Origin of the sequence: Gordonia gummivorans (genome assembly GCF_022513585.1) — a bacterium.
GTDB lineage: Bacteria > Actinomycetota > Actinomycetes > Mycobacteriales > Mycobacteriaceae > Gordonia.
This window is the reverse complement of record NZ_JAKWBF010000026.1, coordinates 1-57,671: the sequence shown is the minus strand read 5'-3', so window position 1 is coordinate 57,671 and position 57,671 is coordinate 1. Positions and strand designations below refer to the sequence as shown.

Here is a 57,671-nt window from a genome sequence, read left to right as displayed (position 1 = left end):
CACTCTCGTCGTCGTCGACCTCGAAACCACCGGATCGAGCCCGGACGGTGATCGCATCACCGAGATCGGGGCGGTCAAGATCCGCGGCGGCGAGGTGCTCGGCGAGTTCGCGACGCTGGTGGACCCGGAGCGGTCCATTCCGCCGCAGATCGTCACGCTGACAGGCATCACGCACGCCATGGTGAGCGCGGCCCCGCGGATCGGAGAGGTGCTTCCCGCATTCATCGAGTTCGCCCGCGGGTCGATCCTGGTGGCACACAACGCCCGCTTCGACATGGGTTTCCTGCGCCGCAACGCGCTGCGACTGCATCTGGAGTGGCCGTTCTCGCTGACGCTGTGCACGGTCACCATGGCGCGCCGCATCCTGCACCGCGACGAGGCCCCGACGGTGCGGCTGTCGGCCCTCGCCGACCTCTTCGACGTCTCGGTCCGCCCCACTCACCGCGCACTCGACGATGCGCGTGCCACCGTCGAGGTGTTCCACCACCTCCTCGAGCGCGTCGGCAACCAGGGCGTGTACAGCGTGCGCGACCTGACCGACTATCTCCCTCGCACCGACCCCCGGCTAAGGGCCAAACGCCATCTCGCCGACCGGGTGCCGGCCCGACCCGGCGTCTACCTCTTTCGTGGGCCCTCCGACGAGGTCCTCTATGTCGGCACCGCGGTCGACCTCCGACGGCGCGTGCGGTCCTACTTCACCGGCAACGACCCGCGCCGTCGGATGGGCGAGATGGTGATGCTCGCGCAGCGCGTCGATCACGTCGAATGCAGTCACGGACTCGAGGCCGCGGTCCGCGAACTGCGGCTACTCGCCGCACACGCACCCGCTTACAACCGGAAATCCACTCAGCCGCACCGCGGTTGGTGGATCGTCGTGACCGCTGAGCGCTTTCCCCGGCTCAAGGTGTCCCGCACCCCGACAGACGAGGCCATCGGCCCGATCGGCAACCGAACCACCGCCGCGACGATCGCCGACGTCATCTCGGCTGCGGCCGGCCTGCGCACCTGCACCGGCCGGACGAGGTCCGGGGGCTACCACTGGTGTCGCCTGGACTCCCCCACACCGGCGGGCGCGCTGCCGCACCCCGGGCAGTGTCGGGCGGCGTCGACCGAGCCGCAGACGGTGCCCGACTATCTGCCCCGGGTGACCGCGGCATGCCGACTGCTGCGCGGCGAGTCCGACGATCTCCTCGAGGACCTGGCGGACCGGATCGGCGCGGCGGCACAAGCCCAGTTGTTCGAGACGGCCGCCCGGCACCGCGACCGCCTCGCACTGACCATCGACGCCCTCGCCCGCTGTCAGCGGCTGAGCGCCCTGTGCACGATCGCCGAGTTCGTCGCAGCCCGGCCCCACAGCACGGGAGGCTGGGAGTTCGCGGTGATCCGACACGGCCGCCTCGCCAGCGCGGGGGTCGCGATCCGTGGCGTCGCGCCGATGCCGGTGGTCGAGGCGCTCGTCGCGGCCGCCGAAACGGTGGTACCTGCCGAGGGCCCGCTGCTCGGCGCCAACGCGGAGGAAGCGGCGCTGCTCTACCGGTGGATCACCGAACCGGACGCGCGGATCGTGTCCTGCACCGAATCCCTTGCGCTGCCGTCTCGCTCGGCTGTGCGGTGGCTGTCCTGGTCCGCGACGGCCCAGCGCGCCCGCGACACGACCACACGGAGTGCGTCCACGGCAGCCCTGCGCGCAAGCTGATCAGGAACTCGGCAAGTCGTTGACGGTGCCCCGACATGCTCGCGAGATGTTCTACTGTGACACCCATGATCACCGCCATCGTGCTCATCTCGGCCGACGTTCATCAGATCCCGGAGACCGCGCAGGCGGTCGCCGACATCCCCGGTGTCGCCGAGGTCTACTCGTGCGCGGGCGACGTCGATCTCATCGCCAAGATCCGGGTGCGCGACCACGAGCAGATCGCCGAGGTCGTCACCGGCCGGATCAACCGGCTGCCGGGTGTGTTGCACAGCGCGACCCACATCGCGTTCCGCAGCTACTCCCGATCCGACACCGAGGGCGGCTTCTCCATCGGCGAGGAGTGAGCCTGCCTGCGCGCGATCAGCCGGCGGCCAGTTCGCTCGAGAGCTGGGCCCATCGCTGCAGAAGTTCTTGTGCCGCACCCGAATCGATGGCCTCGGCGGCACGCGCACGCGCTGCCCGGAACGCTTCGGTCAGCCCGTCCTGAGTCAGCGGAGCACTCTGCTCGAAGGCCACGATCGCGCCGGCCGCATTGAGCAACACGGCATCGCGCACGGCACCCTGGGTCCCGGCGAAGAGGTCTCGGGCGATCGCCGCGTTGACCGTCGCGTCGCCACCTTGCAGCGCAGACAATTCGACGCGTTCGATGCCGAGATCGAGTGGGTCGATCGACAGCTGAGTGACCTGGCCGTCGGCGACCTGCCAGACCGTCGAGGTCGTCGTGGTCGTCAGTTCGTCCAGTCCGTCGTCACCGCGTACCACCAGGGCCGCAGCTCCCCGGTCGGCGAACGCCCGGGCGAGCACCGGCGCCAGGTCCGCGAACGCGCACCCGATCAATCCGCGCGCGGGCCGCGCCGGGTTGGTCAGCGGACCGAGAACGTTGAACACGGTCGGGATACCGATCTCCTTGCGCGGCGGACCGGTGAACCGGAACGCCGGGTGGAACACCGGGGCAAAGCAGAATCCGATACCCAGTTCGTCCACGCAGCGGGCTACTCCGCTCGCGTCCAGCGAGATGGCGACGCCGAGTGCCTCCAGGACGTCCGCGCCACCACTCTTCGACGACGCCGCGCGGTTGCCGTGTTTGACCACCGGGACACCCGCGGCAGCGATCACGATCGACGTCATCGTGGAGATGTTGACGGTGTGCGACCGGTCACCACCGGTTCCGACGACGTCGACCGCGGGGCGCGACACCTCGACCAGGGTCGCGTGCGACAACATCGCATTCGCCAGGCCGATGAGCTCGTCGGGCGCGGCGCCCTTCATCTTGACGCCGACACCGAAGGCCGCGATCTGTGCGCCGGTGGCGCTGTCGGTCATGATCTCGTTCATCGCCCAGGCGGCTTCCTGCGCGGACAGGTCATGTCGATCGGTGACCTTGCCGAGGATCTGTGGCCACGTGTACGCGGATGCGGGCGGAGTCTGGGCGCTGCTCACGGGGTTACAGCCTAGGCCATCTCGAACCACCCGATTCCCGGCGATGTCAGGTGGGCGGGCGCTGCAGGACATGCCAGCACAGTGCGACGCCACCATGCCGCGACCCGAGGCTGGCCATCCTCGACCGCTCCTGCGACAGATGCATGGCGTCGAGTTGCTGAACTCTGGCCAACACCACCAGGGCATGGCCATCATCTCCGCTGATCGACCCACCCCCTTGCTCTACGCGGACATACCCATCGAGCGCAGCGATCGACACCGCTTCCGCACTCCGATGCACCGGTAGACGGAGAATGTGTCGCAGGACCACCTCGTCGTCGGGCCGCCACGACGACTCGGCGAGCGCCGTGGAACTCGCGACGGCGTCGTCGTCGGAACCTGCGACGACGACGAGGTCCGCGTCGTCGACCGACAGCGGCGCAACCGGGCCGGCCCCACCGAAACGACTCCGCAGCCGGGCCCACCGGCCGGGCTGCACCACGCGGCCGTTGAGATCCCGCGAACCCGGCGTGACACCGTCTTGATGATTCCGCTTCATTGCGTTCCAGCCAACCACATCGACGGTGCGCGACTGCCGTCGGCGGGACACGCCGGGCCTCCCCGATCATGGCCCCCACCTGCGCGGAGAGAAATAGTTCCGACCAATTTCCGACCCAAGTGGTCACCGCTTACTACGAACCGTCATACTTCATCTGTGACAAGCGCTGTAGGAACCTCAGGAACAGCCATCACCTCGCGCGTGCACTCGCTGAACCGGCCCAATATGGTCAGCGTCGGCACCATCGTGTGGTTGTCCAGCGAGCTCATGTTCTTCGCCGGTCTGTTCGCGATGTACTTCGTGGCCCGGGCGAACTCACCTGCCGACATCGGCTGGCCGGCCGAGCCGACCGAGCTGAATCTCGCGTTGGCGATCCCGGTCACCACGGTGCTGATCCTGTCGTCGGTGACCTGCCAGATGGGTGTGTTCGCGGCCGAGCGTGGCGACGTCTTCGGACTGCGGCGCTGGTACGTACTGACCTTCCTGATGGGCTCGTTCTTCGTTGCCGGTCAGGGCTACGAGTACTACCACCTGGTGCACGAGGGCACGACCCTCTCGTCGAGCGCCTACGGTTCGGTCTTCTACATGGCCACCGGATTCCACGGCCTGCACGTCATCGGTGGTCTCGTCGCCTTCATCTTCCTGCTGATCCGCACCAAACTGTCGAAGTTCACCCCGGCACAGGCGACAGCCGCGATCGTCGTCTCGTACTACTGGCACTTCGTCGACATCGTCTGGATCGGCCTCTTCGTCACGATCTACTTCGTCCGATGACATCGGCCGCAGCGCACCAGCCCGCGCTCTCGCGGCCCGGATAACGCTTCAGCCCCCGCGGGACCACCCGCACGCACAACAACACAGTCCGTCCGCTTAGTAGAGAGTCACAGATGAGTTCATCTCCACCGCGATCGTCGGATAGCGACGCCGGTCCAGAGGTCACCGCCTCAGTGGCAAACAAGGCCACGGCCCGCAAGGCGCGCGCTCGCCGCAAGCTGCGTCGGCGTGCCAGTGGGGCATTGCTGCTGCTCGCGGGCTTGATGCTGGCCGGTGTGCTCGCCTCCGTGCTGTCGCCGAACGCACAGGTCGCGACCGCCGACCCGAGCGATCTCGCCGTCATCCAGGATGGCCGCAAGCTCTACGAGACCTCCTGCATCACCTGCCACGGCGCCAACCTGCAGGGCGTGCCCGACCGCGGTCCGTCACTGCTCGGCGTCGGCGATGCTGCGGTGTACTTCCAGGTGTCCACCGGTCGTATGCCCGCAGCTCGCGGTGAAGCACAGGCATTGCGCAAGCCACCGAAGTTCACCACCGCGCAGATCGACCAGCTCGGCGCCTACATCCAGTCCGAAGGTGGCGGCCCGACTCGCGCCCCCGAGGACGGCGAAGCGCTTCGTGGCGAGCGCCTCGGCCGCGGCAGCGAGCTCTTCCGTCTGAACTGCGCGTCCTGTCACAACTTCACCGGACGTGGCGGCGCGCTGTCTTCGGGCAAGTTCGCACCCAACCTCGACGGTGTGACCGAACAGCAGATCTACACCGCGATGCTGACCGGACCGCAGAACATGCCCAAGTTCTCGAATCGGCAGCTGTCGTACGAAGAGAAAAAGGACATCATCGGCTTCATCAAGTACGTGACCGAGTCCAAACCCCAGGGCGGGTTCGGCATCGGCGGTTTCGGCCCCGTCAGTGAGGGCATGGTGATGTGGTTTGTCGGAGTCGTCGCCGTGGTGGCCTCCGCCATGTGGATGGGATCTCGCGCATGAGCAGCGACAAAAGCAGCCCTTCGAAGGACGAACTCGACCAGATGAGCTCGGAAGAGCTGGTCAAGCTCGGCACCAATCTCGACGGTGTCGAGATCATCCACCGCTCCGAGCGCTACCCGGAGCCGGGGTCCAAGGTCGAGAAGCGTGCCGAACGGCAGGTCGCGATCTGGTTCACCATCTCGGGAATCTCGGCGATCGCCTGCTTCATCATCTTCATCTGGAACCACTGGGAATTCACTCTCCCCGACGAAGCCGACTACTGGCGCTACACCCTGAACACCCCGCTGCTCGGCATCACGTTCGGGCTCTCGGTGCTCTCCATCGGTATCGCACTGGTCCTCATCACCAAGAAGTTCCTGCCGGCCGAGATCTCGGTGCAGGACCGGCACGACGGCGGATCGTCGGAGGTCGACAAGAAGACCATCGTCGCCGAACTCGCCGACTCCGGTAAGACCTCGACGCTCGGTCGTCGCAAGATGATCCTGGGCTCGGCGGCCTTCGGCCTGGGAGCGTTCGCGTTCACCGGTCTGATCGCCTTCGTCGGCGGCCTCATCAAGAACCCGTGGGCCGAGGGCGACAACTCGCCGCTCTGGACATCCGGCTGGACTCCCCCTCCGGGTCAGCCCAAGGAGACCGTCTACCTGCGCCGTGACACCGGTGACCCGTGGCGGGTCGCGCTCGTGCGTCCCGAGGATCTCGACGCCGGCGCGATGGAGACCGTGTTCCCGTGGCGGGTGTCCGACGGATACGGCGAGACCGAGCATTCACGCCACGCACTGCTGCAGAGCCTGCGTGCGGTTCGCAACCCGGTCATGCTCATCCGGCTCCGTCCCGAAGACGCCGCGCACGCCATCAAGCGCAAGGGCCAGGAGAGCTTCAACTACGGCGACTACTTCGCCTACACCAAGGTGTGCAGCCACCTCGGCTGCCCGACCTCGCTGTACGAGCAGCGCACCAACCGCATCCTCTGCCCGTGCCATCAGTCGCAGTTCAACGCGCTGGAGTTCGCGAAACCGGTCTTCGGTCCGGCGGCACGGGCACTGGCACAGCTGCCGATAACGGTGAACAATGAGGGCTACCTGGTCGCTGCAGGCGACTTCATCGAGCCCGTCGGACCAGCATTCTGGGAGCGTAAGTCATGACCATCGCCGACCGTCTCGGCGCGCAGGCCGAAGAGGTGGACTCGAGGTACCACCTCGCCGCCGGCATGCGTCGTCAGATCAACAAAGTCTTCCCGACGCACTGGTCCTTCCTGCTGGGTGAGGTCGCGCTCTACAGCTTCATCATCCTGCTGATCTCCGGCGTCTACCTGACCCTGTTCTTCGACCCGTCGATGAGCGAGGTCATCTACGACGGCGCCTATCAGCCGCTCAACGGCGTGATGATGACCAAGGCCTACGAGACCACCCTGAACATCTCCTTCGAGGTGCGCGGCGGTCTGTTCGTCCGGCAGATCCACCACTGGGCCGCGCTGCTGTTCGCCGCGTCGATCATCATCCACATGCTGCGCATCTTCTTCACCGGCGCCTTTCGGCGTCCGCGTGAGGCCAACTGGATCATCGGCTGCTTCCTGCTGATCCTGGCGATGTTCGAGGGTTTCTTCGGCTACTCGCTCCCCGACGACCTGCTCTCGGGCACCGGCGTCCGCGCCGCGATGAGCGGCATCGTCCTGGGTATTCCGTTGGTCGGCACCTGGATTCACTGGGCGCTGTTCGGCGGTGACTTCCCCGGCGAGATCATCATCCCGCGCATGTATGTGCTGCACATCCTGCTGTTCCCGGGCATCATCCTGGCGCTGATCGGCGCGCACCTCGCGCTGGTCTGGTACCAGAAGCACACCCAGTTCCCCGGCCCCGGCCGTACCGAGAAGAACGTTGTCGGCGTGCGCATCATGCCGGTCTTCGCGGCCAAGGGCGGCGCGATGTTCGCCATGGTGACCGGTGTGCTGGCGCTGATGGCGGGTATCTTCCAGATCAACCCGGTGTGGGTGCTCGGTCCGTACAACCCGGCGCATGTGTCGGCCGGGTCGCAGCCCGACATCTACATGATGTGGACCGACGGTTTGGCCCGTCTGATGCCTGCGTGGGAGCTCTATCTGGGCAACTACACGATCCCGGCGATCTTCTGGGTGGTCGTGATCATCACGATCATGTTCGCGGGCATGTTCACCTACCCGTGGATCGAGAAGCGGCTGACCGGCGACGACGCGCATCACAACCTGCTGCAGCGTCCGCGTGACGTCCCGGTGCGTACCGGTATCGGTGCGATGGCGGTGTCCTTCTACATCATCCTGACGCTGTCGTGCATGAACGACATCATCGCGCTGAAGTTCCACATCTCGCTGAACGCGACGACGTGGATGGGCCGCATCGGCCTGATCGTCGTACCGCCGCTGGCGTACTTCATCGCCTACCGCTGGGCACTGGCGCTGCAACGCAGCGACCGTGCGGTCCTGGCGCACGGCATCGAGACCGGCCTGATCAAGCGTCTGCCGCAGGGCGAGTACATCGAGGTGCACCAGCCCCTCGGCCCGGTCGACGATCACGGTCACCCGATCCCACTCCCCTACGAGGGAATGGCTCTGCCCAAGCGCATGAACAAGCTCGGCTCTGCCGGCGCGCCGGGTACCGGATCGATTCTGACCGCGGATCCGCCGGATCAGCAACGACGCCACGTCGAGGCCGAACACGAGAACGAGAAGGCCGAGCAGAAGGCTCTGCGCGAATTGCAGGCCAAGGGCGGCAATCCGTTCGAGGAGTAGTCCTGAGAATCAGTGAGGCGGCATCATCTTCGCGATGATGCCGCCTTTCTGTTGTCCCGGCTTCGCGAGTGGCGCGGCGTATGACAACGTGGAGGCATGAGACGCCGACTCGTGAGAACTGCTCGACGCACGGCAGCGGTCCGTCAGATCACTCGCGGGCTCGGCTCGCTCGACGCGGAGATCTACGATTCGATCGCCCGCTCCCCCAGCCCGTTGCTGGACGCGACAATGCCGAAACTGTCTCACGCAGCGGATCATTCGAAGTTGTGGATGGCAATAGCGGCCGGGATGGCTCTGTCCGGACAGCCCACCCTGCAGCGTGGTGCCGCACGTGGCATCGCGTCGCTTGCGGTGACCAGTCTGGTCACCAATCAGGGGGCCAAACGGATTCGACGTCGCAACCGCCCGCTGGTCGGCCCGATACCGCTCACTCGACGCGGCACCGCACAGCCGACATCCAATTCGCTGCCGTCGGGACACTCCGCGAGCGCGGCGGCCTTCGCGGCCGGGGTGGCCGCGGAGAATCCGCCGGCGGGGCTGCTGTTGTCGGCGCTGGCCGGGCTGGTCGGCATCTCGCGGGTCGCGACCGGGGCGCACTACCCCGGTGACGTCATGGCCGGCCTGGGCATCGGTGCGAGCATCGCGACCATCGGCACCAAGGTCGTCCCCCCGATCACCCGTCCGCGGATCTCACTCGCCACCCCGTCCGCGGTACCGACCACGGCACGTCCGGACGGGAACGGTGTTGTTGTGGTGATCAATCCGGCCTCGGGCGACGGCCAAGGCGCACGGGTTCTCGACCGGATCCGAGCCATGCTGCCGGCCGCCGAGATCGTCGAACTCGCTCCCGACGACGACGTCGAGGAGGTGCTGCGCGACGCCGCATCTCGGGCCGAGGTGTTGGGCATCGCCGGCGGTGACGGCACCGTCGCAACCGCGGCAGCGATCGCACTGTCCGCCGATCTGCCGCTCGCAGTCTTCCCCGCAGGGACGTTCAACCATTTTGCCCGCGACCTCGGCTGCACCGACGTCAACCGGACACTGACGGCCATTCGATCGGGCACCGCCACCCGCGTGGACACGGTGTGGCTCAACGACGACCGGCTCATCCTGAACACCGCCAGCATCGGCGCCTACCCGCAGTTCGTCCGAACCCGCACACGGCTGCAGAGTCGCATCAGCCGGCCGCTGGCGACCGCCTACGCCGTCCTACGCGTCCTGCGACGGGCTCCGCACGTCCGAATCAACGTCGACGGCACCGAGATCGAGACATCGCTGTTCCTGGTCGGCAACTCGATGTACCAGCCGACGGGTTTCCTCCCGGCGCGTCGGCTCCGACTCGACGACGGACTGCTCGACGTTCGGATCCTGGAGACCAATCACCGCTGGGCGACCACCAGAATCCTGCTCGCGCTGGCCCTCGGCCGGTTAGAACGGTCGCGGCTGTACCACGAGATGCAAGTGCCCGAGTTCGGTTTCGCCGCCGTCGACGATCAGATCACCATCGCGCACGACGGCGAGATCGGCGAGCGCTACCGGGAGGCACGCTTCCGCGTCGGCTATCGACAGCTGGCCGTGTACGCACCCCGGCAGGCCTGATCAACGTAAGCCCTGAACATGCTTATGGCCACACCGGATTCGGTGTGGCCACAAGAATTGGTCGGTGAGAGCGTCAGTGTTTCTCGGGTCCCACGTGGTACTCGAACACCAATCCTGCTGCCGTACCCATGATCACCGCGGCGGCGAAGATCGCGAGCCAGATGTTGCCGGTGGCGAACGCGACGGCGAAGAGTGCGGCGCCGCCGGCGATCAGGATGGGCCACCAGGAATGCGGGCTGAAGAAGCCCAGTTCACCGGCGCCGTCCTCGATCTCGGCGTCCTCGAAGTCTTCCGGGCGGATCTCGACGCGACGAGCGACGAATCGGAAGTAGGTGCCCGCGATCAGCGTCAGTCCGGCACTGAAGAACATGCCGACAACACCGACCCACTCGATTCCCTTGCTGGTGAACACGGTGAAGAGGGTGTAGGCAACGCCTGCGAGGGCGAAGAACACGGTGAGCAGCTCGAAGAGCCGGGCTTCTACCTTCACTGGACCGCCTCCAACGGTTTGATCTGGCAACTCGACAGGGTCGTGTTGTCGGGATTACCACTCGCCTCGACGCTGCCGTTGGACTTGCGGCGGGTATCGAAGGGCACGGTGGTGACCGACTTGGGTTCCTGGCAGATGTACTCCAGCGCCTGGGCGTTGGTCCGATCCGGGAAGCGCTCTCGGTAGGAGATGTAGGCGTCGAAGTCCTGCGGCGAGACCGCACGCACCTCGAAGTTCATCATCGAGTGATAGGTGCCGCACATCTCCGCGCAACGCCCGACGAAGGCACCTTCACGGTCGATCGACGAGATCTGGAAGACGTTGTCGGTGTGGTTCTGTTCCGGGAAGGGCAGCACGTCGCGCTTGAACAGGAACTCCGGCACCCAGAACGAGTGGATGACGTCTGCCGCAGCGAGATTGAACTCGATGCGCTTGCCGGTCGGCAGCACCAGGATCGGGATCTCGCTCGAGGAACCGACGGTCTCGATCTTGTCGAACTTCAGGTAGGTGCGGATGTCGTCGTCGCGACCGCCGGCCGGGAACGGCAGTTCCTCGCCGTGGTGCATCTCGTGTTCCTGCTCACCGGCGAACGGGTTGCCCTCGCCGATGCCGGGCTGTGCGCCCTGGTACACCCGACCGTTGTCCAGGATCACGCTGCGGTAGCCGAACTTCCAGTTCCACTGGAAGGCAGTCACATCGACGACGACCTTGGAGTCATTGTTCTTGCTTTCCACATCGTTCTGCACGATGACGGTGAAGTAGAAGAGCACCGCAATGATGACGAACGGGATTGCGGTGTAGGTCAGTTCGAGCGGCACGTTGTAGGCGGTCTGACGCGGGAAGACCCCCTTCTTCTCATCGTTCGCACGATGGAAGCTGATGGTCCAGAAGATCAGGGCCCACACCAGGATGCCCATGATGAGCGCGGCGATGACCGACCACGTCCACAGGTCGCCCATCTTGGTGGCCTCCGGCGTGACGCCCTCGGGCCAGCCGAAACGCATCGCGTCGCGCGCGTCGCATCCGGTCATGACCAGTGCAGCGACCGCCAAACCGGCGACCAGCCCGATCCTCTTGAACGTCCGCGACGTTGATGAGACACGCCGCGATAGGGGCCGTCCACCGTGTGCCAATTTCACGCCTTCCTGCTCGCCCGGGCCCGGCTCGACGCCACCCGGGTGCATGCCACATGACCTGCACAGCGCGAGAACTGCCCGCACTTCACAGGGCAATTCTCGCACCTAGTACTACGCAGCGTAGACCAACACGGCGAAGCTTTCGTGATTGGGGCGGACCTTGCCGCAACCAATCCCCACAGCAATCGATAAGTGCCAGCTCACGGTCGTGTAAGCAATGACGAGCACGGCACGTCGAGGCGGGTCCACTTCGGACTCTCGGTGCCTGCTGAGGCATACTCGGGACGCGACCCGGTCCCCCAAATAGTCTGTCCCCACGGAAAGAGGCGCTCACGTGTGTGGTCTGCTCGGCCTGCTGACATCGGACGGTTCGGCGGCCGACGCCGTCGGCGCGGTTGCGGCGGCCTCGCACTGCATGCGGCACCGGGGGCCGGACGAACCGGGCACCTGGCACGACGACGACCTCGTCTTCGGGTTCAACCGACTCTCGATCATCGACATCGAGCATTCCCACCAGCCACTGCGCTGGGGTCCGCCCGAACAGCCCGACCGCTACGCCCTGGTGTTCAACGGCGAGATCTACAACTACGTCGAGATCCGCGCCGAACTCGCCCGTGACGAGGACGCGACGTTCGCCACCGAGGGTGACGGTGAGGCGATCGTGGCCGCCGTGCACTACTGGGGACCCGACGCCGTGCGTCGACTGCGCGGCATGTTCGCGTTCGCGATCTGGGACACCCACGAACGCAGCCTGTTCATCGCGCGCGACCCGTTCGGCATCAAGCCGCTGTTCATCGCGACCGGACCCGGCGGCACCCTGTTCGGCAGCGAGAAGAAGAGCCTGCTCGAGCTGATCGACCGCGTCGGCCTGGGCACCGAGCTCGATCCTCGCGCGATCGAGCACTACACCGTCCTGCAGTACGTGCCCGAACCCGAGACCCTGCACGCGTCGATCCGCCGCCTGGAGTCTGGGTCGTACGCGACCCTGCGTCCCGGCAAGGCACCGGAGGTGCGCCGATACTTCACCCCGCAGTTCGGGGTGCATCCGTTCACCGACGCCACCCGGCAGTCCCGCTACGACGAGATCGCCGACGTTCTCGCCGATTCCGTCGCCAAGCACATGCGTGCGGACGTGACGGTCGGGTCGTTCCTCTCCGGCGGCATCGACTCGACCGCGATCGCGGCGCTCGCGATCCGCCACAACCCCGACCTGATCACCTTCACCACCGGCTTCGAGCGCGAGGGCTATTCGGAGATCGACGTCGCGGTCGAGTCGGCGGAGGCCATCGGTGCGCGACACATCGTCAAGGTGGTCAGCCCCAGCGAATTCATCGAGGCGATCCCGCAGATCGTCTGGTACCTCGACGACCCGGTCGCCGATCCCGCCCTGGTTCCCCTGTACTTCGTCGCCGCCGAGGCCCGCAAGCACGTGAAGGTCGTCCTGTCCGGTGAGGGCGCCGACGAACTGTTCGGCGGCTACACCATCTACAAGGAACCGCTGTCGCTCAAGGGCTTCGACCGGCTCCCCGGGATCCTGCGTCGCGCCGCCGGCCGCGCATCGGATCGCATCCCGGAGGGCACCCGCGGCAAGAGCCTGCTGCACCGCGGGTCGCTGACGCTCGAGGAGCGCTACTACGGCAATGCCCGCAGCTTCGACGACGCGCGGCTGCGCGCCGTGCTGCGTGACTACCGGCCGGAGTGGACCCACACCGACGTCACCGCCCCCATCTACGCCATGAGCGAGGGCTGGGACCCGGTCGCCCGCATGCAGCACATCGACCTGTTCACCTGGTTGCGCGGAGACATCCTGGTCAAGGCCGACAAGATGACGATGGCCAACTCACTGGAACTGCGCGTGCCCTTCCTCGATCCCGAGGTGTTCGCGATCGCCGAACGACTCCCCTACGACGAGAAGATCGCGCACGGCACCACCAAATACGCGCTGCGCAAGGCACTCGAACAGATCGTTCCCGCCCACGTGCTGCACCGGAAGAAGCTCGGGTTCCCGGTGCCGATCCGGCACTGGCTCGCCGGCAGCGAGATGTACGACTGGGCGCACGAGACCATCGAGCATTCCCAGACCGATCACATCCTGAACAAGGACGCGGTGATCGCGATGCTGAACGAGCATCGTGACGGCGTGGTCGACAACAGCCGACGGCTGTGGACGCTGCTCATGTTCATGGTGTGGCATGCGATCTTCGTCGAGAAGACCGTGGTCCCGCAGATCACCGACCACACCTATCCGGTGCGCGTGTAGGTCGCCGACCCAACGTCAGAACTGGTTGCCAAGGCGCTCGGAAAGCGAGCGCCGTGGCAACCGGAACTCGTCAGGCGAAGGCGGCGCGGATCTCCTCGGCAGCGTGCTCGCCATACGCGCCCGCGATCCGGGCGAGTGCGGTCTCGGAGTCCCACGACCAGTCCTGAGTCGACACCGTCTCGAGCACCAGCACGGCGACCATCGAGCCCACCTGAGCAGCCCGTTCGAAGCCGAGTCCCTTGCCCAACGCGGAGAGGAAGCCGGCGCGGAAGCCGTCGCCGACACCGGTCGGGTCGACCTTCTCGGTTTCGGGTACGACGTCGACGTGCAGACGGGTGCCGTCCGTGTCGATGATCTCGACCCCGTCCTTGCCGAGCGTCGTGACGCGCACCCCGACCATCTCGGCGACCTGCGCCTCCGACAGTCCCGCCTTCTGACGAAGCAGACCCCACTCGTACTCGTTGGTGAACAGATACGCGGCGCCGTCGATGAGCTCGCGGGCCTGCTCGCCGTCGAGACGGGCCAGCTGCTGCGACGGATCGGCGGCGAACGGGATTGCCGCGGAACGACATTCGGCGGTATGACGTAGCATCCCGGCGGGGTCGTCGGCACCGATCAGGACGAGTTCGGGTGTTCCGGTCTCCGCGATGACGCCGGCCAGCGAGATCTCGCGCGACTCGCTCATCGCACCGGCGTAAAAGGTGGCGAGCTGGGCCATCGTCTCGTCGGTGGTGCACATGAACCGTGCGGTGTGGTGGACGTCCGACACACGCACACCACGGCAATCGACCCCGTTGGATTCCAGCCACTGCCGGTAGTCGTGGAAATCGGAACCGACGGCACCCACCAGTACCGGAGCGCCACCGAGCTGACCCATCGCGTAACAGATGTTGCCGGCCACCCCGCCGCGTCGGACCACGAGATCCTCGACCAGGAAGCTGAGGGAGATGTGCTCGAGGTGATCGCCGAGAATCTGCTCGGAGAACTTGCCGGGGAACTTCATCAGGTGATCGGTCGCGATGGAGCCGCAGACGACGATTGCCACTTGGTTTCTCAGCCCTTCAGATGTGCAACGGATGGACAGCGATCCACGCTACTGCGCACTGCTCGATGCACGACGACCGCACCCCGGCGTCGGGGTGCGGTCGTCGTGAGAGGTCTGTTCGGTCCGACTCAGTTGAAGGAGTCGCCGCAGGCGCAGCTGCCGGTCGCGTTCGGGTTGTCGATGGTGAAACCCTGCTTCTCGATGGTGTCGACGAAGTCGATGGTCGCGCCCTGCACGTACGGTGCGCTCATGCGGTCCACCGACAGGGTGACCCCGGCGAAGTCGGCGGTCACGTCACCGTCGAGCGACCGGTCGTCGAAGAAGAGCTGGTAGCGCAGGCCCGCACAGCCGCCCGGCTGCACGGCGATGCGCAGCGAGAGGTCGTCGCGACCTTCCTGGTCGAGCAGCGCCTTGGCCTTGGACGCGGCGGCCTCGGTCAGGATGACGCCGGTGCTCGTCGCGGCGCCGGATTCGTTCTGCACGGTCATGGAATGCTCCCTCGGTGGTTGGTTCCCGGGCTGTCCCCTGCCGCACCGACGACGGGTGATCGGTGGCGCGACGCGATGTCTGATGTGCCGGGATGGCGAACCAGTAGTACGTGTGCTGTCAACGGTACTCCTTCGCCGCCTATTCCCGCGTATCGCCCGATCGCGTCATCAATCCACCGACCACCCTCGGGCAACGGATTCGGCGAGACGGATCAGCTGGTTGCGGGCGTCGTTCATGGCGACCTCCACCGAACCCGCGATGTCGACGATGGCGTGCGCCGACGCGATCCCCGCTGCGCCGATCTCCTCTGGTGAGAGCGCGACCTGACCTGCGAGAACCACCGTTTGGGCGCCTGCCGCTGTCGCGGCGCCGTGCAGTGCCGAGACGACCTTGCCGCGCAGTGTCTGCGAGTCGAACTTGCCCTCCCCGGTGATCACCAGGTCGGCGGCGGCCACGTCGGCGTCGAGGTCGGTGGCCTCGGCGACCACCGTCGCCCCCGACACCCGATGCCCGCCCACCGCCAGCAACGCCGCACCGAGACCACCGGCAGCGCCGGCCCCTGCCTCGCCGCTGATGTCGCGGCCGGCGATCGACGCGAGCACCCGCGACCACTGGGTCATGCGTTCCTCGAGTCGGGCGACCGTGTCCGGGTCGGCGCCCTTCTGCGGGCCGAACACCGCTGCCGCACCGATCGGACCCAGCAGCGGGTTCTCCACGTCCGACGCCGCGACCACTTCTACGTCGGCCAACCGGGCCTTCGCTTGGGCAGCGCCGCCGAGCGCGTCGATGAGCCCGCTGCCACCATCGGTGGTCGCGCTGCCGCCGAGCCCGACCACCACGCGCCCGACGCCGCGGTCGAGAGCCGCCGCCACCAGTTGTCCGACACCGCACGTGTCGGCCGCCTGCGCGGTCCGCGGCGTGGGTCCGCCACCGAGTTGGTGCAGCCCACAGGCCTGCGCACATTCGATGTAAGCGGTCGGGACGTCGCCCGACTCGTCGAGCAGCCATCGCGCCGTGACCGACGCGCCCAGGGGTCCGCTGACCTTCTCGGTGACGACCGTCCCGAACCGCGACGCCAGCACGTCGACAAAACCCGGACCGCCGTCGGATTGCGGCGCTGTGACGAGCACATCGTCCGGGCGGGCAACGGCCCAGCCGGCCGCGATCGCGTCGGCGGCGTCGACCGCCGACAACGTGTCACCGAAGGAATCGGGGGCGATCAAGACACGCAGGTGGGCGGGTGCCGTCATGCGCGGAAGTATAGGGAGGCGCACGGAAGTCGGCAGGGTTCATCGCCTAGGCTCGACGGTGTGAAACTGCCATGGAAAAAGGATGCCGACGGGCAGGGCGAGAACGACGTGGTCACCGCCGACAGCTCGACCGTCGATGCCGCGGACCTCGACTCGACCGACGAATCCACCAAGGGCAGTGCGTATACCCCTGGCAAGGGCAGGCCGACGCCGAAACGGAGCGCGCAGCAGAGCAGGCGACGCGGGCCGGTCGCCCCGCCGCCGACCAACCGCTCGGAGGCGCGGGCGCGCAAGAAGGAACTGAAGACCTCGCTGTCCAAGGAAGAGCGCAAGGAGCGCTCCGAGCAGCGGCGTTCGCAGCGCCTCGAGCAGCGCGAACGCATGATGGCCGGCGACGAGCGCTACCTCATGCCGCGTGACAAGGGACCGGTCCGCAAGTTCACGCGCGACATCGTCGATTCCCGACGCAACTTCGCCGGGCTGTTCATGCCGTTCGCGATCGTGCTGATCGTCGTCATGTTCCTGCCTCGACTGATGTACTTGTCCACCCCGTTGCTGCTGATCTTCGTGATCTTCATGGCGATCGACGGGTTCATCCTGGGTCGCCTGGTCAACAAGAGGGTGCGCGAGCGCTTCCCCGACTCGGCCGACGGCGGATTCAAACTGGGCTGGTACGCCTTCACCCGGGCGATGCAGATGCGCAGGATGCGCGCACCGAGCCCACAGGTATCAGCGGGCGACGAAGTCTGACCGATGACCGATCGGGGGAATCGCACCCTGGTATTGGGTGGCGTGCGCTCGGGCAAGTCCGGACACGGCGAATCGCTACTCGCCACACACTCACAGGTGCGGTATCTGGCCACCGGCCCGGCCACCACGTCCGACGCCGACTGGGTGGCCCGCGTCGAAGCGCACCGCGCGCGCCGCGACGCGCGGTACACGACGATCGAGACCACCGACCTCGCCGCAACCCTGCGCGAAGCACCGGCGATCCCGGCCCTCGTCGACGATCTCGGCAACTGGCTGGCCGCGCGCCTCGATGTGCTCGACGGGTGGTCGAGCGCGGTCGATATGAGCGCCGAATTCGACGATCTGTGCGCGGCGCTGACCGAGATGACGGCCGACGTCGTGCTGATCAGTCCCGAGGTCGGGCTGTCGCTGGTGCCGCCGACGCCGGCCGGACGAGCCTTCCAGGATCAGCTCGGCGCGTTGAACACTGCCATCGCGAGCGTGTGCGATCGGGTGGTCCTGGTGGTAGCCGGGCGGGTCGTCGACCTTACCGACCGGGTGGTCGAGGCCGGACCGAGCGCGACTCCTCGCCCACCCACGTCCGCTCAGCCGGTCCCCGTCCCGACACCGCCACTCCCCGAACCGGTCGCGGCGCCGAGCGCGTCGTCGGCACCGGTCACGCCTCCTGACCTCGATCCCACCGACGCCGAGGTGTTCGGCGTGCTCGACCTGCCCGACGAATCCGTTGCGCGAGCGGCCCGGGAACGGCAACTCACGCTGACCAAACCGCCGAAGTCGCTCGGCCGGGTCGAGGAGATCGCGGTGTGGATCTCGGCATGCCAGGGGCAGTGCCCCCCTGCGCCCATCACACAACCGGCGGTCGTCGTCTTCGCCGGCGACCATGGGGTGGCCCAGGCCGGCGTCTCCGCGTTCCCGTCCGAGGTGACGGCCCAGATGGTCGCGAACATCGCGTCGGGCGGGGCTGCGGTCAACGTCCTGGCGCGAGCGGCAGGCGCGTCGGTGCGTGTGGAGGACATGTCGGTCGACGCCGACACCGCACCGGAGGTGTCGCGCTACAAGGTTCGACGCAGCAGCAACGACCTCCGTGTCACCGACGCCATCTCGATCGCCGAGGCGCGCACTGCCATGGCGGCCGGTCGGGCCATCGCCGACGATCTCGTCGACTCCGGCACCGATCTGCTGATCGCCGGCGAGATGGGCATCGGCAATACCACTCCCGCCACCGTTCTCATCGGCACGATCACGCGGCGCGAGCCGGTCGAGATCGTCGGTCGCGGTACCGGTATCGACGATGCGGGCTGGATGCGCAAGACCGCCGCGATTCGCGACGGCATGCGTCGGGCGCGTTCGGTCACCCACGACCCGCTGGCGCTGCTGGCCGCCGTCGGCGGTGCGGATCTCACCGCGGTTGCCGGTTTCCTCGCCCAAGCGGCGCTACGCAAGACCCCGGTCATCCTCGACGGTGTAGTCATCGCGGCCGCCGCACTGGTCGCGAACGAGTTGGCACCCGGGGCATCGCGCTGGTGGCTGGCCGGGCATCGGTCGGTCGAACCCGCCCACGCGCTGGCACTGGAACACCTCGATCTGAAGCCGGTCCTCGATCTCTCCATGCGGCTCGGTGAGGGCAGCGGGGCGCTGATGGCGCTTCCGGTGGTGACCTCGGCGGTGGACCTGCTCGGTTCGATGGCCACCTTCGGCGAGGCAGGCGTCAGCGACAACAGCGACGAGAAGCACTGAGGGCACGGTGATCTCGCCGCTGCGCGCCGTGCGGACCGCGTTCGGCTGGTTGACGGTCTTTCCGGTCGGGAGCGCGGACGAGGAACCCGATCGTCGTCTCGGTGGTGCGGTGCTCGCCGCGGTGCCCGTCGTCGGCGCAGTGCTCGGAGCACTCGTCGCCCTCCTCGGCGCGGCGGCAGCACAGACCGATCTGCCCGTACCGGTGACCGCCGTACTCGCCGTCGTACTGCTGGCCCTGCTCACCCGCGGCATGCACCTCGACGGTCTCGCCGACACCGCCGACGGGCTCGGCTGTTACGGGCCGCCGTCGCGCGTAGCCGAGGTCATGCGCAGCGGGACTGTCGGGCCGTTCGGGGTTGCGACGCTCGTTCTTGTACTCGCGGTGCAGGCCACCGGATTTGGGTCACTGTTTGTCGAATCACGCTGGTATGAAGCGGCATTTGCCGTCGCACTGGGACGGTTCAGCGCGGTGGTCGCGGCCCGGCGACAGTTACCTCCCGCCCATCCCGACGGTTTCGGCGCGCTCGTGGCCGGGACGCAACGGTTGTCGATACCGATTTGGGGTGCCGTCCTGCTCGGTGCGGCCGCCCTCGCCGGTTTCGGTTCGTCGACAACGGATTTCGACGTCAGAGCGTGCGTCGGCGCGATGCTCACCGTGGTGGTGGTCGGCGTTTTCGCGGATGTGTTCTCGCGGCACTGCGCGCGTCGAATGGGCGGCATCAGCGGCGACGTCCTCGGCGCGACAATCGAACTCGGCGTGGCGATCTCGGTGGTCGGGCTGCTGCTCTGACCCGAGGACCGACTACCGCCGGTAGAGCTCGGTCATCCACCCGTGGGTGTCGGCGAAGGTGCCGCGCTGGATTCCGGTGAGGGTGTCGCGCAGTGCCTGGGTGACCTCGCCGGTCACGCCGTTGCCGATGGTGTAATCCTCGTGGTCGCCCTTGACCCGACCGACCGGCGTGATCACCGCGGCGGTGCCGCAGGCGAAGACCTCGGTGATGTCGCCCGACGCGACACCCTTGCGCAGTTCCTCGGTGGTGATGCGACGCTCCTCCACGGCGAAGCCGGCGTCGGTGGCGAGGGTGAGCAACGAACTCCGGGTGATGCCAGGCAGCAACGATCCGGTGAGTTCCGGCGTCACGAGTCGGGCGTCGGCACCCGATCCGAAGACGAAGAAGAGGTTCATGCCGCCCATCTCCTCGATGTAGCGACGCTCCACCGCGTCGAGCCAGACCACCTGGTCGCAGCCCTGCTCGGTGGCCTGTCGCTGGGCGAGGAAGGCGGCCGCGTAGTTGCCGCCACACTTGGCGAAACCGGTGCCGCCCGGTGCCGCGCGCACGTACTCGGTGCTCAGCCACACGCTGACCGGCTTGATGCCACCGGAGAAGTAGGCGCCCGCGGGCGAGGCGATGACCGAGTAGATGTACTGCGACGACGGCGCATTGACACCGAGACTGGCCTGCGAGGCGAACATGAACGGCCGCAGGTAGAGCGATTCCTCGCCGCCGGAGGCGGGCACCCACTCGTTGTCGGCGTCGAGCAGAGCGCGCAGCGAGCCGATGAAGTCCTCGACCGGCAGCGGCGGCATCGCGAGGCGCGCTGCCGAGGACTGCAGCCGCTCGGCGTTGGCCTCGGGGCGGAAGGCCGCGATCGAACCGTCGGGCTGGCGGTAGGCCTTGAGTCCTTCGAACACCTCTTGGCCGTAATGCAGCACCATCGCCGACGGATCGAGCGCGATCGGGCCGTACGGGGTCACCTTCGCGTTGTGCCACCCGCGGTCCGCGTCGTAGTCGATCATCACCATGTTGTCGGTGAAATGACGACCGAAGCCGGGTGCGGCGAGGATCTCGGCGCGCCGCGTCTCCGACACCGGGTGGGGATGTTCGGTACGGGTGAACTGCAAGGTCATGGCGCCCATCGTACCGCCGGGGCACAACCGAATTCGCGTGCACCCGCGCCCTACGATGAGGACATGCATCGGATCTTCCACACCAGCTTCGCGTCGGTGTACCCGCTCTACGTGGCCAAGGCGGAACGTAAAGGCCGCAGCCGCGCCGAGGTCGACGAGGTCATCGAGTGGCTGACCGGATTCGACGCCGACGATCTCAAGCGGCACATCGACGCCGAAACCACCTTCGAGGATTTCTTCGCCGACGCCCGGCTCAACGCGCACGCAGACCAGATCACCGGCGTCGTGTGCGGCGTCCGGGTGCAGGACATCGACGACCCCCTGATGCAGCAGATCCGCTACCTCGACAAGCTCGTGGACGAGCTGGCCAAGGGCAAGGCGATGGCGAAGATCCTGCGCACCTGACGCCCAGTCAACGAGGCTGCAGGTCAGACGTGGCTGGGCACGAACGGCGGGATGACCACCTCGCAGGGCAGGTCACGGCCGCGGACGTCGACAATCACCTCGTCGCCCTTGCGCACTCCGGAGGAGGTGTCGAGCAGGGCGAGGGCGATGCCCTGTTTGAGAGTCGGCGAGAAGGTACCCGACGTGCACAACCCGATCTGGGCACCACCCGGTCCGGCGAGGACGGTGCAGTCGGCGCGCGGCACACCACGACCGGTGGCCCGCAGCCCGTACAGGCGCCGAACCGGTCCGGCCTCCTTTTCCGCGAGCAGCGCGTCACGCCCGAAGAACTGCGGCTTGTTCCAGCCGACCGCCCAACTCGTCCGTGCCTGCACCGGCGTGATCTCCGTGCTCAGCTCGTGCCCGTGCAGGGCGTAACCCATCTCGGTGCGCAGCGTGTCACGCGCGCCCAGGCCCGCAGCCTGGCCGCCGAGGGCGCGGACGCCGTCGAGCAGGGTGTCGAACACCGGTCCGGCGTCGTCCCAGCGCGGGAGGATCTCGTAACCGCGTTCACCGGTGTACCCGGTGCGGCAGACGCGCACGGGAAACCTGCCGTCGCCGGTGTTGAGGTCGGCGTCGACAAACGCCATGTACTCCATGTCGGCGGGCAGACCCAGTCCCGCCAGCAGTTCCGGGCTGCGCGGGCCCTGCACCGCGAACACGGCAAACTCACGGTGGCGGTCGGTGATCTCCACACCCTGCGGCGCGGCCACCCGGAGCAGTTCGACGACGGACGCCGTGTTGGCGGCATTGGGGATCAAGAACACCTCGTCGCTCGATACGAGGTAAGCGATCAGATCATCGACGACGCCGCCGGACTCGTTGCAGCACAGCGTGTATTGGGCTTTACCCGGGCCGATCTTGGCCAGGTCGTTGGTCAGCGCCGAGTTCACGAAGTCGGCAGCGCCCGGTCCGGAGACCAGCGCCTTGCCGAGATGGCTGACGTCGAAGACGCCGATCTTCTCCCGCACCGCGTTGTGTTCGGCGACCGTGCCGGCGTACGACACCGGCATGTTCCAACCACCGAACTCGGCGAAGGTGGCACCGAGCGCGACGTGACGATCGGCGATGGGACCGGCAAGCAGTTGACTCATGGTGCTCAACTTAACGCCCCGGGACGCCGTAACCCCGAATACCCGGATCACTCCTGAGTTGGTACGAGCGCAGCGTGACACCGCCGCTCTCGTTGCCGCCGACCGTGGTGATCTCGTCGCCGTCGACGCGAACCACGATGTTGGTGTGCTGCCCCATCGGGCTCGGCTTGTCGTAGAGCACGATGTCGCCGGGAGTCGGGCGGTGTCCGGGCGGGCGCAGACGACCGGTGTCGGACAGATGGGCGGTGAGCGTCAGGACACCTGGGATGCGCCACGACCCCGAGTTCGGATTACTCAGCGGCACACCGGCTTCGCGCATCGTCCAACTCACGAAGTCGGCGCACCATGGCTCTCGCACACCGTCGGAGTACGTGGTGCCCGCCGGATTGCGGCGGTACTGTTCGCCGACCACGGTGACGATGCGCGCCCGGACGGGTGAGAGCGTCGGATCGATGGCCGGGAAGTCGGGACGCGCCCCCGGCAGGATCGACGACAGACCCGGCAGCCGGTCGGCAACTGTGCTGACCGTGATCACACCGACGGCGGCGACGACCGACAGGGTGGCGACAATCACGGCGACGGTCGACCGGCGCCGCCTGCTGGCGCGTTCTCGTGTCGCCGTCATGTGTCCCCCGCTTTCTGTGCCCGGCCGTGAAACGTCCACCTTAGTGATCGCCCGACGACAACCGGTCCCGCCACATTGCGGTGTCGTCCACGCGTCCGACCCCTGTGGCAGAGTTGAGCGGGTGAGCAAGAACGACACTGTCGACCGCACCCGCGGCCCCGAACTGGACCTGTCCACCTCGATCGCCAAGGACGACACCGCACTCGTCATCGGCCTGATCAGCGCGCCGTCTTCCGAGGACGACGCCGAACCCACGCTGGTCATCGCCGAAGAACTGCTCGACGATGCACAGGCCGGCGAGATCTCCGCCGCGCTGACGGCCCTGGGCGCCACGGGTTCACACGGCGAGGTCACCAAGATCGCCGCACCGGCATCGCTGCCGGTCGACATCGTGGTCGCGGTCGGCCTCGGCGACACCGCCGACGCAGAGTCCGTCGACAAGATCCGCCAGGCGGCGGGTGTCGCGGTCCGGTCACTCGAAGGGGTCGCTTCGGCCGCCACGACGCTGTCGACGGTGAACCTGCCTGCCGCCGCCGAGGGCCTCTTCCTGGGCGCCTATCGGTTCGACGAATTCCGGTCGGACAAGACGAAACCCAAGAAGTCCCTGCCGGGACAGATCACGCTGATCGTCGACGCCAAGACGAAAGAAGCCAAGACAGAACTCGATCGGGCGGCAACGATCGCCGACTGCGTCGCCATCGCCCGCGACTTCGTCAACACCCCACCGAGCCACCTCTATCCCGAAGAGTTCGCCGCTCGGGCCCGGACGTTGGGCGCCAAGGCCGGTCTCACCGTCGAGATCCTCGACGACACCGAACTCGACGCACAGGGTTACGGCGGGATCATCGGCGTCGGCAAGGGTTCCTCGCGCCTGCCTCGTCTCGTGCGATTGACGCATGCCGGAAAGAAGTCGGCCAAGAAGGTGGCGCTCGTCGGCAAGGGCATCACCTTCGACACCGGCGGCATCTCGATCAAGCCGGCCGCGAACATGGATCAGATGACCTCCGACATGGGCGGAGCGGCCGCGGTCATCGCCGCGACGATCCTCGCCGCCCGACTCGACCTCGACGTGTCCGTCACGGCGACCGTGCCGATGGCCGAGAACATGCCGTCGGGCACTGCCCAACGGCCGGGCGACGTGCTGACCCAATACGGCGGGCGGACGGTCGAGGTGCTCAACACCGACGCCGAGGGACGTCTCGTCCTGGCCGACGCGATCGTGCGCGCCTGTGAGGACGACCCCGACTATCTGATCGACACCGCGACCCTGACCGGCGCGCAAATGGTCGCGCTGGGGACACGCACGCCGGGTGTCATGGGCACCGAGGAGTTCCGCGACCGGGTGGCGGCGCGTTCGGCCGACGTCGGCGAGAACGCGTGGGCGATGCCGCTGCCCGCCGAGCTTCGCGGCGACCTCAAATCCCGCGTCGCCGATCTGGCCAACGTCACCCCGCACCGATGGGGCGGGATGCTCGCCGCCGGACTGTTCCTCAAGGAGTTCGTGCCCGAGAACGTGGCGTGGGCGCACATCGACATCGCCGGCCCCGCATTCAACACCGGCGGCCCCTGGGGCTACACGCCGAAAGGTGGGACCGGCGTGCCGGTCCGGACCATCGCGGCCGTCCTCGAGGACATCAGCAGCAACGGCTGACCTGCGACTGCACCCGCCCGCCGGCCGCACCCGAATCCGCCGGCGCCGGGAGCGAAGCGAGCGGGCCGAGTTCCACCGGCGCCGGGAGCGAAGCGAGCGGGCCGAGTTCCGCCGGCGCCGGGAGCGAAGCGAGCGGGCCGAGTTCCGCCGGCGCCGGGAGCGAAGCGAGCGGGCCGAGTTCCACCGGCGCCGGGAGCGAAGCGAGCGGGCCGAGTTCCACCGGCGCCGGGAGCGAAGCGAGCGGGCCGAGTTCCATCGGTGTCTCGCCGGGACCGTCACGCCGCGAATGGGATTACGAGCCGAACCGAGTCAGGGCGGGCCGCGACGGGTAGGGTTAGCCGAGGGTGAGCGCTGACCCGCCACCAGCCCCGTGTCCCGACGGCGCACACACCGTCGGCCACCACAACAGCACAGACAACCGTGTCGAGTTCAGGAGTCAACAACGATGGCCTTCTCCGTCCAGATGCCCGCCCTCGGTGAAAGCGTCACTGAGGGAACAGTGACCCGGTGGCTGAAGGAGGAGGGCGACACCGTCGAGGCGGATGAGCCGTTGCTCGAGGTGTCCACGGACAAGGTGGACACCGAGATCCCGGCCCCGACGTCGGGCGTGCTGACCAAGATCATCGCCGCCGAGGACGACGTCGTGGAGGTCGGCGGAGAGCTCGCGCTGATCGGCGATGCCGATGAGGCAGGCGACTCCGGTGACGACTCGTCGGCAGAGGCCGAATCCGAGCCGGAACCAGAGCCCGAGGACGCATCCGACGAAGAACCGGCCGAGAAGTCCGCCGAGGCACCGTCCACCAACACCGACGAGCCTGCTCCCAAACCGAAGGCCGACACCGGTTCGAGTTCGGGCGAGGGCACCGACGTGTTGATGCCCGAACTCGGCGAGTCGGTCACCGAAGGCACCGTCACCAACTGGCTGAAGTCCGTCGGCGACGAGGTCGCCGCCGACGAACCGCTGCTCGAGGTGTCCACCGACAAGGTCGACACCGAGATCCCGTCGCCGGTCGCCGGCACGCTGCTCGAGATCGTCGCCGAAGAGGACGACGTCGTCGAGGTCGGCGGCAAGCTCGCGGTCATCGGCGACGCGTCGGCGGCCAAGTCCGAGCCGGAACCTGAACCCGAGCCGGAAGGGGCCGAGGCCGAACCTGAGCCGGAACCCGAACCAGAACCCGAGCCGGAGCCTGAGCCCGAACCGGCGAAGGCCGAGAAGGCCGAGAGCGCAAGCACTTCCGAGGATCCGCCGACCGTCGAGTCGACACCGTACGTGACACCGCTGGTGCGCAAGCTGGCCGCGGAGAACGACATCGATCTCGACTCGGTCAAGGGCACCGGGGTGGGCGGTCGAATCCGTAAGCAGGACGTCCTCGCCGCCGCCGAGGCCAAGAAGGCTCCCGAACCCGAGCCTGCTCCGTCGGCACCGGCTCCCTCTGCGTCGGCTCCCTCTGCGTCGGCTCCGAGCGCCCCCGCGGCATCGGGCGGCAAGACGTCGGCACCGGAGATCAAGCCGGAGCTGGCCGCCCTGCGTGGGACCACCCAGAAGATCAACCGCATCCGGCAGATCACCGCGAAGAAGACGCGCGAGTCGCTACAGACCAGTGCGCAGCTCACCCAGGTGTTCGAGGTCGACATGACCAAGATCGTCGGACTGCGCAAGGCGGCCAAGGAATCCTTCAAGGCTTCCGAGGGTGTGAACCTGACGTTCCTGCCGTTCATCGCCAAGGCCGTGGTCGAGGCACTGAAGGCGCACCCCAACGTCAACGCGTCGATCGACGAGGACAAGAGGGAGATCACCTACTACGACAAGGTGCATCTCGGCATCGCCGTCGACACCGAGCAGGGGCTGCTCTCACCGGTCATCCACAACGCCGACGACCTGTCGATCGCCGGCTTGGCGCGTGCGATCGCCGACATCGCGGCCCGTGCACGCAAGGGTGCAGGCGGACTCAAGCCCGACGAGCTGGCGGGTGGCACGTTCACCATCACCAACATCGGCAGCCAGGGTGCGTTGTTCGACACCCCGATCCTGGTACCGCCGCAGGCGGCGATGCTCGGCACTGGTGCCATCGTCAAGCGTCCGGTCGTGATCACCGGCGACGACGGTTCGGAGTCGATCGCGGTGCGGTCGATGTCGTTCCTGCCCCTCACCTACGACCACCGACTCATCGACGGCGCCGACGCCGGTCGTTTCCTCACCACCGTGAAGAAGCGCCTGGAGGGTGCGGCCTTCGCCGCCGACCTCGGGCTGTAGATGCGAGTAGCCGTAGCCGGCTCACAAGGGCTGATCGGTTCAGCCCTGGTCACCTCGTTGCGCGCGGCGGGCCACACGGTTGTCCGTCTGGTCCGCCGTGAAGCGCTGTCCGACGACGAGTTCAGCTGGGAACCAGAGACTTTCGGGGTACCGGCGGAGAGCCTGGCCGGTGTCGACGCCGTCGTCAGTCTCGGTGGCGTGGGCATCGGCAACCAGCGCTGGACCGGGCGATTCAAGCAGGAGTTGCGCGATTCCCGGATCACCCCGACCGAGGTCCTCGCCGAAGCAGTCCGCGATGCTGGCGTCCCGACCTTCGTCAGCGCCAGCGCCACCGGCTTCTACGGCGACACCGGCAGCCACGAGGCGACCGAAACCGATTCGGCCGGAGAAGGATTCCTGGCCGACCTGGTGACCGACTGGGAACGCGCGGCGACCGACAACGCGGGACCCGACACCCGAGTGGTGCTCCTGCGGACCGCGCCGGTGCTCAGCCCGAAGGGCGGCATGCTCGCGAAGCTGCGCCCGATCTTCAAGCTGGGATTGGGCGGTCCGATCGGCGACGGCAAGCAGTACTTCTCGTGGATCAGCCTGGTCGACGAACTCCGGGCGATCGAGTTCGTGCTCGACTCCTCGATCGCCGGGCCGGTGAACCTGAGCGCGCCCGAGCCGGTGCCGTTCGGCACTTTCGTCTCGGCCCTGGGGCACGCGGTGCACCGGCCGGCGATCCTGCCGGTGCCCGGTTTCGTGGCCCGCGTCGCCGGTGGTGAGATGGCCGAGGAAATGATTCTGATCAGTCAGCGCGTTGTACCGGCTGTGCTCACCGACAACGACTTCTCCTTCGACCACCCCGACATCGACACGGCACTGGAGTACACCCGTGCCTGACCGCGTGACCACCAGTGCGGCGACCGGGAGCCGACGGTCGGTGCGCGCCGATGCCGCACCCATCGAGGTCCGGTATCTCGGCACGGTCGACTACCGCGACACCTACGAGCTCCAGCATCGCCTCGCCGACGAGCGCGCGAGCGGTGCGCTCGATCACGATGTCCTGCTGCTGCTCGAGCATCCGTCGACCTACACCGCGGGCAAACGCACCGAGGAGGCCGACCGTCCCTCCGACGGTTCACTCGTGATCGACGTCGACCGCGGTGGTCGGATCACCTGGCATGGTCCCGGACAGCTGGTGGGCTACCCCATCGTCAAGCTCGGCGAACCGCTCGACGTCGTCGACTACGTCCGACGCCTCGAGGCCGCGTTGATCGCGGTATGCGCGACGCTGGGTGTGAGCACCGGCCGCGTCGACGGCAGGTCCGGGGTGTGGGTGCCGGCGCAACCCGCACGCAAACTCGGGCAGATCGGCATCCGGGTGGCCAAAGGCGTTGCGCTGCATGGCTTTGCACTCAACGTCAACCCCGACATGAGCGCCTTCGAGGCGATCGTCCCGTGCGGAATCGCCGATGCCGACGTCACGTCGCTGAGTCTGGAGACGGGCCGGTCGCTGGCGATCACCGACGTGCTCGACGTCGTCGCCGAGGCGGTGAGCGCCGCCCTCGACGGCACGCTCCCCGAGAACTCCGCACCCGATGCGGTGACCCACACGAGCGTAGGATCGGCACGGTGACCGCGTCCCCCACAGCCCCTGACGGCCGCAAGCTCCTGCGCCTCGAGGTCCGCAACGCGCAGACGCCCATCGAACGCAAACCCGAGTGGATTCGCACCCGCGCGACGATGGGACCGGAGTTCACCGAACTCAAGGGCCTGGTCAAACGCGAAGGCCTGCACACCGTGTGCGAGGAAGCCGGCTGCCCCAACATCTACGAATGCTGGGAAGACCGCGAGGCCACCTTCCTCATCGGCGGCGAACAGTGCACCCGACGCTGCGACTTCTGCCAGATCGACACCGGAAAGCCGGCACCGCTCGATCGTGACGAACCGCGCCGCGTCGCGGAGAGCGTGCAGGCCATGGGACTGCGCTATTCGACGATCACCGGCGTCGCCCGCGACGACCTCCCCGACGAGGGCGCCTGGCTCTACGCCGAGACCGTGCGCGCGATCCATCGGCTGAACCCCGGCACCGGTGTGGAGAACCTGATCCCCGACTTCCACGCCAAGCCCGACCTGCTCGACGAGGTCTTCGACGCCCGCCCCGAGGTGCTCGCGCACAACCTCGAAACCGTGCCGCGCATCTTCAAGCGCATCCGGCCGGCGTTCCGCTACGAGCGTTCGCTGGAGGTCATCACCGCCGCCCGCGACTTCGGCCTGGTGACCAAGTCCAACCTGATCCTGGGCATGGGCGAGACGCCGCGTGAGGTGCAGTCGGCCATCATCGACCTGCACGAGGCGGGCTGCGACATCCTCACCATCACCCAGTACCTGCGGCCGTCGGCGCGTCACCATCCGGTGGAACGTTGGGTGAAGCCGGAGGAGTTCGTCGATCACTCCGAGTTCGCGACCGAGATCGGGTTCGCCGGCGTGATGGCCGGTCCGCTGGTTCGCTCGTCGTATCGCGCGGGCCGCCTCTACGCACAGGCCATGGCCCGCCACGGACGGCCCCTCGCACCGGCGATGGCACATCTCGCCGAGGAGGGTTCGGCCAGCCAAGAGGCCTCGAGCCTGATGGCGCGGCTGGCTCGCTGACCTCAGCCGGCGGGAAGGTCCAACCTGTGTCCGACCGGGGTGGCGGCCGGACGTAAGCTGGAGTGCATGGCAAAGGCGCAGTCCAAGGACAAAGAGGCAAAGGCCGCGGCCAAACAGGCCCGCAAGAAGGCATCGAAGGAACGGCGCCAGCAGCTGTGGCAGGCGTTCCAGATGCAGCGCAAGGAGGACAAGCGCCTTCTGCCGTACATGATCGGTCTGTTCGTGCTGATCGTCGCAGTGTTCGTGGCGCTGGGCTTCGTCTTCGGGACCGTATGGCTGTTCGTGCCGCTGGGCGTGGTGCTCGGTCTGCTGGCCGCGTTCATCCTGTTCGGCCGCCGAGTGCAGCGCAGCGTCTACTCCAAGGCCGAGGGCCAGCCCGGTGCCGCGGGGTGGGCGTTGGGCAACATGCGCGGTCAGTGGCGTGTTCAGCAGGCGGTCTCCGGGACCTCCCACCTCGACGCCGTGCACCGCGTCATCGGCAAGCCGGGCGTGATCCTCGTCGCCGAGGGCTCCCCCGCCCGCGTCAAGTCCCTTCTCGCGCAGGAGAAGAAGAAGGCTGCGCGCGTGGTCGGCGACACCCCGATCTACGAGATCGTCGTCGGCAACGACGACGGGCAGGTGCCGCTCTCCAAGCTCGAACGCCACATCAACAAGCTGCCCAAGAACATCGACGGCAAGCGGATGGACACCCTCGAGGGACGACTGTCTGCTCTCGGCTCCAAGGCACCCGGCCCCGGCATGCCGAAGGGCCCGCTCCCGGCGAATGCGAAGATGCGCAGCATGCAGCGCACCGCGCGTCGCCGGAGCTGACCGCCTCCCGCGCCTGGTCTGATCGAGCAGGCCAACCTGACGAGTCGGCGACCAACTCGCGTGGAGGCGGGAAGGGTTGGCGGTTGGGCCGGTGGCCAGGATCGGGCCCCTGACGGTGGTCCTCCGGGTATATCCCGGAAGCGGACGCTGACGGGCCCGATCTCAGTCACCGATCGCCGGTCGCCGCGTTCCGCCGACGGCGACGGCGACGGCGACGCCAGGAACATGCGCCCACAAAAAGTCGGGGAAGAAACTTCGTCCCCGACCCTTGGTGTCCTCCCCCAGAAATTTGTGGGGGACGACTGTGAACCTCGGGGAAGAAACTTCTTCCCCTAGATTTTTCGGGCAGGACGCCATCGTGTTTCCCCAGGTCGGAAGGCTGGTCACCCGAACTCTTCGGATCAGCGACCCACCCGCCGACGTCGTCGGCGATCGTGAAGATGGGAAGAGCCGCGCCGTCTGAAGCGGTCCTCCTCAGGTGCCACCGATGCAAGGTTGCCCTCCCAGGCACGTCACGGCGACCGTTTCAGATGCCAACTCCAGCGGCGACCCGGTCAGGCCAAGGGATGATGCCGCCACCCGTCGGATGTCTGTACGCCCCAGCCCGACAGGTGCACTCTGCAGGGCTCCCACGCACAGATTTCCGCAGTTCAGGAGGACAATAGCTGTGCTCGTCGGATCAGATCAGCGAGTGCGCACCATCGCGGTGCCGGTGGCCCGGTCGTGCAGGGCGCGTCCGTTGTAGTCGTTGATGAGTGCGGGCACCAGGAACACGATGAGCAGCTGTCGAGCGACCGCCCGGATGATTCCGACCGCCGCTGGCTGCGCCTCGCCGGCCGCCTCCGCCGACGCGCGCTCCGGTCCGTGGTCGACACGGGCCACCCGCAGTCCGATCGCGAACTGGCCCGGGGTGAAACCGAAGAGCGTCACGGCGAGTACGCCGATCACGAACCACACGCCGAGGATCGCGGTGCCCATGTTGGGCGAGCCGAATCGCACGAACAGCAACGAGATGCCGCCGGCCAACAGCCAGTCCACGAGCAGTGCCGCCACGCGCGGCCAGCCGCTCGCCAATGACCCGGGACCCGTTTCGGGCAGCCCGAGATCTTGTCCGCGGTACTCGTTGTCGACACCGGCGGCGGGGCCGATCTGAGGTCCCGACAACCACGATCCGGTGGTCCGTCCCACTGCAATCTCCTTCGCCAACTGTTCACCGCCAACTGTTCACCATGGTAATCCCGCTCCGAAAGCGAGGTTCACGCCGGACGCGGGGATCGGAAGGCATAGGGTTGGACCGCACGACGGCTAGCGTTGTAGTGCGTCAAACAGACCGTCCACGTAACACAGGAGAAACACTCCCTTGACCCATGGGCAACGTCGCCTCCATACGGTTCAGGCTGAGATCCGCTGCTGTGTCTCGGTGGCGGATGAGGCGTGTCAGCACCACTGACCACCCGATCACGAAGGAGTCACCGCACGGTGTACAGCAGTAAAGAAGAACTACTCGAGGGCATCAAGAAGGAAGGTGTCGAGTACGTCGACATCCGTTTCTGCGATCTGCCCGGTGTCATGCAGCACTTCTCGATCCCGGCGTCGGCATTCAACGAGGACGTCTTCGAAGAAGGGCTCGCCTTCGACGGCTCGTCCGTCCGCGGCTTCCAGTCGATCGACGAGTCGGACATGATGCTGCTGCCCGACCCGGCAACCGCGCGGATCGATCCCTTCCGCAAGGCCAAGACGATGAACATCAGCTTCTTCGTCCACGACCCGTTCACCCGCGAGGCCTACAGCCGTGACCCGCGCAACGTGGCCCGCAAGGCCGAGGACTACCTCGCCTCCACCGGAATCGCCGACACCTGCTTCTTCGGCGCCGAGGCCGAGTTCTACATCTTCGACTCGGTGTCCTTCGGCTCCGAGATGAACGGCACCTTCTACGAGATCGAGTCGGAGTCGGGCTGGTGGAACACCGCGTCCCCGACCGACCCGGACGGCAGCCCGAACCTCGGCTACAAGGTTCGCCCCAAGGGCGGCTACTTCCCCGTCGCACCGTACGACCACTACGTGGATCTGCGTGACGAGATGTCGACCAACCTGCAGAACGCGGGCTTCATCCTCGAGCGTGGCCACCACGAAGTCGGCACCGGTGGCCAGGCGGAGATCAACTACAAGTTCAACACGCTGCTCCACGCAGCCGACGATGTGCTGCTGTTCAAGTACATCATCAAGAACACCGCCTTCCAGAACGGTAAGACCGTCACCTTCATGCCGAAGCCACTCTTCGGTGACAACGGCTCGGGTATGCACGCCCACCAGTCGCTGTGGAAGGACGGCAAGCCGCTGTTCCACGACGAGGCCGGCTACGCGGGTCTGTCGGATCTGGCGCGCTACTACATCGGCGGCATCCTGCACCACGCGCCGTCGCTGCTGGCGTTCACCAACCCGACGATCAACTCCTACAAGCGCCTGGTGCCCGGCTACGAGGCCCCGATCAACCTCGTCTACAGCCAGCGCAACCGGTCCGCCTGCGTGCGTATCCCGATCACCGGCAACAACCCGAAGGCCAAGCGCCTCGAGTTCCGTTGCCCGGACAGCTCGGGCAACCCGTACCTCGCGTTCGCGGCCATGATGATGGCCGGCCTCGACGGCATCAAGAACAAGATCGAGCCGCACGAGCCCGTCGACAAGGACCTCTACGAGCTCCCGCCGGAGGAGGCCAAGGGCATCCCGCAGGCCCCGACGTCGCTCGCCGCGGTCATCGACAAGCTCGAAGAGGACCACGAATACCTCACCGCCGGTGGCGTGTTCACCGAGGACCTCATCGAGACCTGGATCGCGCTGAAGCGTGAGAACGAGATCGAGCCGGTGCAGATCCGTCCGCACCCGTACGAGTTCGCTCTGTACTACGACGTCTGATCGTCTCCGACGAGGCGACGTCTGATCGTCTCCGACGGTGACATCTGATCGTCTCCGACGGTGACATCTGATCGTCTCCGACGAGGCGACGTCTGATCGTCTCTTCTGACAAGTCCACCCATCCGGTCCGCCGGGCGGGTGGACTTGTCATTTGCGGGGGGATTCGCCGGGGCCACTCGACATGTGCCCGAGAAACCCGACGTGGCACACTCACCCGGTGACCAACCCGTACGACCCACGCAATCCGCACGGCCGACAGCCCGGTGCACCCGGTGCCTACGACCCGACGGCGCAGTGGCCCGTGGGTGGTGTTCCGCCGAATCAGGGTCGCCCGGCCCAGCATCAGAACCCACAGCATCAGAACCCACAGCATCAAAACCCGCAGCATCAGAATCCGCCGCATCACACACAGCAGTTCCCGGGCGTAAACCCCTACGGTGCGTACGGCCCGCCGAACCAGCCACCGAGTGGACCTGGGTGGCCGCCCAGCGGACCGGCCTGGCCGGTCGCTCCCCAGGGTGGGCCGCCCAAGAAGAGCGGATCGACCGCGCTCATCGTCGGCGGGATCGCCATCGCCACCGTGGTCGTCATCGTCATCGCTGTGGTCGCGGGCATTCTGATGAATCGAAGCGACGACGACAACTCGACACATGCGGCCGCGGCGGTCTCGTCGTCGCGGGCCAGCATGACCACGTCGCCCGACACCACCACCACAACGACAACCACCACAACAACGACGACGACCACAACGACTCCGGTTCCCGTGAACTACTACGGCGCCATCGCGATCTCGCGCGACACCGGCCACTGGGGGTACGCCGTCGACGCCGCATCGCAACGTCAAGCGAACATCGCTGCGCTCAAGTACTGCGTCGTGTCGACCTGCGCGACCGTCGTCGAGTTCCGCAACGCATGCGGGGCACTCGCACAGTCACAGGAGAACTCGTACTGGGGCTGGGGCTGGGCGCCCACCCGACAGGGCGCGATCAGCACGGCCATCTCGTACGTCAAGGGCGGCTCGCCGAAGGTCCTCGTCTCGACATGCACACGCAACGTGCAGGGTTGACGGCGGATCCGACACCACCGCATGGGCGAAACGCACGTCACAACGTGATCTCGAACACGAAATGGACTTAATACCCTGCCGACTCACAACCAGGCGTTTTACCGTATTTGACATGACCCGCACGAGATACGTCGAAGACCTAGCCCCCGGCGACCGGATCAGCATCGATGGTGCCGACAGGGTCGTCCGCACGACCACCCGCCGCGACGACGATCAGTTCCTCGTCGAACTCGTAGCCGCCGCCGACGCCGCAACCGAGGTGCTCCTGCACCGCGGCTCCAAGGTCGAGGTCGTCTGACAGACGTCACCGAGCGCGCCGGCGGTCGTCACCAAGACAACCGCCGGCGCGCTCGATGTGTCACTGGAACTCCGCCGCCCGGCTACGGTCGCCACCGACGGCGAGGTCGTCATCATTTTCCGGCACGCGGTCCCGCGATGAACGCAGACCCCAAAGCGCGACCATCGCAGTGAACGTGAGGACGGCGGCGCCGGCCCAAGCGGCGGCACTCAACCCGTCGACGAAGGCGCTGCGAGCCGCGTCGACGAGCGCATCGGCGCGCTCGATCGGGAGGCGTTGCGCGGTCGCGAGCGCACCGGCCAACGTCCCGGCCGCCCCATCCCCGAACCGACTGGCGATATCCATCCGGAACACCACATTGACGATGCTGCCGAGCACCGCGATGCCGAGTGCTCCGCCGAGTTCGCTGGTGGTCTCCAGCAATCCCGACGTGGCGCCGGCCCGCTCGGCGGGTGCAACGCCCACCACGTAGTCGGCGATCATCGACGTTGCCGCGACCACTCCGGCAGCCAGCAACGTGGCGCCGGCCAGTACCGGCAGCAGTGTGTCGGTGCCCGTCATGGCGGCGAGCACCACGAAACCGGACGCGCCAACGAGTAGTCCGGTGACGATCACGGCCGGACGACCGATCCGGTTGGCGACGACCGCTGCCAACGGGGCGGTCGCGCCCACCACCACCGTGGGTGCAAGGCTCCACAACGCCGCGCGCAACGGCGAATAGCCGAGCACCGACTGCAGATACTGGGTCATCAGGATCGAGTTCCCGAGCATCGCGAACATACACACGAGATTCACGGTCATCGATGTCGCAAACCGGCGCTCCCCCAACAGAACAACGTCGACGAGTGGATCCGCCAATCGTCGCTGCCGCCACACGAATACCGCGCCGACCGCGACGCCGACACCGAGCGTGATCAGCCGAGACGCCGACCATCCCTGCGCGGCAACCGATTTGATCGCATCGACCACCGGCAGGATTGCGGCCAGCGCCAGCAGAGCGCTCACCAGGTCGACTCGTCGGCCTGGTACGGCCGTGTGCCCGGGCAGCAACGCCGGCGCCACGACGAGAAGCAACGTCATGACGGGGATGTTGATGAGAAACACCGACCCCCACCAGAAGTGTTCGAGCAGCACGCCGCTGATGATCGGGCCGAAGGCGACACCACCGGCGAGGACCGCATTCCACGTGGCAATCGCCTTCCGGCGCTCGTCAGGATCGTCGAAGAGATGTCGGATCATCGCCAGCGTCGAGGGCATCAGGGTTGCCCCGGCGATCGCCAGCAGGGCCCGGGCGCCGATCAGCATCTCCGCGCTCGTCGCGAAGGCTGCCAGGGCCGAAGCTGCGCCGAATCCCGCGGCGCCGATCATCAGTAACTTTCGGTGGCCGATGCGGTCGGCCACCGACCCCATCGTGAGCAACAGACCGGCCAGCACGAATCCGTAGACGTCGAAGATCCAGAGCTGCTGGTCGGCCGTGGGGTCGAGGTCGGCCGCGATGTAGGGAACCGCGAAGAACAGCACCGAGACGTCCATCGACACGATGAGCATCGGAAGACACAGGGCGCTGAGACCCCACCAGGGAGAACGTGTGGTCATGACAGACTCCTCATCTGCGTGCGTAATAGACTGTTTATTGAATACGCAGATACTAGAACCTATCTGTTTACACCGCAAGCAGTAAGTAGGATGTCGCCCATGAGCCCCCGACCGACCGATCCCACGCCGTCAGAAACACACCCCCCGCTACCTCGGTACCTGGCGGCGTTGTGGGGCCGAGCCGACGACACACCGCGCCGCGGGCCCAGACCAACCCTGTCCGTCCGCGAGATCGGCCGCGCAGCCGTTGCGATCGCCGACGAACGCGGCTGGGAATCGGTGTCCATGAAGGCGATTGCCCAGTCGCTGGGTATGACCACCATGTCGCTCTACCGCTACGTCGAGAGCAAGGACGACATCATCGACGTGATGGTCGACGAGGCATACGGCCGCGCAGACCGGGCCGTTCTCGACGAGGCGACCTGGCAGGGCCGGATCACCGCATGGGCGCATGCCGTGACCGAGCGGATGCGACGACGTCCCTGGCTCGCCGCGATCCCGCTCCCCCGACCACCCTTGGGCCCGAATGCCTTGTCCTGGACCGACACCGGCGTGCGGACATTCGACGGAACTGCACTGCGCGGCCAACAGAAAATGAACGCGCTGCTACTCGTCGACGGGTTCGTCCGCCAGCACGTGCGGCAGTCCAGCCAGATGGGCATGCTGGGTACGATCCCCGACGGGCCGTCCTACGAGTCGATGCTCCTCACCCTGACAACCCCCGACACCCACCCCGGGATCGCCGGAGCCCTCGCCGACATGGCGGATGGCGATAGAACAAGCGGCGACGAGACCGACTTCTTCACCGAGCAGCTGGACTTCGGGCTGTCGGTGATCGTCCACGGACTCTCCGCGCTGCTCGACGACTGACACGACCCGGTCACGCGGTGTGGCGATCAGCCGCTAGGGCGTGCCTCAAACCCCTACGATGAGTGCATGATCCGACTCATCATCCGCACCGTCGTCTACCTCGTCTCGGCGGCGATAGGCCTGCTCGTCGCGTCGGCCGTACTCGATGACTTCAACCTCCACGCCGCGGGCTTCCTGGTCGCAGTCGTCGTGTTCTCGGCCGCACAGCTCATCCTCGGTCCGTTCATCTTCAAGGTCGTGCGCAACAACGCGGAGGCCTTCGTCGGCGGGGTCGGACTCGTGTCGACGTTCGTCGCGCTGCTGATCGCCTCTTTCGTCGGCGACGGCCTCGACATCACCGGGGCGTCGACCTGGATCGCGGGCACCGTGATCGTGTGGCTGGTCACCGCGATCGCCACCATGCTCCTGCCGTTCCTGCTGGCGAAGGCCGGCGTCAAGCACGCCCGCGAGGAGAAGGAGCAGACCGCCGGCTGAGCGTGAAACCGAAAGCCCCCCTCCAGCGGAGGGGGCTCAGGCAGCGTAGTGGCGGGCGCGGGGAGACTCAGGCGGCGCGGTCGTGGTCGAGGTCGCCGAACATCGCCTGGTTGTGACCGAAGGCGGAGATCGCTTCCTCCACGAGGCGCTCGACGGCGGCGTCGTCGAGCGGCAACGCGTCGAGCCGGTCGCGGTAGGAGTCCTTGTAGCGCTTGAGTTTGTCGATGCCATCGAAGGCGTAGAACGACAGCGCTGTGTCGTCGAGGCCGTAGTGCTGACGCATGCGATGCGCGACGACCTGACCGCCGGACAGGTCGCCGAGGTAGCGGGTGTAGTGGTGGGCGACGTAGCGCGCCGCGTCGTCGCGCGTGGCCTCGATCGCCTCGACGTACCGGGCGACCGCCGGCAGTGGCGTGATGCCGGCCGGATCGATCCCGAGCGACACGAGATCGGCGTGCAGCCGTGGCAGCCGACGCAGCTTGTCGTCGAGCACCGCCGCCGCCACCGGGTCGTCGGACAAGTCGTCACCGACCTGTTCGAGGGCGCGGTAGACGAAGTACAGCTGCGCGGCAAGGCTGGTGTACTGGCCGGCGTCGAGGCGGCCGGACATCAGGTCGTCGACAAAGGTCGCGCTCTCGGCGCGCTCGTGTGCGACGGCGGTGGCCGCACGCAGCCGCGCCGAGATGGGCCGGCTGTCGGCAACAGGGGATGCGGTGTCCGGCGAAGTCGTCATGATGCCACCAGTGATACCACCACGGCACGATGATCGGAACCCGGGATGTCGTAGGTGTTCACACTCGCCGCAGCGAAACCGCGCGTCACCACATGATCGAGGGTGATCCACGGGTGCAGTCCGCGATTGGCCGGGAACGTCGGTAGGAAGCCGCCACCGACCTGTTCCACGGAATCCGCGTATCCGTCGGTGAGCAGGTCACGGAACCGCGGGCTGTCCCACGTCGAGTTGAAATCGCCGGCCGCGACCACCCGCTCGTCGGGCAGGGCCCGCAAATAGGCCCCGATCGTCGAGAGGTCACGCTGCCAACTGTCGATCTGACCGCCGAGCGGAGCCCTCGGGTGGATTGCCAGCACCCGCGCACCGGGAGCACCGGGAAGGTCGGTCCGCGCGCTGAGGTTTCGGTCGGCGGTGTTCGGAACCGGCGCGGGATCGACGAGCGGCCGCTTGCTGAACAGCGCGGTTCCGCCCGACTGCGGCACCGGAATCGCGAACTCGTGCGGCAGTTCCCGCGCGATCGAACTCGTGCGAATCCGCACGAGCGCCTCCGGCGTCACCTCCTGCATCGACAACAGATCGGCGTCGGACCGCTCCACCAGATCGGCCAGCGTGTCGAGATCCGCCTGTCCCAGACGCAGATTCGCGGTCACCACGGTGAACCGTTCGCCCGGCGGCGGATTCTCCCCGATCCACAGGGGCAACTGGGTCCAGACCAGGGCGACCGTCGCGATCACCGCGAACCCGAGCATGAACCAGCGCCGCAGCAGTACGAAGATGAGTAGTGCACCGGCCGCCGGCACCACCGCCAACGGCACGCGGCTGGTCATCCGGATGGTGAACCCGCTGCGCACCGGGTAGTAGTGCAACCAGACCGCGACGCAGACCACGGCGAGCAACACCCAGCCGACCACCAGCAGGGCCGCGGCGATGTACTTGCGCATCAAGCCCCGAAAACCCTGAGCACCACGGCCTTTGCGCGGCGGGTGACGCGTAGGTAGTTCTCCAGGAACTCTGCGGCCTGGTCTTGCGGCCACCCGGCCGCATACGCGATCTGCCGCAACGCTCGCCCCGGTCCCGGCAATTGGTCGACGGGTTTGCCCCGCACCAGGACCAGCGCGTTACGTGCCTTGGTCGCGGTGATCCACGCGTTCTTCAGCAGCGCGACGTCGGTCTCGGCCAGCAGTTCTGCACCGCCGATCGCGTCCAGCGACTGCAACGTCGAGGTGTTGTGCAGCGTGCGGTAGCGGTGCGCATACCGCAGTTGCAGGAGTTGGACGGTCCACTCGATGTCAGCGAGGCCGCCGCGACCGAGTTTGGTGTGCGTCGCCGGGTCGGCACCGCGCGGCAGCCGCTCGGCGTCGACGCGCGCCTTGATGCGGCGAATCTCCTTGACCGCCGCGCTCGACACCCCGCCGGCGGGATAGCGAATGCGATCGGCCATGTGCAGGAAGTCGACGCCGAGATCGTCGTCGCCGGCCACCTGATGCGCACGCAGCAGCGCCTGGATCTCCCATGGCTGCGCCCACTGGTCGTAGTAGGCCGCATACGCCGCCAGGGTGCGAACGACCGGACCGTTGCGACCTTCCGGCCGCAGTCCGGTGTCGACCTCGAGCGGCGGGTCGTCGCTGGGCGAACCCAGCATCGTCCGGACGTGCTCGGCGATCGTCTGCGACCATCGCACGGCCGCGGCTTCGTCGGCACCGGGGTTGGGCTGGCAGACGAACAGGACGTCGGCGTCCGATCCGTAGCCCAGTTCGCCACCACCGAGGCGGCCCATCCCGATGACTGCGATCCGGGCCGGTGCGGGTTCCCCGCGTTGCTTCTCGGAGTCGTTGATGACCACCGTGAGTGCCGCGTTGAGCACGGCCGCCCACACACTCGACAACGCGGCACACACGGCCGGGACATCCATCAGACCCAGCACGTCCGCCGACGCGACCCGCACCAACTCGGCCCGCCGGTGCGAACGTGCCGCCGCCACAGAACGTTTCAGGTCGGGCTGACGCACCGTCGAGGCGATGAGTCCCTTGGCCACGTCCTGTGGCCGAACCTCGCACAGCTTGGGTCCGTCGGGTCCGTCCGAGTACAGGTGGATCACCTCGGGCGAACGCATCAGCATGTTCGCGATGAACTCCGATGTCCCGAGCACCTTCATCAGCCGCTGGGCCACCACCCCGTCGTCGCGCAGGAGACGGAGAAACCAGTCGGCATCGTCCATGACGTCGCACAGTCGCCGGTAATTGAGCAGACCGGCGTCGGGATCGGGTGTCCGGCTGATTGTTTCGAGCAGCTGCGGCAGGATCAGGAGCTGGATCTGACCGCGGCGGCCGGGCGCGTTGGACAGGGCCCGGATGTGACTCATCGCGCGGTCGGGCTTCGCGTAGCCCAAGGCCGCGAGGCGCCGCTCGGCCGACGCGTCCGACAGTGTCAGTTCCTCGGTCTTGAACTGGGTGACGGCTTCCAACAGCGGTCGGTAGAACAGCTTTTCGTGGAGTCGGCGCACCCGGAGACTCTGATGCCGGATCTGCTCGCGCAGCACGCCGGTCGCGTCGAGGTCACCTTCGCGTCGAATGTGGGCGGCGCGCGCGAGCCAGCGCATGTTCTCGTCGTCGTCGAACTCCGGCAGGAGGTGGGTGCGCGACATCTTCTGCAACTGCAGCCGATGCTCGAGCAGCCGTAAGAATTGGTACGACGCACTGAGATTCGCGCCGTCGTCGCGCCCGACATAACCACCCGAGGTGAGCGCGGCGAGCGCGTCGACGGTCGCCATCACCCGCAGGTCCTCGTCGACTCGTCCGTGCACCATCTGCAGCAGCTGGACCGCGAATTCGACGTCGCGAAGGCTGCCGCTGCCCAGCTTGAGGTTGCGGGCGCGCAGATCCTCCGGGACGAGGGACTCGACGCGCCGCCGCATCGCCTGCACCTCGGGCACGAAGTCCTCTCGGTCGGCCGCCCGCCACACCATCGGTTTGACCGCGGCGATGTAGTCGTTGGCGAGTTCCATGTCGCCGGTCATCGCGCGGGACTTCAACAGCGCCTGGAATTCCCAGGTCTTGGCCCACCGGTTGTAGTAGGCGACGTGGGAGTCGAGGGTCCTGGTGAGGGCACCGGCCTTGCCCTCCGGTCGAAGTGCAGCGTCGACCTCGAAGAAGGCCAGCGAGCCGACGCGCATCATCTCGCCCGCGATCCGGGCGGCCGTGCCGTCGGCGGGGTCACTGACGAAGATGACGTCCACGTCGCTGACGTAGTTCAGTTCACGCGCACCGCATTTGCCCATGGCGATCACGGCCAGCCGCACGCCGATCGGCTTGTCGCCGTACACCTCGCGGTAGGCCACCGCCAGTGCGGCGGTCAGCGCCGCGTCGGCCAGATCGGCCAGGTAGGCGCCCACTTCGGGGAACCACATCACCGGCAGATCCTCGACGGTGGACGCCACGTCGTGCGCCGCGAGTTGCATCACGAGATTGCGATAGGCGAGCCGCAACGCGACCACCGACTTCGGCCCGGCGAACCCCGCCCGGTAGACCCGGTTGCCCTTCTCGATCTCCCCGGGCTCGGGTGTCGCGTCAACCGCAGCGAGCATCAGGCGGTCCACCTCGGCCCGGTCCGGCAGTTCGTCGGCGAGTAGGAGGTGCCAGCTGTCGGGTTCGGCGACCAGATGATCGGCGAGCGCGTCCGACGACCCGATCAGCGCGAACAGGCGACCACGGAAACCCTTGTTGCTGCGGATCGCCTCGTCGAGCGCCGGCCACTCGTCGCCGACAGTCGCCCGCAGGCGGGTCAGCGTCCTCAAAGCGAGGTCGGCGTCGGGTGCGCGCGACAGCGACCACAGAACATCTACCGAAGCACTGTCGTTCCAACCCAATCCGGCCAGGTCGTCGGCGGCGCCCTTGTCCAGCAGACCGAGACGACCGGAGCTGGGCAACGCACTCCGTCCGGGCGGTCGTGTCCCGGGAACGCTCGAACCCGAGGGGTTCGCGCCAGAACGGTAAGTCACACCACAAACCGTAGCGACCCGAGATCGGACATCACAGGCGGGTGCCACGATGAACGGCTACAGACGACTACAGGGGCAGGTAGCTCTTCAACTCGAACGGGGTGACCAGGCTGCGATAGTTGGTCCACTCGGTCCACTTGTTGCGCAGGAAGTAGTCGAAGACGTGCTCCCCGAGCGCCTCGGCCACCAGTTCGGAGTTCTCCATCTGGTGCAGAGCCTCGGCCAGGCTGCCGGGCAATTCCTTGTAGCCCATCGCCCGACGCTCCGCCGGGGTCAACGCCCACACGTCGTCCTCGGCCTCGTCGGGCAGTTCGTAGTCCTCGCTGATGCCCTTGAGACCGGCCGCCAGCAGAACCGCGAAGGTCAGGTACGGGTTGCAAGCCGAATCTGGGCTGCGGACCTCGACCCGACGCGACGACGCCTTGTTGGGCGTGTAGAGCGGCAAGCGGATGAGTGCCGACCGGTTGGCACCACCCCACGTCGCCGCGGTCGGGGCCTCGCCACCGTGGATGAGTCGCTTGTAGCTGTTGACCCACTGGTTGGTGACGGCGCTGATCTCGGCGGCGTGATGCAGGATGCCGGCGATGAACTTCTTCCCAGTGTCCGACAACTGCATCGGGTCGTCCGGGTTGTGGAAAGCATTGATGTCGCCCTCGAACAGGCTCATGTGCGTGTGCATCGCCGAACCGGGGTGCTCGCTGAACGGCTTGGGCATGAACGTGGCCCAGGTGCCCTCCCCGATCGCGACCTCCTTGATGACATAGCGGAAGGTCATCACGTTGTCGGCCATCGACAGCGCGTCGGCATAACGCAGATCGATCTCCTGCTGCCCCGGCGCACCCTCGTGATGGGAGAACTCGACGGAAATGCCCATCGACTCCAGTGCCTCGATCGCGTGGCGACGGAAGTTGGGCGCGGCGTCGTGGACGGCCTGGTCGAAGTAGCCGCCCGAGTCGGCCGGGACCGGCACACTGCCGTCGAGCGGTGCTTCCTTGAGGAGGAAGAACTCGATCTCCGGGTGGACGTAACAGCTGAAGCCCAAGTCGGCGGCCTTGTTCAGCTGGCGTCGCAACACATGACGCGAGTCGGCCCAGCTCGGAGTGCCGTCGGGCATCGCGATGTCACAGAACATGCGTGCCGAGTGATGCCGACCGCTCGAGGTGGTCCACGGAAGGATCTGGAACGTCGACGGATCCGGTTTGGCAACGGTGTCGGCCTCCGACACCCGGGAGAATCCCTCGATCGCGGAACCGTCGAAGCCGATCCCCTCGGCGAACGCACCCTCGAGTTCTGCCGGAGCGATCGCCACCGACTTGAGATAGCCGAGGACGTCGGTGAACCACAGCCTTACGAATCGGATGTCGCGCTCTTCGAGGGTCCGGAGCACGAATTCCTTTTGGCGATCCATGGTCGCCGACATTAGAAGTAGCCTGTTAAATCTGTGTTACACGCACAATTCGAACTCGATGTCCTGCCGTTTTGTCGAGCCCATCCCACCATGCGGAACTGGGGAGCCCGAATATGAGACGCAACCTGCAGCGACACCCGCGGCGCACCCACACCCACGCGAGGACCGCAACCGGTCATTGTGACCAACGCCATAGCCATCGCGGGTTCTGCGTCGTGTCCCCGATGGGAGACTAGAGGAGTCCGTGATCAACCCGGGTACCCGCCATGCGGGACTCGAGGCAGAAAGAGACAACGATGTCCGAAACTTCGGTCTATGGTGCTGCTCCCACCACTTCTGGCACCACTCCCGCTCGTCGCCGCAAGACCCGCATCCAGCATCTCGCCCAGATGAAAGCCGAAGGCGAGAAGTGGTCGATGCTCACCGCCTACGACTATTCCTCGGCACGCATCTTCGACGACGCCGAGATCCCCGTACTGCTCGTCGGCGACTCCGCCGCCAACGTGGTGCTCGGCTACGACACCACCATCCCCTGCACACTCGACGAACTCATCCCCCTGATGCGTGCCGTGGTGCGCGGCGCGCCCCACGCCCTCGTCGTCGCCGACCTCACCTTCGGCAGCTACGAGGCCGGACCGCAGCAGGCCCTCGAGTCCGCGGTCCGCATCTTCAAGGAGTCCGGCGCTCACGCAGTCAAACTCGAAGGCGGCGAACGTGTCGCACCGCAGATCGCCGCACTCACTGCCGCAGGCATCCCGGTGATGGCACACATCGGCTTCACCCCGCAGAGTGTCAACGGCCTCGGCGGCTTCCGGGTCCAGGGTCGCGGTGACGGGGGTGACCAACTCATCGCCGACGCGATCGCCGTGCAGGAGGCCGGCGCCTTCGCCGTCGTGATGGAGATGGTCCCGGCCGACCTCGCAGGCCAAATCACCCGCAAGCTCACCATCCCGACGGTCGGCATCGGCGCGGGCAACGAGACCGACGCCCAGGTTCTCGTCTGGCAGGACATGGCCGGAATGACCGACGGCAAGACCGCGAAGTTCGTGAAGCGTTTCGGTGACGTCGGCTCCGAGCTCCGCAATGCCGCAGTGCAGTACGCCGACGAGGTCCGACGCGGCGTGTTCCCGGGTCTCGAGCACTCCTACTGATCGACCGGCGCCCTCCGACTCCGATCGCGCATTCCGCACCCTATGGTGTGACCATGCGCGATCTCTATCCGCCGGTCGAACCGTACGCCGCCGGCCATCTCGATGTCGGTGACGGACAACAGATCTACTGGGAGACCTCCGGCAATCCCGACGGCAAGCCCGCGGTGTTCGTGCACGGTGGACCCGGCGGCGGAACCTCACCGGACCAGCGTCGCTTCTTCGACCCCGACCGCTACCGCATCGTCCTGTTCGACCAGCGCAACTGCGGCCGGTCGCGTCCGCACGTGGCCGACGGCGCAGACCTCACCACGAACACGACACCTCACCTGATCGCCGACATGGAGGCACTGCGCGAGCACCTGCTCATCGACCGATGGCAGGTCTTCGGCGGGTCATGGGGTTCGACACTCGGACTCGCCTACGCCCAGACGCATCCCGATCGGGTCACCGAGCTCGTGCTGCGCGGGATCTTCTTGCTGCGTCGCAGCGAGATCGACTGGTACTACAACACCGGGGCGTCGAACATCTATCCGGACCTGTGGGAGTCCTATCTGGCTCCCATCCCGGCCGACGAACGCGATGGCGACCTCGTCGCCGCCTACCATCGGCTGCTCACCTCCGACGACCCCGCCATCGCGCAGGCGGCGGCGAGCGCCTGGACCGGTTGGGAACACTCGACGAGTTATCTGCTGCCCCGACCGGATGCCACCGACGAGGGTTCCCGTTTCGACCTGGCCTTCGCCTCGATCGAGAACCACTACTTCGTCCATCACGGCTTCCTCGACGACGGTCAGTTGCTGCGCGACATCGACCGCATCGCACACATTCCGGGTGTCATCGTGCAGGGACGCTACGACGTGGTGTGCCCGATGCGCAGCGCGTGGGATCTGCACCGCGCCTGGCCATCGGCGCAACTGCACGTCGTCGACGACGCCGGGCACGCGTCCTTCGAACCCGGCATCAAACACCACCTGGTGACGGCCACCGACGCCTTTGCGGAGTGACGATCGCGGGACCGTAGACTGACCAGACCGACATTCCCGACAGGAGGCACCGTGGCCGCATCCGAGCAGATCGAGATCGAGCTCAAATTCGATGTTGATGCCGGCCAGAGCGCCCCAGATCTACGCGCGCTGCCGGGTGTCGTGTCGGCCGTCGAACCCGAGACCTTCGCCTTGGACGCAACCTATTTCGACACCGAGACACTGGATCTCGCCGGCAACGCCATCACCATGCGACGCCGTACCGGCGGCCCGGATGCGGGGTGGCATCTCAAGCGTCCGAGCTCGGTTTCGGGGGCCCGTCGCGAGACCCGACTGACCTTCGATCAGGCCCCCGCCGACGGCGACGTGCCCACCGAACTGCTCACCCCGGTCCTCGCCCTGACGCGGTCCCGACGACTCGCGCCGGTCGCGGTCATCTCGACCACGCGCACGGTGACCGTGCTGCTCGGACCCGACGGTGTCCGGCTGGCGGAGTTCGCCGAGGATCTGGTGACCGCTCAGTCGCTGCTGCCCGGCGGACACAGCCAGCAGTGGGCCGAGTGGGAGTTCGAGCTGATCGACGGCGACAACCGGCTCCTCAAGGCCGCCCACAAGGTCCTGCGCTCGGCTGGTGGCCGGGAACCGTCGAGCGCTTCCAAACTCGCCCGCGCGATCGGCTCGACTCCCACCGCCCACGAACCGCGGCTCTCCAAGAAGCCCACGGCACTCGAACTCGTCGTCACCGACATCGCCCTGCACCGCAATTCGCTGATCGCCTACGACCCCCTCGTCCGGGTCGACGCGGAGGACGCCGTGCACCAGATGCGGGTGTCCACCCGACGTCTGCGCAGTGTCCTGTCGGGCTTTCCGACCGTCCTCGACGCGGAACGGACCGCGCACCTCAACGGAGAACTCAAACTGTTGGCCGGAATCCTCGGCGAAGCGCGCGATTCCGAGGTCCAACTCGCACTCGATGAATCTCTCCTCCGCGATGAGCCGGCATCCCCGACCCTCGTCGACGCGCTCGCCGGAACCGAAACCGCCACGCACGACCGCGCGATTCGGGCAGCCCATTCGGCCATGTCGTCGGCCCGCTACTTCGCACTGCTCGACGCCATCGACGAACTCATCGCCGCACCGCCCCCCGGCCCGGACGCCGACATCCCCGCGACCGATGCCGTCGACAAGGCGATCGACAAGAGCCGCAAGCACATCAACAAGGCGCAGGGCCGCCTCGCCGAACTCCCCGAGGGTTCCGACGAGTGGGAAGAGCAGCTGCACACGATCCGCAAGCGCGCCAAGCGACTCCGCTACAGCATCGACGCCGCCGAACCGCTCGGCAAGAAGAAGTACAAGCAGGTCGGCGCCGTCGCCAAGGAAATCCAGTCCGCCCTGGGCGATTTCAACGATTCCCGGATCAATCGGACCAAGCTCGCCGAACTCGCCGCCAGCGGTCGACTGCCCGGGCCGGACATGTTCATCCTCGGACGCATCGACGCCCGCCTCGAAGCGGACGGCGAAAAGGCCATCGCCGACTACGTCAAGTCCGCCAAGAAGCTCTGATCTCACCCGCTCCGCAACCCCCACCCGCTCCCCGAGCCGCCACCCCGCTCCCTGAGGTGCTCGAGGCGCTAGCCGAGAGCCTCGAAGGGCTGGTGAGAAAAGGGAATTGGGCGACCACGCAGCGAGTCTCACCAGGGGGCTTCGAGGCTCGTCGACTTCGAATCGAGTAGGAGGGCCGGGTTTCCCGGCCCTCCTCTCACACCACCGTACGTGCGGGTCTCGCATACGGCGGTTCGTCAGGTCGTCTGAAACTTGGCCCAGGCATGGTGGAAGGTGATCAGGCCCAACCGGGCCCAGTAGGCGTTGGTCAGTGGTCGCTGCAGAATGGGAGAGCCGGAAACCGGCCACGAGCCGCGACTGCTGCCGCCCCAGGACCGGGCTTTGCCGGCGGGAACGCCCAGCGCGCGCAGTTCACGGGCGCGGGTTGGGCCTTGCTTCCATTCTTTCCACCGAACCTGCCGCAACCGGCGACGCATCCAGCCGTCGAGACCTCGGAACTTGCCCTCGGTCTCGGCCATACGGAAATAGCCCATCCAACCTTGTACGTACTGGTTGAGTCGCATGAGGCGGTAGCCCATCGACACACTCCAGCGCCGAGCGGTCAACGCCCGGACACGTGCTGTCATCCGGGCCCAGGCCTTGGGTGCGACCCGTAGCTTGACCACCTCGGCAGCGAAGTAGAACCCGAAACCCAGCAAGGTCGCAGCCTTGGCCGGGTTGATCGAGGACTTGCGCCGATTCACCTTCAATTTCAGCCGCTGCTCCAACAGTCGGGTACTGGTCTCCAGTACCCGCTGCGCGGCCCGCTCGGACTTCACGAACACGCGGATATCGTCGGCATACCGAACGAAGCGGTGCCCACGCGCCCACATCTCCTGATCGAAATCATCGAGCATGATGTTGGACAACAACGGCGACAACGGCGACCCCTGCGGAGTCCCCACTGCCGTCGGCTGCCGCACCCCATCGGCCATGATCCCCGCCTCAAGATAGGCGCGAATCAGTTTGAGCAACCTCTTGTCTGACACTTTCCGCGCAACCCGGGCCATGAGGATGTCGTGGTTGACCCGATCAAAGAACGCATCCAGATCTACCTCGACCACCCACCGATACCCCTGCTCGATCACCAACCTGGCGACCTTGACCGCATCGTGGGCACTCTTACCCGGCCGGAACCCATAGGAGACCGGCACGAACCCCGGATCAAAGATCGGGGTCAGTACTTGCGCGATAGCCTGCTGGATCAACCGATCCAGCACCGTGGGCACCCCCAACTTCCGTTGCCCGCCATCAGGTTTGGGAATCAACACCTGACGGACCGGCGACGGACGGTACGCGCCCGCATCCAACGCCACCTTGACCTCACCCCAATGCTCCCGGCACCACCCACCCAACTCGCTGGTGGTCATGCCATCCACACCAGGCGCGCCCCGATTACGATCGACACGTTCCTTCGCAACGGCCAGGTTCTGCGGGGAAAACACCTGCTCCCACAGACCCTGGCCATCCCTGACGTTGCTCCCAGCATCCGCCGGACGACCACTACGCACAGCCGAAGGCTCTTCCGGATTCACCGGTCCCTCCTATCGTCTGCCCCACCACACGTGGGTTGGCGGCGATCACCGTCGTCGTCACGAGAAATGCTGTTCACAACCATCAATTCCTGACGTTCAGCCCTTCCCAGCACTCACGATTCCCGCTGGTACTACGGCCTCTGCTGACTTCTGCCCCGTCACCACCACCCTCCCGGATGGTGCCGCTCCGACAACAACCTCGTCGGCGCACCAGGACAGATCTCCCCAGATAAGAACATTCACTGTCCTCCTACAACCGCCGCATTTACACACCAGCCGCTTCGGTGGAACGGGCTTCACCATGCGTCGCTGGCTCACCCCAGCTGGCATGCCTCACATGCGGTTCGTGTACCTCGGTGCAGGATTTCGTCTCCGGCTTCCTTCCCACCCCACCTCACGGTGACGCAGTTGCCCTCGACTAGGAGTTAAACCACCTTCCTCTCCGGAGGACTTCCACCTCCAAGTGAATGCCCATGCTGGGCGTACGACGCTCCATGCTCGTACCTCGCATGGGGCTCCTCAGCCCGGCGGCTTGCGCTCCTCGCACCTCAGCCAGCGGGGGCGGAGGGGCTGCGGCGACGGGAAGGGGACAGCCCTCACGCCGGCGCGAACGACACCGACCGTGTCACGGGGTCGGCGGCGGTCAGCGTCACGGTGATGCTGCTCCCCTGCGCGGGTGAACCCTCGCACGACGCCACCACGGCAGGTTCGGCGATGAAGATGCGCGCCGGTCGTTTGCCGTCGGCCTCCTGCAAGACCACCGCGTCGAACCGTTCGCCGACGCGGTCGGCCAACACGACCGCCTCGGCGAGATCCACGCTCGCCCGATCGGCCGCCGACCCGAGCGAATCCGCGGACCGCAGGATCTTCGGGAGCGTCGGCAATGCCCGGACAGTCCAGTCCGGCAAAGGCTTTCCCGACGTGACCGACAGGCATACCTCGGTGGCGAACCGATCGCCGAGCCGACGCAGCGGCGCGGTGACATGCGCGTAGACGCCGCCGATCGCGGCGTGGATCATCTCGTCGTCCGCCGGAGGGTCTGCGGGGCCTGTGCCCACGCCCAGCGGTAGATAGCCCGCACCGCGCATCAGTGCACCGGCATGCGACATCACGGCCAGCGTCGTCGGTGCGTCGCGCGGCAGTCCGGCCAGAAACTGTCCGGGCGTCTGCCCGTCCGGCCACGGCACCCCGAGAGATCGTGCGGTCGCACGCAATTCGGCGACGGCATCGCGCGCGGCCGGCGGAAGCGTCCGCAACAGTCCGATCCCGGCGTCGCGCATGATCTGTCCCGCACACCGTCCGGTCAGCAACGACAGTTGTGAGTTCCAGAGGTCCGCGGGCGTTCGCGGAGCGATCTGCAGCGACCACCCATCCGGCCCCGACACCACCTCCTGATCGGGCAGATCCAGTTCGATGGCTCCCGCCGCCAGCGCCACCCGATGCCGCAGCTCCCCGAACTCGGGCAGGGCAGCGATCGACGGGTGCAGCCGGGACGCCACCGCGTCCGCCGACACACCGGCATAGTCCAGGCGCGCAACCGATGTCACCAAAGCACGACGCACCGCCACGTCGGCGACCTCGCCGTCGTGCGTGACGCGGATCGTCCACAGCACGGCGGACCGTTTCTGGTCGGGCAACAACGAACCGGCACCCTCGGAGAGCACACGAGGATGCAGCGGCACCGACCCGTCCGGGAAGTAGATGGTGGTCCCGCGTCGGCGGCTTTCCGAATCGAGCGCGCCTTCAGGTCGCACGAGCGCGGCCACGTCCGCGATCGCATAGTCGACGACATATCCGTCGGCATCCGAGCGCAGGTGCACGGCCTGATCGAGGTCCATCGATCCGGGTGGATCGATGGTGACCAGCGGAACGTCGGTGTGGTCTTCACGTTCGGCCGCATGCGCGTCGGTCGCCTGCTGCGCCTCCGCCAGTGCGGCAGCGCCGTAGTCCTCGTTCACGCCGAGTTCGATGCGGATCGCCTCGAAGTCGATGTCCGGCGCCGACAGCCTGCGTTGCACGCCTTCGACACTATCCCCGCCGCGCCGCAACCCGCGGCCGCCTCACGACAATTCGAGTGCCACCTTGACGCAATCGGCCGATCGCGCAGCGGCCAACTCGTAGGCGCGCGGCGCTTCGTCGAACGGCAGATGATGGGTGACGATGCCGCTGGTGTCGAGGCGACCCGACTGCACCTCGTCGACGATCGTCGGCCACAACTGCTGCACCGGGGCGGTCGTCGAGCGCAGGGTGACGCTCCGCACCAAGCACATCGTCGCCGGGAACGGATAAGGGTTGAGGTCGTGCACACCGATCACCGAGACGGTGCCACCGGCCCGCACGCAGGTCAGCCCCGCGTTCAGGGTGGCGTCGGAGGCGACGGCGTCGACCACCGAGTCGGGACCCACACCGCCGGTCGCCTCGGTCACCGCACCGAGATCCGCGGGGTCGAGGGTGATCACCCGATCGGCTGCGGCCCGCGCACGCCGCCCGGGAACCGGGTCGACGGCGAACACCGTTCCCACCCCTTGAGCGAGAGCACTGCGGACCGCACACAGTCCGACCGCCCCCAACCCGAAGACGATCACGCTCCCGCCCTCGGGGACATCGGCGCGTGCGACACCTGCCCACCCGGTGACCAGGTTGTCGGTGAGCAGCAGCGCCGTGTCGGTGTCGACGGCGTCGGGCACGGCCAGCAGATGGAAGTCGGCAGCAGGCACCGCGAGCAGTTCGGACTGAGCTCCGCCGAGCAGTCCACCCCCGAAGATGACCAGTCCCCGCACGCACCGGGTCGGGTCGAGCGTCGCGCATCCGGCGCACTGGCCACACCCACTCACCGACGACACCAGCACGCGGTCCCCCACCCGATGATTCGCGACGTCGGCTCCCACCTCCACCACCGTGCCGACCGCTTCGTGACCGAGCGCCAGCGGTGACACGAGCGGATAGTCGCCGTCGAAGAAATGCAGGTCGGATCCGCAGATCGCCGACGATTCGATCGCGACGATCGCACCCGCCGAATCGGGCAACACCGGATCGGGGGTGACGTCGATGCGCACTGCTCCCGGGTTGTCGATGACCACACTGCGCACGCGACGCCTCCTCCTCTGCCCGGACGGCTGTGTGAACTTCGTCGGCGCCGTCACGGTGCGTCAGACGCTACCGACCCCCACCCCGCGGCACGCGAAATCCGCTCATTCCGTGGGGTATTCGCCGTCAACGACATTGCCGCGAACCGTGTGGGGCCAACCGGTCCGGCCTGGCCAGGGCGGCAGGCTATCCTGGATGCGCGAACGAGTCGGCCGGGCGGCCGCGGCGCGCGGAACGGCCAGCCAACTGGTGCGCCGAGCGCCGAGGAAAGTCCGGACTCCACAGAGCAGGGTGGTTGTTAACGGCAACCCGGGGTGACCCGCGGGACAGTGCCACAGAGAACAGACCGCCGACCGTGAGGTCGGTAAGGGTGAAACGGTGCGGTAAGAGCGCACCAGCGGAACGGGTGACCGTGCCGGCTAGGTAAACCCCACCCGGAGCAAGGCCGAAGCGCGGATCGCGGTAGCAATACCGTCATGCGCGTGCGCGGGTGTCACGAGGGCTGCTCGCCCCAGCCCGCGGGTGGGCCGCTCGAGGTGCCCGGTGACGGTGCACCCAGATGGATGGTCGCCGCCGCCCCGCGGTTTCCGCCGGGGCGGCACAGGATCCGGCTTACACGCCGACTCGTTCGCCCTCCCCGACCGCTTTCAGCGCAAGTGGGAGGTGTCGTTGACGAGGCGTACCACCGAACCGCCGTCGGGAAAGAACTCGGTGATCGACACCGACGCCAGGTCCAGGTGCAGTCGGAACAGCAGTTCCGGACCCACTCCGAGCGCCTCACGCAGCAGCGACTTGATCGGGGTCACGTGCGAGACCAGCACCACCGTCTGTCCTGGATACCGCGCAAGCAGTTCGTCTTTGGCGGCGCTCACGCGCTCGGCGACGGCGGCGAAGCTCTCGCCGCCCGGCGTCGGGACCGTGACGTCCGACAGCCATCGCGCATGAATCTCCGGGTCGCGCGCCGCCGCCTCGGGAAAGGTCAGACCCTCCCACTCGCCGAAGTCCGTCTCGATGAGTCCCGGATGCTCGACGACGTCGAGCCCCATCTGTCCGGCCACCGCGCCCGCCGTATCCAGCGCGCGCTGCAACGGCGACGACACGATGGCCACCGCGTCGAATTGCTTCGCCAGTCCGGCTGCCGCAGCCGCGGCCTGCGACCGCCCCATCTCGGTCAGCACCGGATTGCCGCGGCCCGAGTACCGCCGCTGCACCGACAGTTCGGTCTGACCGTGGCGCAGCAGGATCAACCGAGTGGCCTCACCGCGCTGCCCTTGCCACGACGGGGTCTTTGCGTCGGCCACGCGCTACAGCCCCGACTCCGCGGTGCGGACCAGGATCGCCCCGCACTCCTCACACCGGATCACCTCGTCGGAGGATGCGGCAGAGATCCGTGCGATGGTGCCGCGGTCGAGTTCCATTCGGCAGGCACCGCATCGCCGGGCGCGCAGCAGTCCGGCTCCCACTCGTCCGGCCGACCGCTGACGGTCGTAGACCGCGAGCAATTCCGGGGCCACCTCTGCTGCGATGTCGTCGCGCCGGCGCTGCTTGTCCCCACGGTCGGTCTCGATCGAGGTGATCGACTCCTCGCGTCGTACACGCACCGCGGCGAGCTTGCCCTCGAGGTGTTCGATGGTCGCCGCCGCACGTCCGCGTTCGGCTTCCAGCGCCTCCTGCTGCTCCATCACCGACAGCAAGTCGTCTTCGAGCACCGACCGGCGTCGGCCCAGACCGGCCAGCTCGTGCTGCAGCTCCGACAACGCCTTGGGAGCCAACCCACCCGCGGTCAGAAGCGCCGAGTCCTTCTTCTCGCGTGCGGCCATACCGGTGACCTCGGAATCGATCCGACGATACTCCCGGGTGAGATCCTCGCCGGAGATCTCTGACCGCACGAGGTCGTCGCGGGCCGCGTCGAGTTCACGTTCGGTGTCCGCGATCTCGGCATCCTCAGCGAGGGTGGCGCGTCGGTGGTCCAGGCGTGCGATCTCGGCGTCGGCGTCCGCGAGTTCGAGCAGCAGTCGCTGGGCACCGGCCTCCGCGATCATCGGGGCCTCCTGAGTTCGGGCATCCCACAACCGTACGCGCCGCCACACGCGACACCGCAGGCGAGGCGACTGCGCTCGGCGATCACCCGAACCGGTGGACCACGAACGGATCGGTGGGCTTGTCGTACACCTCGACGTCGAGACCCAACCGGTCCGACAACAGCCCGGCAGCCTGTGCGCACCATGGAAACTCGGTCGCCCAGTGACCCGCATCGACGAGCGCTGGTCCGCCCGCGCGGCGGGATTCATCGACCGGGTGATGGCGGAGGTCACCCGTGAGATACACGTCGACGCCGATGCGCCGCACCGCGTCGAGCAGCGAGTCACCCGCGCCGCCGCACACCGCGACGGTCGATATCTGCGCATCCGGGTCGCCCGCGGCCCGCACCCCCCAGGGACTGTGCAGCGCGGCCGCCGCCTGCGCGGTGAACTCGGCGAGAGTCACCGGCCGGGCCAGGCTGCCCACCCTCCCCAATCCGAGATCGCTGTCGACGTCGGCGAGTTCGAAGATGTCGAAAGCGGGCTCCTCGTACGGATGTGCCGTTCGCAGTGCCGCCAGGACAGTAGCGCGGAGGCCGCGGACCGCGACCATCTCCACCCGGGCCTCGTCGACATGGGTGCGCATGCCGATCTCGCCGATGGCCGGCGTCGCCGCCTCCTGCGGTTCGAACTGCCCGGTACCCACCACCGACCACGCGCAGTCGCGGTACTCGCCGATCGCCCCCGCGCCCGCGGCAAACATCGCCTCGCTCACCTGCTCGGTGTTGCCCTCCGGCACCATCACCACCCACTTGTCCATGGGGGCAACGGGTTTGGGTTCGATGGGGACGGTATCGAGCACACCGAGCGACGCCGCGAGGGCATCCGAGACGCCGGGTCGGGCGCTGTCGGCGTTGGTGTGCGCGGTATGCAGGGCGATCCGATGGCGGATCAGCCGATGCACGACCCGCCCCTTGGCGGTGTCGGCGGCCACCGAGTCCACGCCGCGCAGCAACAGCGGATGGTGCGCGAGCACGAAGTCGGCCCCTGCGGCGATCGCCGCGTCGACCACTCCATCGGTGACGTCGACACACACCAGCGCACGGCGTACCGGTTCGCCACGATCGCCGCAGACCAGCCCCGCCGAATCCCATGGCTCGGCCAACACCGGCGGGTATGCACGTTCGATCTCGGCGACCACGTCGCCCACGAGAAGTGATTCATCGGTGGCGCTCATGATTGACCTCCAGTCCGACCCGCTCGAATCTGCTCGATCGCGGCCACCAACTCGGCGACCGGCTCGGCGGCCCGCACCGCCAGGCGTAGATGCTCGGCGCCGAGGCCGACGAAGTTCACGCAGCCACGCACCGCGAAGCCCCGTTCCGCCAGCCCCTGCTTGATCACCAGCGCGTCGGGCACCTCCACCAGGACGAACGGCGCGCGCGGTTCGGCCGCCACCCGAAGTCCGATGCGTTCGAGTTCGCGGCACATCCGCTCTCGTTCGGTTGCGACCGCCGCCGCCTGTTCGGCCCGGTAACGCTCACCACGCTCGCTCAGGCAGGCGGTCAACGCGGCGAGCGCCGGCGTCGACAACGCCCACGGCCGACGCCCGGCACTGAGCATCTCGATCACCGGCGCAGCGGCCAGCAAATAGCCGGCCCGCAGCCCGGCAAGGCCGAAAGTCTTTGTCACACTGCGTATCACAATCACGTCCGGCCAGGACTCACCGGCCAGCGATTCCGGTTCGGGCCGGCCGTCGGGCCCTTCGGTCAGATCGGCGAAGGCCTCGTCGACGACGATGATGCGACCCGGCCGCCGCAGCGCCGCGATCGCCTCGCGGGCGTGCAGCACCGACGTCGGATTGGTCGGGTTGCCCAGCACCACGAGATCGGCGTGCTCGGGAATCGCCGTGTCACCGCCGAGACACCACGGCGGTGGCAGCGTGACCTGGGTGATGGGCACGCCGGCCGCCCGCAGCACGAGTTCCGGTTCGGTGAACGACGGCTGGATCAGCGCCGCATGTGCGGGCGCGAGCCTGGGCAGCATCTCGAAACCGTCGGCGGCCCCGGCCAGCAACAGCACCTCACTCGGGTCCCGACCGTGCGCGGACGCGATCGCGTCGATCGCGCGGTCCTCGTCGGCGGCGGTCGGATAGCGGGCGAGGTCGTCGAGCCGGTCGCGTACCGCGTCGATCACGAAGTCGGGTGCGCCGGCCCGCACGTTCACGGCGAAATCGACCAAACCGGGACGCGCGTCTCGGTCGCCGTGACGGTCCAATGCGTACAGGCCGCCCTCAACTCCCACCCCTTGTGCGCGCAACCCGGATGTCATGACTTCAGACATTACGTGCACGATGAAGAGGTGACGTCGCTGCCAGACCCCCGCAATCCGGCCACCACGCTGCTCGTCGACCTCGACGGCACCATCACCGACAGCTTCGAGGGCATCGCCAACAGTTTCCGCCATGCCCTGGCCGCGGTGGACGCACCCGAGCCCCCTCCCGAGGTGGTGCGCGGAATCGCCGGCCCGCCCATGATCGATTCGCTGCTGGCGCTCGGACTCACGTCCGAGGTCGCCGACGAGGCGATGGCCGCCTACCGGCAGCGGTATACCGAGACCGGCTGGCTGGAGAACTCCGTCTTCGACGGTATGGACCGCGTCCTGGCCGACCTCGCGTCGACCGGCCGGGTGCTGGCCGTCGCGACATCGAAGAACCAGAACACGGCGCGGGCGATTCTCGAGCACTTCGGGCTGGCGTCGTACTTCCAGGTGATCGCCGGTGCCAGCGACGATGGGTCACGACGGCAGAAGTCCGACGTCATCGAGCACGCGCTGAACGAACTCGGCATCACCGTCGACCCCGCGACCCGCCATCCGCGGGTGCCGGTGGTGATGATCGGCGACCGCAGCCACGACGTCGACGGTGCGGCCCGATTCGGGATTCCAGCGATTCTCGTCGGATGGGGTTACTCTCAAGTAGGCGAAGGCCGCGATGCGACGTGGACGGTCGCATCGATTGCAGATCTGCGCGAGGTATTGGGTGTCTGAACAGCTACACATCAGCTTCGTCTGCACCGGCAACATCTGCCGATCCCCGATGGCCCAGAACATCTTTCGTTCGGCACTCGACGACGCGGGGCTCGGCGACGCGGTGCGGGTGACCAGTTGCGGTACCAGTGGTTGGCACGTCGGGGAACCCGCCGACAACCGTGCACGTACCGAATTGCTGGCGCACGGCTACTCCGACGCACACGTCGCCAGCCAACTCGGTCCGGAGCACTTCAACGCGGATCTGCTGGTCGCGATGGACTCCGGGCATGTCCACGAACTCGAGCGCAAACGTCTCGGGGACCGGGTCCGGCTACTGCGGTCGTTCGACGAGGCGGCCGATCCCGACGACCTCGACCTCGCCGACCCGTACTACGGCGGCAACGACGACTTCACTGTGACGCGCGAGCAGATCGAACGGTCGATGCCCGGCCTGATCGCCTGGGCGACCGAGCGTCTCGACGAGTGAGGCGGGGGGGGGGGGGGGGGGGGGGGGGGGGGCCGCCGGGGCCGC

General features: G+C 67.2%; 51 protein-coding genes and 1 other RNA gene (1 of these 52 running past the window's edge). 29 read left to right on the top strand and 23 right to left on the bottom strand.

The window, feature by feature from the left end; all coding sequences use genetic code 11:
- Together MKW15_RS17930 and MKW15_RS17925 are read left to right on the top strand one after the other, a co-directional pair.
- Positions 1-1,696, top strand: the 3' portion of a protein-coding gene (locus MKW15_RS17930) for a DEDD exonuclease domain-containing protein (protein ID WP_240860538.1). 125 nt of this gene lie to the left of the window's left edge; 1,696 of the gene's 1,821 nt are visible here — the last part of the coding sequence; its start codon lies beyond the left edge, outside the window; its stop codon occupies positions 1,694-1,696.
- A 65-nt stretch (positions 1,697-1,761) separates the two neighbouring features.
- Positions 1,762-2,040, top strand: a complete 279-nt coding sequence (locus MKW15_RS17925; protein ID WP_240860537.1) for an Lrp/AsnC family transcriptional regulator — start codon at positions 1,762-1,764, stop codon at positions 2,038-2,040.
- A gap of 16 nt (positions 2,041-2,056) precedes the next feature.
- Here the strand turns inward: MKW15_RS17925 and trpD are convergent, their stop codons facing one another.
- Together trpD and MKW15_RS17915 are read right to left on the bottom strand one after the other, a co-directional pair.
- Positions 2,057-3,136, bottom strand: coding sequence for an anthranilate phosphoribosyltransferase (trpD, locus tag MKW15_RS17920; protein ID WP_240860536.1), 1,080 nt, complete (start codon positions 3,134-3,136; stop codon positions 2,057-2,059).
- Between the two features lie 46 nt (positions 3,137-3,182).
- Complete coding sequence (locus MKW15_RS17915; RefSeq protein WP_308221071.1) at positions 3,183-3,725, bottom strand: hypothetical protein; 543 nt, start codon at positions 3,723-3,725, stop codon at positions 3,183-3,185.
- Positions 3,726-3,830: 105 nt separating this feature from the next.
- Here MKW15_RS17915 and ctaE point away from each other — a divergent pair, with 105 nt between their 5' ends.
- The 5 genes from ctaE to MKW15_RS17890 all read left to right on the top strand — a co-directional run bounded on the left by ctaE (position 3,831) and on the right by MKW15_RS17890 (position 9,794).
- Positions 3,831-4,448, top strand: coding sequence for an aa3-type cytochrome oxidase subunit III (gene ctaE, locus MKW15_RS17910; protein WP_240860534.1), 618 nt, complete (start codon positions 3,831-3,833; stop codon positions 4,446-4,448).
- 113 nt (positions 4,449-4,561) lie between these two features.
- Positions 4,562-5,434: a cytochrome bc1 complex diheme cytochrome c subunit gene (gene qcrC / locus MKW15_RS17905; RefSeq protein ID WP_240860533.1), complete on the top strand. Its 873-nt coding sequence runs from the start codon at positions 4,562-4,564 to the stop codon at positions 5,432-5,434.
- On the top strand, positions 5,431-6,576 hold the full coding sequence (qcrA, locus tag MKW15_RS17900) for a cytochrome bc1 complex Rieske iron-sulfur subunit (protein ID WP_240860532.1): 1,146 nt from the start codon (positions 5,431-5,433) through the stop codon (positions 6,574-6,576). The genes qcrC and qcrA overlap by 4 nt, the downstream gene beginning before the upstream one ends.
- Positions 6,573-8,195, top strand: coding sequence for a cytochrome bc1 complex cytochrome b subunit (gene qcrB / locus MKW15_RS17895; RefSeq protein ID WP_240860531.1), 1,623 nt, complete (start codon positions 6,573-6,575; stop codon positions 8,193-8,195). Before qcrA ends, qcrB begins: the two co-directional genes overlap by 4 nt.
- Positions 8,196-8,291: 96 nt before the next feature.
- Positions 8,292-9,794, top strand: coding sequence for a bifunctional phosphatase PAP2/diacylglycerol kinase family protein (locus tag MKW15_RS17890; protein WP_240860530.1), 1,503 nt, complete (start codon positions 8,292-8,294; stop codon positions 9,792-9,794).
- Positions 9,795-9,867: 73 nt separating this feature from the next.
- On the opposite strand, the gene MKW15_RS17885 is transcribed toward MKW15_RS17890, so the two are convergent.
- Together MKW15_RS17885 and ctaC are read right to left on the bottom strand one after the other, a co-directional pair.
- Positions 9,868-10,284 (bottom strand): cytochrome c oxidase subunit 4, encoded by a 417-nt coding sequence (locus tag MKW15_RS17885; RefSeq protein ID WP_240860529.1) that lies wholly within the window; start codon positions 10,282-10,284, stop codon positions 9,868-9,870.
- Positions 10,281-11,468, bottom strand: coding sequence for an aa3-type cytochrome oxidase subunit II (ctaC, locus tag MKW15_RS17880; RefSeq protein ID WP_462476167.1), 1,188 nt, complete (start codon positions 11,466-11,468; stop codon positions 10,281-10,283). Before ctaC ends, MKW15_RS17885 begins: the two co-directional genes overlap by 4 nt.
- Before the next feature lie 286 nt (positions 11,469-11,754).
- Between ctaC and asnB the strand changes: the two genes are divergently transcribed.
- A complete protein-coding gene (asnB, locus tag MKW15_RS17875) occupies positions 11,755-13,680 on the top strand; it encodes an asparagine synthase (glutamine-hydrolyzing) (RefSeq protein ID WP_240860526.1) in 1,926 nt (641 codons plus the stop codon).
- A 70-nt stretch (positions 13,681-13,750) separates the two neighbouring features.
- On the opposite strand, the gene MKW15_RS17870 is transcribed toward asnB, so the two are convergent.
- The 3 genes from MKW15_RS17870 to MKW15_RS17860 form a co-directional block, all read right to left on the bottom strand.
- Positions 13,751-14,725, bottom strand: coding sequence for a carbohydrate kinase family protein (locus tag MKW15_RS17870; RefSeq protein ID WP_240860524.1), 975 nt, complete (start codon positions 14,723-14,725; stop codon positions 13,751-13,753).
- A 128-nt stretch (positions 14,726-14,853) separates the two neighbouring features.
- Entirely contained in the window at positions 14,854-15,213 is a 360-nt protein-coding gene (locus MKW15_RS17865; protein WP_240860521.1) for a HesB/IscA family protein, read from the bottom strand.
- A gap of 168 nt (positions 15,214-15,381) precedes the next feature.
- Complete coding sequence (locus tag MKW15_RS17860; RefSeq protein ID WP_240860564.1) at positions 15,382-16,446, bottom strand: glycerate kinase family protein; 1,065 nt, start codon at positions 16,444-16,446, stop codon at positions 15,382-15,384.
- Positions 16,447-16,524: 78 nt separating this feature from the next.
- On the opposite strand from MKW15_RS17860, the gene MKW15_RS17855 reads away from it, so the two are divergent.
- Genes MKW15_RS17855 through MKW15_RS17845 form a run of 3 tightly spaced genes read left to right on the top strand, consistent with a single transcriptional unit; the run spans position 16,525 to position 19,741 of the window.
- Positions 16,525-17,214 (top strand): DUF3043 domain-containing protein, encoded by a 690-nt coding sequence (locus tag MKW15_RS17855; RefSeq protein WP_240860520.1) that lies wholly within the window; start codon positions 16,525-16,527, stop codon positions 17,212-17,214.
- A 3-nt stretch (positions 17,215-17,217) separates the two neighbouring features.
- Entirely contained in the window at positions 17,218-18,951 is a 1,734-nt protein-coding gene (cobT, locus tag MKW15_RS17850; protein ID WP_240860519.1) for a nicotinate-nucleotide--dimethylbenzimidazole phosphoribosyltransferase, read from the top strand.
- Between the two features lie 7 nt (positions 18,952-18,958).
- The gene (locus MKW15_RS17845) at positions 18,959-19,741 is read left to right on the top strand and encodes an adenosylcobinamide-GDP ribazoletransferase (RefSeq protein ID WP_240860518.1); all 783 of its coding nucleotides are present in this window, start codon (positions 18,959-18,961) and stop codon (positions 19,739-19,741) included.
- Positions 19,742-19,753: 12 nt separating this feature from the next.
- Here MKW15_RS17845 and MKW15_RS17840 read toward each other — a convergent pair whose 3' ends face one another.
- Positions 19,754-20,860: a branched-chain amino acid aminotransferase gene (locus MKW15_RS17840; protein WP_240860517.1), complete on the bottom strand. Its 1,107-nt coding sequence runs from the start codon at positions 20,858-20,860 to the stop codon at positions 19,754-19,756.
- Between the two features lie 63 nt (positions 20,861-20,923).
- On the opposite strand from MKW15_RS17840, the gene MKW15_RS17835 reads away from it, so the two are divergent.
- On the top strand, positions 20,924-21,265 hold the full coding sequence (locus MKW15_RS17835; protein ID WP_240860516.1) for a DUF2200 domain-containing protein: 342 nt from the start codon (positions 20,924-20,926) through the stop codon (positions 21,263-21,265).
- 23 nt (positions 21,266-21,288) lie between these two features.
- Here the strand turns inward: MKW15_RS17835 and gcvT are convergent, their stop codons facing one another.
- A complete protein-coding gene (gene gcvT / locus MKW15_RS17830; RefSeq protein WP_240860515.1) occupies positions 21,289-22,398 on the bottom strand; it encodes a glycine cleavage system aminomethyltransferase GcvT in 1,110 nt (369 codons plus the stop codon).
- 10 nt (positions 22,399-22,408) lie between these two features.
- Positions 22,409-23,023: a CHAP domain-containing protein gene (locus MKW15_RS17825; RefSeq protein WP_240860513.1), complete on the bottom strand. Its 615-nt coding sequence runs from the start codon at positions 23,021-23,023 to the stop codon at positions 22,409-22,411.
- Between the two features lie 121 nt (positions 23,024-23,144).
- On the opposite strand from MKW15_RS17825, the gene MKW15_RS17820 reads away from it, so the two are divergent.
- The 6 genes from MKW15_RS17820 to MKW15_RS17795 all read left to right on the top strand — a co-directional run bounded on the left by MKW15_RS17820 (position 23,145) and on the right by MKW15_RS17795 (position 30,375).
- Positions 23,145-24,674 carry a leucyl aminopeptidase gene (locus MKW15_RS17820; protein ID WP_240860511.1) on the top strand — a complete coding sequence of 510 codons (1,530 nt, stop codon included), beginning with the start codon at positions 23,145-23,147 and terminating at the stop codon, positions 24,672-24,674.
- 445 nt (positions 24,675-25,119) lie between these two features.
- Positions 25,120-26,928 (top strand): 2-oxoglutarate dehydrogenase, E2 component, dihydrolipoamide succinyltransferase, encoded by a 1,809-nt coding sequence (gene sucB / locus MKW15_RS17815; protein WP_240860509.1) that lies wholly within the window; start codon positions 25,120-25,122, stop codon positions 26,926-26,928.
- Positions 26,929-27,813, top strand: a complete 885-nt coding sequence (locus tag MKW15_RS17810; RefSeq protein ID WP_240860507.1) for a TIGR01777 family oxidoreductase — start codon at positions 26,929-26,931, stop codon at positions 27,811-27,813.
- On the top strand, positions 27,806-28,549 hold the full coding sequence (gene lipB, locus MKW15_RS17805; protein ID WP_240860505.1) for a lipoyl(octanoyl) transferase LipB: 744 nt from the start codon (positions 27,806-27,808) through the stop codon (positions 28,547-28,549). The genes MKW15_RS17810 and lipB overlap by 8 nt, the downstream gene beginning before the upstream one ends.
- Positions 28,546-29,565 carry a lipoyl synthase gene (gene lipA / locus MKW15_RS17800; RefSeq protein WP_240860504.1) on the top strand — a complete coding sequence of 340 codons (1,020 nt, stop codon included), beginning with the start codon at positions 28,546-28,548 and terminating at the stop codon, positions 29,563-29,565. Before lipB ends, lipA begins: the two co-directional genes overlap by 4 nt.
- 66 nt (positions 29,566-29,631) lie before the next feature.
- Positions 29,632-30,375 (top strand): DUF4191 domain-containing protein, encoded by a 744-nt coding sequence (locus tag MKW15_RS17795; protein WP_240860501.1) that lies wholly within the window; start codon positions 29,632-29,634, stop codon positions 30,373-30,375.
- Positions 30,376-31,059: 684 nt separating this feature from the next.
- Here the strand turns inward: MKW15_RS17795 and MKW15_RS17790 are convergent.
- Positions 31,060-31,563: an RDD family protein gene (locus MKW15_RS17790; protein ID WP_240860499.1), complete on the bottom strand. Its 504-nt coding sequence runs from the start codon at positions 31,561-31,563 to the stop codon at positions 31,060-31,062.
- Positions 31,564-31,854: 291 nt separating this feature from the next.
- On the opposite strand from MKW15_RS17790, the gene glnA (MKW15_RS17785) reads away from it, so the two are divergent.
- The 3 genes from glnA (MKW15_RS17785) to MKW15_RS17775 all read left to right on the top strand — a co-directional run bounded on the left by glnA (MKW15_RS17785) (position 31,855) and on the right by MKW15_RS17775 (position 34,652).
- A complete protein-coding gene (gene glnA / locus MKW15_RS17785; protein WP_240860497.1) occupies positions 31,855-33,288 on the top strand; it encodes a type I glutamate--ammonia ligase in 1,434 nt (477 codons plus the stop codon).
- Positions 33,289-33,505: 217 nt separating this feature from the next.
- Complete coding sequence (locus tag MKW15_RS24605) at positions 33,506-34,354, top strand: DUF4189 domain-containing protein (protein ID WP_240860494.1); 849 nt, start codon at positions 33,506-33,508, stop codon at positions 34,352-34,354.
- Positions 34,355-34,466: 112 nt separating this feature from the next.
- The gene (locus MKW15_RS17775; RefSeq protein WP_240860492.1) at positions 34,467-34,652 is read left to right on the top strand and encodes a hypothetical protein; all 186 of its coding nucleotides are present in this window, start codon (positions 34,467-34,469) and stop codon (positions 34,650-34,652) included.
- Positions 34,653-34,712: 60 nt separating this feature from the next.
- Here the strand turns inward: MKW15_RS17775 and MKW15_RS17770 are convergent, their stop codons facing one another.
- Positions 34,713-36,248: an MFS transporter gene (locus MKW15_RS17770; protein WP_240860490.1), complete on the bottom strand. Its 1,536-nt coding sequence runs from the start codon at positions 36,246-36,248 to the stop codon at positions 34,713-34,715.
- A gap of 99 nt (positions 36,249-36,347) precedes the next feature.
- On the opposite strand from MKW15_RS17770, the gene MKW15_RS17765 reads away from it, so the two are divergent.
- The gene (locus MKW15_RS17765; RefSeq protein ID WP_240860488.1) at positions 36,348-37,118 is read left to right on the top strand and encodes a TetR/AcrR family transcriptional regulator; all 771 of its coding nucleotides are present in this window, start codon (positions 36,348-36,350) and stop codon (positions 37,116-37,118) included.
- A 66-nt stretch (positions 37,119-37,184) separates the two neighbouring features.
- Positions 37,185-37,592 (top strand): phage holin family protein, encoded by a 408-nt coding sequence (locus tag MKW15_RS17760; RefSeq protein ID WP_240860487.1) that lies wholly within the window; start codon positions 37,185-37,187, stop codon positions 37,590-37,592.
- A 67-nt stretch (positions 37,593-37,659) separates the two neighbouring features.
- Here MKW15_RS17760 and MKW15_RS17755 read toward each other — a convergent pair whose 3' ends face one another.
- The 4 genes from MKW15_RS17755 to glnA (MKW15_RS17740) form a co-directional block, all read right to left on the bottom strand.
- Positions 37,660-38,325, bottom strand: coding sequence for a biliverdin-producing heme oxygenase (locus MKW15_RS17755; protein WP_240860486.1), 666 nt, complete (start codon positions 38,323-38,325; stop codon positions 37,660-37,662).
- Positions 38,322-39,266 (bottom strand): endonuclease/exonuclease/phosphatase family protein, encoded by a 945-nt coding sequence (locus MKW15_RS17750; RefSeq protein WP_240860485.1) that lies wholly within the window; start codon positions 39,264-39,266, stop codon positions 38,322-38,324. Before MKW15_RS17750 ends, MKW15_RS17755 begins: the two co-directional genes overlap by 4 nt.
- Entirely contained in the window at positions 39,266-42,322 is a 3,057-nt protein-coding gene (locus MKW15_RS17745; protein ID WP_240860484.1) for a bifunctional [glutamine synthetase] adenylyltransferase/[glutamine synthetase]-adenylyl-L-tyrosine phosphorylase, read from the bottom strand. The genes MKW15_RS17750 and MKW15_RS17745 overlap by 1 nt, the downstream gene beginning before the upstream one ends.
- 67 nt (positions 42,323-42,389) lie before the next feature.
- Positions 42,390-43,730 (bottom strand): type I glutamate--ammonia ligase, encoded by a 1,341-nt coding sequence (glnA, locus tag MKW15_RS17740; protein WP_240860482.1) that lies wholly within the window; start codon positions 43,728-43,730, stop codon positions 42,390-42,392.
- 296 nt (positions 43,731-44,026) lie between these two features.
- On the opposite strand from glnA (MKW15_RS17740), the gene panB reads away from it, so the two are divergent.
- From panB to MKW15_RS17725, 3 genes are read left to right on the top strand one after another with little or no spacing between them, the layout of a single operon-like run.
- Entirely contained in the window at positions 44,027-44,881 is an 855-nt protein-coding gene (gene panB, locus MKW15_RS17735; protein ID WP_240860480.1) for a 3-methyl-2-oxobutanoate hydroxymethyltransferase, read from the top strand.
- 53 nt (positions 44,882-44,934) lie between these two features.
- Positions 44,935-45,885 (top strand): prolyl aminopeptidase, encoded by a 951-nt coding sequence (gene pip, locus MKW15_RS17730; protein WP_240860478.1) that lies wholly within the window; start codon positions 44,935-44,937, stop codon positions 45,883-45,885.
- Positions 45,886-45,936: 51 nt separating this feature from the next.
- On the top strand, positions 45,937-47,427 hold the full coding sequence (locus tag MKW15_RS17725) for a CYTH and CHAD domain-containing protein (protein ID WP_240860476.1): 1,491 nt from the start codon (positions 45,937-45,939) through the stop codon (positions 47,425-47,427).
- Between the two features lie 236 nt (positions 47,428-47,663).
- Here MKW15_RS17725 and ltrA read toward each other — a convergent pair whose 3' ends face one another.
- The 3 genes from ltrA to MKW15_RS17710 form a co-directional block, all read right to left on the bottom strand.
- Positions 47,664-48,977 carry a group II intron reverse transcriptase/maturase gene (gene ltrA / locus MKW15_RS17720; protein WP_240860563.1) on the bottom strand — a complete coding sequence of 438 codons (1,314 nt, stop codon included), beginning with the start codon at positions 48,975-48,977 and terminating at the stop codon, positions 47,664-47,666.
- A 620-nt stretch (positions 48,978-49,597) separates the two neighbouring features.
- Complete coding sequence (locus tag MKW15_RS17715) at positions 49,598-51,019, bottom strand: RNB domain-containing ribonuclease (RefSeq protein WP_240860474.1); 1,422 nt, start codon at positions 51,017-51,019, stop codon at positions 49,598-49,600.
- Between the two features lie 42 nt (positions 51,020-51,061).
- Positions 51,062-52,090, bottom strand: a complete 1,029-nt coding sequence (locus MKW15_RS17710) for an alcohol dehydrogenase catalytic domain-containing protein (RefSeq protein WP_240860472.1) — start codon at positions 52,088-52,090, stop codon at positions 51,062-51,064.
- A gap of 202 nt (positions 52,091-52,292) precedes the next feature.
- Here MKW15_RS17710 and rnpB point away from each other — a divergent pair.
- An RNA gene (rnpB, locus tag MKW15_RS17705) (RNase P RNA component class A) lies at positions 52,293-52,719 on the top strand.
- A 16-nt stretch (positions 52,720-52,735) separates the two neighbouring features.
- On the opposite strand, the gene MKW15_RS17700 is transcribed toward rnpB, so the two are convergent.
- From MKW15_RS17700 to cobC, 4 genes are all read right to left on the bottom strand, one after another.
- The gene (locus MKW15_RS17700) at positions 52,736-53,389 is read right to left on the bottom strand and encodes a histidine phosphatase family protein (protein ID WP_240860471.1); all 654 of its coding nucleotides are present in this window, start codon (positions 53,387-53,389) and stop codon (positions 52,736-52,738) included.
- Between the two features lie 3 nt (positions 53,390-53,392).
- On the bottom strand, positions 53,393-54,130 hold the full coding sequence (locus MKW15_RS17695; protein ID WP_240860470.1) for a zinc ribbon domain-containing protein: 738 nt from the start codon (positions 54,128-54,130) through the stop codon (positions 53,393-53,395).
- An 82-nt stretch (positions 54,131-54,212) separates the two neighbouring features.
- Complete coding sequence (locus MKW15_RS17690; protein WP_240860469.1) at positions 54,213-55,346, bottom strand: Nif3-like dinuclear metal center hexameric protein; 1,134 nt, start codon at positions 55,344-55,346, stop codon at positions 54,213-54,215.
- The gene (gene cobC / locus MKW15_RS17685; RefSeq protein ID WP_240860562.1) at positions 55,343-56,440 is read right to left on the bottom strand and encodes an Rv2231c family pyridoxal phosphate-dependent protein CobC; all 1,098 of its coding nucleotides are present in this window, start codon (positions 56,438-56,440) and stop codon (positions 55,343-55,345) included. Before cobC ends, MKW15_RS17690 begins: the two co-directional genes overlap by 4 nt.
- A gap of 30 nt (positions 56,441-56,470) precedes the next feature.
- Here cobC and MKW15_RS17680 point away from each other — a divergent pair, with 30 nt between their 5' ends.
- On the top strand, positions 56,471-57,157 hold the full coding sequence (locus MKW15_RS17680) for an HAD hydrolase-like protein (protein ID WP_240860468.1): 687 nt from the start codon (positions 56,471-56,473) through the stop codon (positions 57,155-57,157).
- Complete coding sequence (locus tag MKW15_RS17675; protein WP_240860467.1) at positions 57,150-57,626, top strand: low molecular weight protein-tyrosine-phosphatase; 477 nt, start codon at positions 57,150-57,152, stop codon at positions 57,624-57,626. The genes MKW15_RS17680 and MKW15_RS17675 overlap by 8 nt, the downstream gene beginning before the upstream one ends.
- The last annotated feature ends 45 nt before the right edge of the window (positions 57,627-57,671 follow it).

Coding starts and splice junctions, on each gene's coding strand:
- MKW15_RS17695 (WP_240860470.1), bottom strand. CDS start 54,130: ATGATCGCGGAGGCCGGTGCCCAGCGACTGCTGCTCGAACTCGCGGAC.
- MKW15_RS17825 (WP_240860513.1), bottom strand. CDS start 23,023: ATGACGGCGACACGAGAACGCGCCAGCAGGCGGCGCCGGTCGACCGTC.
- MKW15_RS17760 (WP_240860487.1), top strand. CDS start 37,185: ATGATCCGACTCATCATCCGCACCGTCGTCTACCTCGTCTCGGCGGCG.
- MKW15_RS17765 (WP_240860488.1), top strand. CDS start 36,348: ATGAGCCCCCGACCGACCGATCCCACGCCGTCAGAAACACACCCCCCG.
- cobT (WP_240860519.1), top strand. CDS start 17,218: ATGACCGATCGGGGGAATCGCACCCTGGTATTGGGTGGCGTGCGCTCG.
- qcrC (WP_240860533.1), top strand. CDS start 4,562: ATGAGTTCATCTCCACCGCGATCGTCGGATAGCGACGCCGGTCCAGAG.
- cobC (WP_240860562.1), bottom strand. CDS start 56,440: ATGACATCCGGGTTGCGCGCACAAGGGGTGGGAGTTGAGGGCGGCCTG.
- MKW15_RS17690 (WP_240860469.1), bottom strand. CDS start 55,346: ATGAGCGCCACCGATGAATCACTTCTCGTGGGCGACGTGGTCGCCGAG.
- MKW15_RS17755 (WP_240860486.1), bottom strand. CDS start 38,325: ATGACGACTTCGCCGGACACCGCATCCCCTGTTGCCGACAGCCGGCCC.
- MKW15_RS17835 (WP_240860516.1), top strand. CDS start 20,924: ATGCATCGGATCTTCCACACCAGCTTCGCGTCGGTGTACCCGCTCTAC.
- qcrB (WP_240860531.1), top strand. CDS start 6,573: ATGACCATCGCCGACCGTCTCGGCGCGCAGGCCGAAGAGGTGGACTCG.
- glnA (WP_240860482.1), bottom strand. CDS start 43,730: ATGGATCGCCAAAAGGAATTCGTGCTCCGGACCCTCGAAGAGCGCGAC.
- ctaC (WP_462476167.1), bottom strand. CDS start 11,468: ATGCACCCGGGTGGCGTCGAGCCGGGCCCGGGCGAGCAGGAAGGCGTG.
- qcrA (WP_240860532.1), top strand. CDS start 5,431: ATGAGCAGCGACAAAAGCAGCCCTTCGAAGGACGAACTCGACCAGATG.
- gcvT (WP_240860515.1), bottom strand. CDS start 22,398: ATGAGTCAACTGCTTGCCGGTCCCATCGCCGATCGTCACGTCGCGCTC.
- MKW15_RS17865 (WP_240860521.1), bottom strand. CDS start 15,213: ATGACCGTGCAGAACGAATCCGGCGCCGCGACGAGCACCGGCGTCATC.
- MKW15_RS17750 (WP_240860485.1), bottom strand. CDS start 39,266: ATGCGCAAGTACATCGCCGCGGCCCTGCTGGTGGTCGGCTGGGTGTTG.
- MKW15_RS17810 (WP_240860507.1), top strand. CDS start 26,929: ATGCGAGTAGCCGTAGCCGGCTCACAAGGGCTGATCGGTTCAGCCCTG.
- MKW15_RS17770 (WP_240860490.1), bottom strand. CDS start 36,248: ATGACCACACGTTCTCCCTGGTGGGGTCTCAGCGCCCTGTGTCTTCCG.
- MKW15_RS17775 (WP_240860492.1), top strand. CDS start 34,467: ATGACCCGCACGAGATACGTCGAAGACCTAGCCCCCGGCGACCGGATC.
- panB (WP_240860480.1), top strand. CDS start 44,027: ATGTCCGAAACTTCGGTCTATGGTGCTGCTCCCACCACTTCTGGCACC.
- pip (WP_240860478.1), top strand. CDS start 44,935: ATGCGCGATCTCTATCCGCCGGTCGAACCGTACGCCGCCGGCCATCTC.
- MKW15_RS17925 (WP_240860537.1), top strand. CDS start 1,762: ATGATCACCGCCATCGTGCTCATCTCGGCCGACGTTCATCAGATCCCG.
- MKW15_RS17890 (WP_240860530.1), top strand. CDS start 8,292: ATGAGACGCCGACTCGTGAGAACTGCTCGACGCACGGCAGCGGTCCGT.
- sucB (WP_240860509.1), top strand. CDS start 25,120: ATGGCCTTCTCCGTCCAGATGCCCGCCCTCGGTGAAAGCGTCACTGAG.
- MKW15_RS17795 (WP_240860501.1), top strand. CDS start 29,632: ATGGCAAAGGCGCAGTCCAAGGACAAAGAGGCAAAGGCCGCGGCCAAA.
- MKW15_RS17840 (WP_240860517.1), bottom strand. CDS start 20,860: ATGACCTTGCAGTTCACCCGTACCGAACATCCCCACCCGGTGTCGGAG.